Source organism: Candidatus Endomicrobium procryptotermitis (genome assembly GCA_031279415.1).
GTDB classification, from domain to species: Bacteria; Elusimicrobiota; Endomicrobiia; order Endomicrobiales; family Endomicrobiaceae; genus Endomicrobium_B; species Endomicrobium_B procryptotermitis.
Map to the genome: position 1 here is coordinate 57,672 of JAITIP010000004.1, position 44,094 is coordinate 101,765.

The window sequence follows — 44,094 nt, forward strand, 5'->3', positions numbered from 1 at the left end:
AACGTAGATATGATTATTCAATCCGCAGCAGTGGATAAAAAGAATGACATATCTTTTACCGTAAGTAAAGCAGACATGAAAAAGACACAGTTAGAGCTTGGCAAGACAGCTTTGGAACTTAAAGCATCAAGTGTCATATGCGATGAGCACGTTGCTAAAGTTTCTGTAGTCGGCATAGGCATGAGGAGCAATCCAGGAGTCGCCGCACAGATGTTTGAAATACTGTCAAAAAAAGGCATAAACATAGAAATGATTTCAACAAGTGAAATAAAAATTTCATGTATAGTTGACGAAACGGATACGGTTAAAGCCGTGGAAGAATTGCATAAAGGTTTTAAACTTTCAAAAAAATGAAAAACATAAAAGGGTTTACTCTTATAGAACTCATAGTCGTAATTGTCATCATCGGGATTTTAACGTTAGTTTCTCTTCCGATTTACAGAGGTTATGTCCTTAAATCGAAAATAACAGAAGGCAGATCTCTTGCAGCTTCGATTATAACGGCGCAGAGAGTATATTATTCTGAAAATGGAGAATGGTATATTATCAACGATTGGGTTGAAGAAAGTACGGTACTTACTGTAGATGCCAGACAGAATAATTATTTTAGAAAAGCAAAAACTGGCATTTCAAATAAATATGCAAATGTTATAAGCGCCGCAGCTTTTTCAGAAAATGAAAATATAATCGTTTATCAGTTCTGGCCGATGGATATGCAGCTGCCTGCACATTATCCTAGATGGCTTATCACCGACGGCAGTGACGCCGTAATTTCCGAAGAATGGTAGTTTCAGGGAATAATGATGAAAAAAATTTTAATACTTGATGCTACACTAAGAGATGGCTCGCAGGGAGCTGGAATATCTTTCGGCGTTGAAGATAAAATAAAAATAACAAAAGCTCTGGATGGGTTTGGTGTCGATTATATTGAAGGCGGCTGGCCGGGTTCGAATCCAAAAGACGAACTGTTTTTTTCTAAGGCTAAGAAGCTTGTTTTAAAAAATTCAAAACTTACTGCTTTTAGTTCCACACGACGCAAAAATATAAAAGTATATGAAGACTGCAATCTTAAAGCCGTCATAAGTTCTGGAGTGAAAGCGGTGTGTATTTTCGGAAAATCATGGGACTTACACGTAAAAGTTGCTCTTAAAACGACCTATGAAGAAAATTTAAAAATGATTTTTGAAAGTGTATCTTTTTTGAAATCAAAAAATATAGAAGTGATATATGACGCGGAACATTTTTTTGACGGATACAAAAGCAATAAAGAGTATGCGCTGCTGACAATCAAAACTGCATGGGACGCCGGCGCTTCAGTGATATGTTTATGTGATACCAACGGTGGAATGATTCCTTCGGATATATGTGGAGCGGTTAAAGCTGTAAAAGAGGCTTTCCCAAAAATGCCGCTAGGCATACATGCGCATAACGATTCCGGCTGCGCAGTGGCTAACTCTATATCGGCCGTTGAAGAGGGATGTATAATGGTTCAGGGAACGATAAACGGACTTGGGGAAAGATGTGGAAATGCGAATTTGTGTTCGATAATTCCCGGACTGCAAATAAAAAGAGGCTACAAATGTGTTCTTGAAAAAAATCTTTTCAAACTTACAGAACTTTCAAGGTACGTCGATGAAATAGCAAACCTTATACCGAACGACGCCAAACCTTACGTAGGCAGAAACGCTTTTGCTCATAAAGCGGGCATGCATGTTTCCGCCGTCAAAAGAAATTCGAAAACTTACGAACACATAGACCCTGCTCTCGTGGGAAACGAGAGACATATTTTGGTAAGCGATTTGTCGGGAAAGAGTAATGTCATTTCCAAAGCCGCGGAGATGTCCATAGTGCTCGAAGACGAGGAAAACATAAAAAAAGTAATAAATATAGTCAAAGAAAAAGAAAACAAAGGCTATCAGTATGAAGATGCCAACGGTTCTTTTTATCTTCTGACAAAAAAAACGATTGAATTGTTTAAACCTTTTTTCTCTCTTAAAAGTTACAGAGTGTCCGTCGAAAAAGATGCAGACGGAAATATAGTTTCAGAAGCCACGGTCAAGCTCGATATAAAAGGTAAAGAGGAACATACTGTAGCCGAAGGGGAAGGACCGGTCAATGCTTTGGACAATTGTCTTAGAAAAGCTTTGGTAAAATATTATCCTGTTATAAAAGATGTTTTTCTTACAGATTTTAAAGTCAGAGTGGTAAACAGCGATGCAAATACCGCGGCAAAAGTGAGAGTGCTTATAGAATCTTCGGATTCCTCAAAAAGCTGGGGAACTGTCGGGGTAGACGAAAACATAATAGACGCCTCATGGCAGGCCTTGTCCGATGCAGTTGAATATGAATTGATAAAAACGGCAAATAAAAAAACAAAAAGAAAATAATGAGGAAAAAATGAGAAGCGACCAAATAAAAAAAGGAGCCGTAAGAGCGCCGAATCGCTGTTTACTGTATTCTACTGGAGTGAGCCCAAAAGATTTGAACAAACCTTTTATAGGCGTCGCTTCATCCTTTACGGATTTGGTTCCTGGTCACGTTTCAATGCGCGAATTGGAAAGATATATAGAAAGAGGTATTGCCGCAGGCGGCGGAGTTCCCTTTATTTTCGGAGCGCCGGCGGTTTGCGACGGTATAGCTATGGGTCACAGCGGAATGCATTATTCGCTTGCTTCGAGAGAAATTATTGCTGATTTAATCGAAACTGTTTCTAATGCACATATGCTTGACGGGCTGGTTTTGTTGTCTAACTGCGACAAAGTTACTCCGGGCATGCTTATGGCCGCAGCAAGACTTAATATTCCTTCCATAGTTGTTACAGCGGGTGCAATGATGACTGGAATGTATGAAAAAAAAAGGCGTTCGATGGTAAGAGACACTTTTGAAGCAGTAGGGCAGTTTCAAGCGGGCAAAATTGATGAAAAACGGCTTGAAGAACTGGAAATGGCTGCATGTCCTGGTGCAGGAGCTTGTCAGGGAATGTATACAGCGAACACAATGGCATGTCTTACCGAAACTATGGGAATGTCTCTGTGCGGCTGTGCAACAGCTTTAGCTGTAAGCGCAAAGAAAAAAAGAATAGCTTACGAGTCAGGCGTAAAAATCGTTGAACTTGTAAAAGAAAATATAGTTCCAAGACAGATAATGACTTTAGACGCGTTTAAAAATGCCATTACCGCGGATATGGCCTTAGGCGGTTCAACAAATACGGTTTTACATCTTCCCGCGATTGCACATGAAGCAGGCATAGATTTGCCGCTCGAACTATTTGACGAAATTTCCAAAAAAACTTCGCAGATTTGTTGTCTGGAACCTGCCGGTGACCATTATATGGAAGATTTAGACAATGCCGGCGGAATGCCAGCGGTTCTGTCGGCTTTACGGAAAGAACTTAAATCCTCAAAAACCGTTACCGGTCATGATATTCTTAAAATTGCCAAAGAAGGAAAAATATTGGACGGTGATATTATAAGGGCTGAAAATCCATATAAAACTGAAGGAGGCATTGCCATTTTAAGAGGAAACATAGCTCCTGACGGCTGTGTTGTTAAACAGGCTGCCGTAAGCGAAAAAATGAAAGTATTTTCAGGAAGGGCAAGAGTATTTAACTGTGAAGATGATGCGATGAAAGCCATTTTGGACAACAAAATTGTTTCAGGAGATATAGTGGTTATAAGATACGAAGGTCCCGCAGGTGGACCCGGAATGAGAGAGATGTTGAGCCCCACAAGCGCGCTTCACGGGATGGGATTAAGCGACAGCGTGGCTTTGCTTACCGACGGACGTTTTTCAGGAGGAACAAGAGGACCTTGCATAGGACATATTTCTCCGGAAGCGGCAAGCGGCGGAGCTATAGCTGCCATAGAAGAAGGAGATATAATAAATATTGATATACCGAAGAGGACTTTAAATGCTAAACTTTCACAAGAAACAATAGAAAACAGAATGGCAAAAACCGTCAAACCTGAACCGAAAATAAAAGTGGGCTATATGGCTAGATATGCAAAACTTGTACAATCGGCCAGTACGGGAGCAGTTTTAAAGTAATCTTTATGAGGAAGAATTTCGAAGAAATTATCGTCAAGGTTACTAATACTTTTGCTATTTACGACACAGTTTTTTTGTTTTCATATAAGGTGATTTGATGAATGAAAAATGCGGCGACTGCTTGAAAATGCCATTTTTCTCCTAAACGAACATCTAGAAAATATAATCCTTTTACATGAAAACCAGACACATAATCAGCAAAGCACATTTGTCCGCCATAGATGAAACAGATTTGCTTGAATAAAATCCTAGTGACATTTATAAAGTCGTCAAAAGCGGGCTTGCCAAACTGAAAGAGAACAATTCTTAAGAATATATAAGATGGTAATATGTCAAATAAAAAAGGAGGGTACACGCTATGGAAAAGACAGGCGCGCAGATTTTAATTGAAAGCTTATTGAAGGAAAATGTCGAAGTAGTGTTTGGCCTTCCGGGCGGTCAAGCGCTGCCGATTTTTGACGCTATTTACGGTTCGGGGTTAAATTTCATTTTGGTAAGGCACGAGCAGTCGGCTGCGCATATGGCGGACGGCTATGCACGTTCAACGGGAAATACGGGAGTATGCATAGCAACGTCCGGACCAGGAGCGACAAATTTAGTTACCGGTTTGGCGACTGCGTATATGGATTCTGTTCCGATGGTGGCTTTTACTGGACAGGTTTCCACTGCCGTAATAGGCCAGGACGCTTTTCAGGAAGCGGATATTACGGGAATAACAAGACCGATAACAAAACATAATTTTTTAGTTAAAGACGTAAAAGAACTTGCAAAAACCATTAAAGAAGCTTTTTATATCGCTTCAACCGGAAGGCCGGGGCCGGTTTTGGTGGATATCCCTATCGATGTCCAAAGGGGAAAATGCGAATTTATATATCCAGAAAAAGTGGAAATACGTTCGTATAAACCCACTTACAGCGGCCATGCCGGACAAATAAAAAAAGCCTCCGAAATAATAAATAGAAGCGAAAGACCAGTTTTATATATAGGAGCTGGAGTCGTAGTTTCCAGAGCAGAAAAAGAAGTTTTGGAAATTTCTGTAAAAGCTGAAATTCCGGTAACAAATACCCTGCTTGCCATAGGCGCTTATCCTACAGATGCGGAATTGGCTCTCGGAATGCTCGGCATGCACGGCACGTATTGTGCAAATAAAGCGATACAGGCTGCGGATGTGATTATTGCCGTCGGCGCAAGGTTTGACGACAGATGCACAGGCAAAGTCTGCGATTTTGCCGGAAAAGCCAAAATTATTCATATTGACATAGACCCTGCTTCTATTTCAAAGGTGGTTGATATCGATATTCCAGTTGTAGGAGATGCGAAAATAATTTTGAAAGACATGTCAAAGCAGATAGAAAAGAAAGAAAGAAAGAAATGGCTCAAACAGATAAACGCGTGGAAAGAAGAACATCCGCTTTCGTATGAAAAAAATGACAATAAACTTCATCCGCAGTATGTCATAGAAAAAATATCCGAACTTACAAAAGGAGAAGCCGTCATCGCAACAGAAGTCGGGCAGCATCAGATGTGGGCAGCTCAATATTATAAGGCAAAAAATTCCAAATTGTTTTTGAGTTCCGGAGGACTAGGCACGATGGGTTACGGTTATCCGGCGGGCATAGGCGCAAAGTTCGGAAATCCAGACAAAGAAGTTATAGTCATCGCGGGGGATGGGTCATTTCAAATGAATATGCAGGAAATGTCCGTTGCAATATTAAACGAGGTTGATGTTAAAGTCGTTATACTGAATAATCATTATTTGGGAAATGTCCGTCAATGGCAGGAAATGTTTTATGGAAAAAGATATTCACATACCTGTCTTTCAAAACGTAAAGACTGTCCTCCTTTGTGCAATACGCCCAACAGAGACAGATGCCCGGTATATATTCCAGATTTTGTAAAATGGGCAGAATCTTATGGAGCTCTCGGCATGCGCGTGACGGAGAAAAAGGAGATTGAATCTGCATTGAAAAAGATGTTGGAAACAAAAAATTCCGTCGTCCTTGATACATGGGTCGAGATTGAAGAAAATATTTTTCCTATGGTGCCAGCTGGCGCTTCCCTTGACGACATCATAACGAGAATAAACGGTTAGGAGGAAAAATGCGGCATACGATTTCTGTTTTAGTTGAAAACAAGTTCGGCGTTTTGGCAAGAATAGCGACTTTGTTTGCAGCGCGTGGGTTCAATATAGATTCTTTGGCCGTCGGAGAAACTGAAGATCCTGCAATCTCAAGAATGACCATAATGGTTAAAGGCGATGAATCCGTTTTAGAACAGGTGACAAAACAGTTAAACAAGCTTGTTGATGTTATTAAAGTTAACGATTTCAGCGATATAGATTATGTGGAAAGAGGACTTGCGCTGGTGAAAATAAATGTAACTAAGTCGAACCGCGCTGAAATAATGCAGATGGTTGGAATTTTCAGAACAAGAATAATAGACGTGTCGCAGGATTCAATGATAATCGAAGTTACCGGAGATGAGGAAAAAATAGAAGCGTTTATAAAAATGGTAATGCCTTACGGAATTAAAGAAGTCTGTAGAACAGGGGAAGTCGCTTTGGCAAGAGGCGGCGGCAGGCAGTAAGTGCTGTGTGTATAAGGAGAGCTGGAAAGGCAAAGGAAAAAATAAAGGGGTAAATATGAAAACTTTTATTGTTTTTTTTAGTGCCGCAGTTTTTTCGTTATCGTTTTTTTGTCAAGCAGTTTATGCTCAAGGAACATACGATTTAACTTTTGAACAGATGACCGAGGGAAAAAAATTGCGCGAAGAGTATGTAGGTGAAAAAGAAGAACTTGAGATACAGCTCCAAAAACTTATAAAAGACAGAAATATTGCGGTAAAAGACAACAATTTTTCTCTTGTCGAACGGAGAAACAGCGAAATAAAACAGACTAGAGAAAGAATTAAAAATCTTCCACTACAGTACGCTAATCGGTTTTCCGAAATACTGACAGAAGAACAAAAAGAGAATAAAGTAAGCGACGATTTTTACGAAAAAGAACTTGCTGCAGAAACTGCAAAAATCAAAGCCATATCGGAGAAAGAAAATCAGATAGTAAAAAAATCTTCTAAAAAAACTACGCAGCAGAACAAGCGGCCTTCAAACAAATCTTCAGCAAAAACGAAAAAAAAGTGAATGAAATAGATTACAACAATAGCAGCATACAAGGAGAGACGATATGGAAAAGGAAGCAAAGATGTACTATGAAAATGACGCAGATTTAAATCTTTTGAAAGAAAAAACGATTGCTGTCTTGGGATATGGCAGTCAGGGACACGCGCATGCTTTAAACCTTAAAAATTCTGGATTAAATGTTATCGTTGCGCAAAGAGAAGGTGGAGTCAATTACAAAAAAGCCGTTGAAGACGGCTGGAAACCCGTCAGCGCTGCTCAAGCGGTTGAGCAGTCGGATTGGGTGCACGTTCTTTTACCGGATGAAGTTCAGAAAAAAGTTTGGGAAGAAGATATAAAACCCAATATAAAAAAAGACGCAGTTTTAAGCTTTTCGCACGGATTTAATATTCGTTTTAAACAAATAGTTCCTACGCCGGATTTAGATGTTATAATGATAGCGCCAAAAGGTCCTGGCCATTTGGTGAGAAGACAGTATGAAGAAGGGAAAGGAGTTCCATGTTTAATTGCCGTCGAACAAAATGCAAGCGGTAAAGCGAAAGATTTGGCTCTAGGTTATGCTAAAGGAATAGGCGGAACCAGAGGAGGTGTTTTGGAAACTACTTTTGCCGAAGAGACAGAAACGGATTTGTTCGGAGAACAGGTTGTACTTTGTGGCGGGTTGGTAGAACTGATAAATTCAGGTTTTGAAACTCTCGTAGCCGCCGGATATCAACCGGAAATCGCTTATTTTGAGTGTCTGCACGAAGTTAAGCTTATTGTTGACTTGATATTTGAAGGCGGCATAGGCAGAATGAACTATTCAATTTCCGATACTGCGGAATACGGAGAATACGTAAGTGGAAAAAGGATAATAACGGAGCAGACAAGAGAGGAAATGAAAAAAGTTCTTGCGGATATTCAGTCGGGGAAATTTGCCGACGCATGGCTTAAAGAAAATGCCCAAGGAAGACCTTTCTTTAAAAAAGAAAGAGAAAACATATCTTTACGGCTTGTAGAAAAGGTCGGAGCAAGACTTCGTTCAAAAATGTCGTGGATAAAAAAATAGAAGGTTCATTTACATAAACTTGTTGTGTACTGCAAAATGGGCATTCTAATTGTTTTAAGGAGTTTTCAATTGTTAAAGAAAATCGTATTGATATTTTTAGTGTTAGCCGTTATAGCCGCGGCTGTTTATTATTCATTTAATATTGTGATGAACTCGGTTATACACGTTAAAAAAGAAATAGTTCTTCCCGAACTCAGCGGAAAAAGTCTTGTCGAAGCGGTTGAAGAATTGTCGGCATTAGGACTTGGACTGAGAAAAGAAGGTGAAGAATTTAATAACAATGTTCCTCCGGGAATGGTCTTGCGCCAGGCGCCTCCCGCTGGAATGAATGTAAGAGAAGGAAAAGTTATAAAAGTCACGATAAGTCAGGGCGGAGAAATGATTTATGTCCCGGATTTGAAAGGACAGACTGTGAGAGCCGCGGATATCATTTTAAAATCTTCTTCACTTATTATAGGCGAAATTTCCAGAAAATATTCGGTTATAAAAGAAAAAGGAATAGTTTTATCACAGGATCCGCCGGCTGGCTCGTCGGTTGATAAAGATGCGGTAATAAATCTTGTCATATCAGACGGCGTTCCTACAGAAGGAATAGTTTTAATGCCAGACTTTATAGGCCTGCAGGGAAACGATGCAAAAACATGGGCGGTCAAAATAGGAATAGCGGTTGAAATGAAAAGCGAATCTTCTTCAACGGCTCTGCCCGGAACGGTAGTAAAACAGTATCCTGACGCCGACACGGACATCTCACAGTTTGAAAGCATAACGTTTCATGTTGCGACTGAAACAAAGACAGAAAAATCTTTAAGCGAAACAGTTTTTAACTATGCTCTCCCCAGTTCAGGTGCGAACAAACGGATACGGCTTGTTCTTGCCGATGATAATGGTGAAAAAGATATTTTAAATGCTGTCAGAAAGCCCGGAACGAAAATTTCGATTCCTTTACAGACAAAAGGAAATGCCATTGTTAAAGTGTACATAAATAAAGTTTTTATTGAAGACATTATTGTGAACTGAAATGAAAAAAATACTCGTAGCGCCTTCAATATTATCAGCCGACTTTTCAAATCTTGAAAAAGATATTGCAAGAATTTGGGAATCGGGAGCGGACTGGGTGCATATAGATGTCATGGACGGACATTTTGTGCCAAATATTACTATAGGTCCGGTAGTCGTTAAATCCGTCAGGAAAATAACAAACCTATTTTTTGACGTTCATCTTATGATAAAGAAGCCAGAAAAATATTGGAAAGAATTTCAAAAAGCAGGCGCGGATTTAATAACTTTTCACGAAGAAATCAAATCTGATAAAGAACGTCTTATAAAAGATATAAAAGATTCTGGCATAAAAGCTGGCATATCGATAAAACCTAAAACTCCCATTTTGGAAATAAAAGAACTTTTGCCGTATCTGGATTTGGTTTTGGTTATGACCGTTGAGCCTGGTTTCGCAGGTCAGGCTTTTATGCCCGATATGCTTACGAAGATAAGCGGACTAAAAAAAATAATAGACGAAAACAAATTCGATTGTCTTATAGAAGTAGATGGCGGCATAAACGCGGAGACAGGACCAAAATGTATCGAGGCAGGAGCGGATGTTTTAGTAAGCGGGAATTATATTTTTTCATCAACAAACATTAAAGAGGCCATAAATTCTCTCCGTTAATGATTTAGCACAAATAATCATAATAATGAAATAATAAATGTCTTATTTAGGCAAAAAGCAAATGATTATTTTGAATCGTCTAGAACTTTAAAGGGTTTTCCTTACAAAATACTGCCTACCCCTAAAAAAATGTACGCTTCCAAAATAATCTTTATGTAATAAGCCTTTTATAGCTCACATATACAACTTGGACGACATATTCTTTAGTCCTGAATTAAAAGAACTAAAAGAGGAATATATCGGGAAAAAAGTCTATAGGCAAAATGGGATTTACTTTTCAGAATATAACGGAAATAACATTTACGATTACAATGGCTCTCATTGTAACTTTTATAGAGACAATAGATATTTCCAAATATGAGTGAGGTATTTAAACATGTCAGAATTAAAAACTCAAGACAGCCATTTTGAAAGCATTAAATTTATCGATGAAAATGGAGATGAAGGATGGTCTGCAAGAGATTTATCAATTTTAATAGGCTATGATGAGTGGCGTAATTTTGAAAAAGTGTTAAGCAAAGCAATGATAGCATCAGAAACAGTTGGTGCCGATACAGAATACCATTTTGTTGAATCCAACAAAATGGTTACTATTGGCTCAGGAACGCAGAGAGAAGTAAAGGATTTTACATTATCTCGCTATGCCTGCTATCTGGTAATACAGAATGCAGATCCTTCAAAACCTCTTGTTTCTATAGGTCAAACATACTTTGCCATACAAACCCGTCGGCAAGAATTATCAAACAGAAACCCTGAATTAAAAGAAGATGAATTGAGGTTAAAATTAAGAAATGAGATGAAATTTCACAATAAGCAACTTGCTGCGGCTGCCAAAGATGCCGGAGTGGAAAAGCCTTTGGATTATGCAATATTTCAAGATTATGGATATAAAGGACTTTACGGTGGATTAGGTCGTAAAGACATACATTCAAAAAAAGGTTTAAAGAAAAGTCAGGAAATTCTTGACCACATGGGCAGCACGGAACTTGCAGCAAATCTATTCAGAGCGACACAAACAGAAGAGAAGCTAAAACGAGAAAACATTAAAGAAAAGATACAGGCAAATTACGCACACCATGAAGTAGGTAAAAAAGTAAGACAAACAATAAAGGAACTTGGCGGAACAATGCCTGAAGATTTACCGACCACAGAAAAAAGTATAAAACAGTTAGAAAGAGAAAAAACAAAAAAGCTTAAAAATAAATAGATTATTAGATGTTTTTAATTGGGTGAATTTCGACCAGTTTAAAAGAGTTGCCTAGATGCAGCTCTTTTTTATTCTAACTACATTGACAATTTGTAGCATATATACTACAATTATTACACAGCGGAAACAATGGGATATAAAATATTAAGAACAAATTTTTATCAGAAGTGGTTTGATAGGCAGGATGATGAGGTACAGATTAGAGTAATTACTAATATTGCAAGACTACAAATAGGCAACTTCTCAAACTGTAAAGCACTGAAAAAGGGTGTATCTGAATTAAAAATAGATTTTGGCAAAGGAATAAGAATTTATTATACGAAGAGTGGCGACACAATATTGATACTGTTGTACGGCGGCGCTGATAAAAAGCAGCAGCAGGAAGACATAGAAAAGGCAATAACAATAAAAGAATCATTAAGGGGGAAGCTATGAAAAAAATAACAGAAATAGACAACATAAAACTTGAAGATGCTGAAATAATAAAATCCGATGTATTTGAGGATTATGCTAAATCTTTAAGAAAAGATCCAAAGAAATTAAAGAATTATAAAAAGCACATAGTATCAGAATACAATAAAAATCATGACACTAATCTTCTTTTACATGGTTTAAAGATTGTAGCTATGGCTGAAGGAAAGATCTCAACTCTTGCAAAAAAAGCGAAGGTTGAAAGGACAAGCATATACAGAATGCTCTCAAAAGACGCAAATCCGTCATTCCATAACGTAATCTTATTTGCCCACACTCTCGGCATTGATTTCAAATTAACCTCTTAAAATGGCATATCTGACCAAGAAGCACGGCCGTAACTACATCAGAGACTACCGGAAGGAGCCGCAGCTTGATAAGAGCGGCTTTCCGATTAAGGACTTTTCCGGAAACATCATATACCGCAATGTGAACGTATGGATAAAATCTTCGAAGGATGATAAACTCGCCAAAATTGAACTCGGTAAATACGAAGAAGATAAGGATCGCGGCCGGATAGGTTTGGATAAAAAATATACATCCTGGCAGGATATAAAAGAAAAGTATTTAACGTACTCTAAGGACTCAAAGGCCAAAACAAGCCTAGCGCTTGATAGGCAACTATTCAAAAATATTGAAGAGTTCTACCCGGCAATCTCATCTATAAACGATTTGGATATCGCATTCGCTGAAAAGTTTTTAAACTGGCTTAAAGATGTTAAGAATAACTCAGAAGCCACGTGTAAAAGAAAAGCAACCACGCTTAAAAACATAGGCACAAAACTTATCGAATGGAACATACTGCAAATTAATCCCCTGCAGAAGTTAAAAATTAAGAAAGTGCATAAAGAAAAGGAAATAAAATACTGGCAGACCGCAGGTGACATAAACAAGGTTATTGAAGGAATTACCGGCACATGGCGCACGATAAACTATATAGGCTTCTTTATAGGCGCAAGAATAAGCGAAATTTTGAATATTAAGTGGTCTGTGACGTGGATTTCATCAATAGCAAGATAAGAATTCAATCTAGCGGCGATTACCGGACAAAGAGCCGCAAGTTCAGGATCGTTGTAATGCCAAATGTTCTTAAAGAATATCTACTGATTTTGAAAAAAGAGCAATCGCAAAATGCTAAAATAAAAGTGAGTAACATTGTTGTATATGTGGATGGCACGCTGCCGACAATGTGCAGCGCTTCTTCATATTTAAGAAAGAGATATAAACAGATAGGATTTGAAGGCTTTCATGCGCATTGCTTGAGACATACCTTCGCAGCACAGTATTTGAAAAAGTACAAAGACATTTACGGTCTTTCAAAAATACTCGGACATCATTCAGTTGTAATAACGGAACAATATTACGGCCACTTAGTGCCTAATTATTTTGACCAAACAATGCCCGATTTTAACCCGTTAAGTGTCTCTTAAATTTCTCTTATAAAACACTAAATAGTTGTCAATATTGCCTTTATTGTTTTTTAAAATTGCAACTTTTACAGACGACAACATGAAAAGTTATTGATTTTACAACGGAGAGAAGGTTTATATATCCTAAATCACTATCTCCGATTTGAACTATTCCTTTTTTAATGTTATTACTGCAATTTCACTTGTGTTGAATAGCCTCATCGGCGGCCCCCACCAGCGCGTGCCTGAAGTTATGTACATTTTTGAGTTTTTATTTTCATATAAGCCATAATTATATTTCATAAGCCTTCTTATTATTTCTACGGGCGGTATTTGACCGGCGTGCGTATGTCCAGAAAATTGTATGATGCTTTTTCCATACTCGGATACTATATTAAAAGATTCTGGCTGATGACTCATAAAAAGAGTCGGAAGCAACGGATTAACGTCAGAAACAGCTTTTAAAATATTGGTCGGATTTCTAACCTCGGTGTCGTTTATACCCGCTATATTTATAATATTGTCAACCTGAACGCTTTCATTTTGGAGAATTTTTATGTTAAGCTTTTTAAACATTTCAAAAAATGCCGACAAACCCGTATAATATTCATGATTGCCAGTCACAGCGTAAATGCCATACTTGGCTTTGAGATTGCCGAAACCGTAATCGAAAAATTTATCATTTTTATTTATATCCGTATCTATCACGTCTCCGGTTATTAGAATTATGTCAGGATTTAAGCCGTTCACTTTATCAAAAATTTTTATTATGCTTTTGGGTGACGTAAAAGTGTTAATATGCAAATCGGAAAGCTGAATGATTTTTAAAGAATTTACTGGAAGATTTGGCACTTTTACAGTTACTTCTTTTATATTCAAAATGAAAGCAACGTTTATAAGCGACCATACGACTGAAAGAATTGACAGCGAAATTGCCGTTAAAGTAGAATAGTACCGAAAATTTTTTATTTTAAACATGAGGTTGGCCGCATTTACAAAATCATTTAAAATGAAAAAAGTAAGAGAAATCCCCCATATGCCCACGCAGATATAGCCCAGCGGGCCAAAAACTGATATTCCAAAGAAAGCTTTCCGACTACCCATAAAAGCCAGTATGGTAAAAAGTCCCATAGCCGCTGTTACCACAAAAATATACCATTTATAAGGAGACTGCAAATTAAGTCCTGCATTTATACGCCAACATATATAAATAAAGCCTCCGAAATAAATCAGCAAAGCCGTCATGATAAACATCGCAATCCTCCATATTGAATTCATACTTTTTCTTTCATAAATTTACGTACAGCTCATTTTTCTTGCTGCAATTCTTTAAAGTACTGTTTTGCAAGTTTTTCCCAGCTGTTTCTGACCATTTCTGTCAATAGAAAAGGAAAACCATTTTCATCATATTGCGCCTGCCAGAAACCGCGGTATATTTTCCCTTTATAAATGCTGTTTCCCGAATCCATATGAAAAGGGATTGTTGCCGTAACTTCAAGTTCATACCAGTAATCTTTTTTAAACAAAGGTCTTATTTCATTTATGCGGGGTTCTTCAATATTGACAAACGGCGCAGAAAGGGAGGGTTTTTTACGAAGCATATAAATTTTTCGTTTTAGAATATCCCTTTTTCCGTCAGGTTTTGTCATTATAATTTCTTCTCCGGGTTTGCCATCAGCAAAAAAATTTCTATCTTTTATTTTTTTTAATTCATCTCCAAAGAACCTTATTTCCGTACCTATCATGTTTACTGCCATACCGGTATTTCTTCTGCATATGTCTATTACTTTCTCAAGAGGAATATATTCAAAACCCAAAGCCTTGACTTCTTGTTTACTCACCGGCAACGCTATGGTTTTATATATTCCGGAATATAAAACGACAGCAGAAATAATATAATTATCCCCTTTATTTATCGCATTTAAAACTTCTGTTTCGGCAAGAAGAATTCTGTCTGACTGATTATCATTCGATTGTGTTATATCTGCGGGATTTCGAATATTTTTTTCATAAATAAATGCCGACTCTCCTCCCAAATACAATATCCCTGCCACGCTGCCGTCTTCATTTAAAACCGTGACATTTATTCTGCTTTGGTCAAGTTTGCTTTTTTCGATGTACAAAACGCCTTTATCGAAAATACTTTCATATGGATAAAAGCTAAAATCCATGTAATCGCCGCCTTTCTCTGTTTTATAATGTTTCATATAATTAACTTCTTTGATTTGCGCATAACACAAAACGCAAATCCCGCACAGAAGAAAAAAAACAACCGCCATTTTTATTGATTTTAACATAAATTTTTTCCTTTATTTTTAAATTTATCGCCTTGTTTTTTCTAATGTATGCAAGAGCGGCAACAGCTGACATCAGTGCGGTTGCCACAAATAAATAATATTTATGCACACTCTTAAGTTTTAATCTGAAAATTAAAAAATAGAGATACAAAAGCAATGTTTCAGAAAGAAGAAAGCGTCTTCAGACTGCGCATAAGTTTTGCCCTTGCTTGAAGAAAAAAATTTTTTGCAGCCGTACACGTATAGTCCGGATATGACCACGGAAGTTTTATGAAATCTCCTTTTTTATATATCAGTGTCACTTCGCCGTATATGCCTTTCGAAAGGCATATTCTGTGACTGAAATCTTTTGTCGATGCCAGAATTACGTTTGCAGGATTTAAATATCCGGGGTCAATATTTATGCACCTTTTTCTATTTATGGCAAAAATGTCTTCAATTGAATTCGTAAACACTTTATTGGAGGCAAGTTCATCAGCAAAAACAAGCTTTTCAAAAGATATCCAGAACCGCTTAAGAGAATTGCCCATTTCCTGATTATAATATGAAGTAAAATTAAAATCTATGACTTCGCTTGTAATATCGATTTTGCCAAATTTTTTTTCAAGTTCTTCGAAAGCCTTTTTTGTTATTTTTTCATCAGCAGATATTATTGCGCAAAATAATTTTACTCTGTTTACACTGCCTATGGCACCCATAAATAACCTCTTTTATAATTATTTGAAAAACCACACATAAAGTTTAGCATATTTTATTTATTGCAAAGCATATTTCACAAAAAACTAAAGAATTTGTACAATAGTGGTATTATGAGTTTCATTAAAAATATTTTCACGATGGAGAGAGAATGAAGAAATTTTTTTTAGTTTTATTTTTTACGTTATACTGTGTCGTTTTTTGTTCAGCTGCAAGAGAGTTTATAGAAGGGACGGATTATTTTGTCGAGTATAAACAAAATAAAGAAAATATGGCAGCGGTTTTACACATAAGTTTTATAAGTTTCATGCCAGCCGCAGAAGAAGCTGAGTCAGTTCTTAAAGATCAGCTCCAGCTTTACGGCAAAATTCTCAAAACTGAAATGGAAAATATGCAAAAAGAAAAATTTGAGAAAGAGCAGTCCCAAAAGGATAAAATAGAAACGGCAAAAGAAAAAGGCATAAAAGACATCAAAGCAATGCTTGAAGATGCGCAGGATGAAGAAGAAAAATTCAAAAATATTATAGGTTCCGTATGGTACCCAGTAGACGGCGATCCTGAAAATATGCAAAAAGTGTCCTATAGCGAAAATTCAAGCGCTTTTGTATGGCTCCAAAAAACACATACAATAGTAGCCTTTCCAGACTACATAAAATTTTTAAAAAAAGAAAAGGAAGAGAAAAAACAAAAAGAGAGAGAAAAAGCCAAATTTCTTAAGCAGCTTCAACAGCTGGAAGCAGATGAAGAACAGGAAGAACCTCAGCTCTAAAAAATAAAGCTGAGCGACATAATTCAGCGGGTTGTAGTTCTAGTTCTACAACTATTCGGCTACAGTTCCACCGTTATCGTTGCCGCCAAATTTCTCAGCTTATTGGCTTCCGTTATTACTTAGAAAAGTTTTTCCAGAACTATTTTTTTTACACTCTCTTCGACCTGCCTTTTGGGCATGGCAAATGCGGTTTTAATAAAAAAATCCTGCGTGAGATCTTTCAGTGTGCATATTTTTGTGTATTTATTTGCATTCAAAGTTTTTATTTCTGAAATGTCGGTAGTGTCAGTAAAAACTATAAAACTCTGTATAAACGGCCTGTATGTCTCTTCATATTTCGTATAGCCAGCTTCTTTTAAAATTTTCTCCATTCTTTTGCTTACCTGCTTAAACTGATTTTCAGATTGTTCAAAAAGATTTCTTCTCTTTGTGGACACTTTTTCAATTCCGTTTACAGCAATTCTCATCGGTTCATTTACGCTGCCGAAAATTTTCGCGTTCGGAAAATATTTTGTCTCAAAAACCATTATCGCAAAAGGAAGCGGATGAGCAGTAAAAGCTATCGTGTCTATCTCTTGACCATTTATGACTATATTCGATTTCGGTTCATAAGGTTTGCAAAGAAAAATTTTTGTCATTGTCTGAAGTTTTGCTTTTACCTCATCTTCAAAAAGTCTTCCTGCACCTTTATCGTCTTCGGATGACAATATTTCTGTAAGCAAAGTATTTTCCGACTGTAGTTGCTGAAGCTTTTTTACATTGTCATCTTTTGAGTTTAAAGCTTTTTTAACTTTTATTACGAGTTCCGTTTCCGTTACAGGCTTCGACATAAAATCTATTATGTACTCTCCCGCAAAATCAGTAACTGCATGACCGTAAGTTTTTTCCATTGCACTAAGAAGAATAACAGGAAGAGACGGCGCATATTTTTTAATATCTGGTAAAATGTCAAGTCCAGTTTCCCCAAGACCGAAATGTATGTCCAAAATCAGCAAATCAAGTTTCTGTGGATTATTGGAAAGATACCTTTTTATTTCTATCGTATTTGAAAATTGAAGTATTTCCGTATCTTTAAAATGTTTAAGTATCGTCCTTTCTAAAGAAGAACGTATACCTGCATCGTCATCCGTTAAGCCTATGAACTTCTTTTCATTTGACATATTTCCTCCAGCAAAATACTATTTTATTTCGAATAAAGAGGCATGTAAATTTCTGTTTCCAGCCCGTTTTCTCCTGAAATTCTTATATTTTGCACCGTAATGTAACCATCAAGAATTTTTATGAAATTTTTGGCTATCATCGTTCCCTCGCCCATTCTCTTGCCTTTTGAGCTTTCTATTGAGATTTTATATATATTCGAAAGTTTGTCTTTTGAAAGCCCACCTGCATTATCATATACGGCAAGTATAAATTTCCCATCTTTAATCGAAAGTCTTATGCCTAAAACCGCTTTAAAGCGAGGAATCAAAACCTTTTTTTGAAGTGCATAAACGGAATTGTCTAAAATATTGTTAAAAGCTACAAAAAACAATTTATTTATCCTGCAATATTTTTTGTCCATTTCGGATATTGTCGCATATTCAAAATTGATATAAGAAGACGTTTTTTGTTTTAAGTCGTCTATGGTTTTTGTGATGGTTTTCTGTATTTGTTCCAGAGAATAATCTCTCAGCTGACCATTTGTAATTTCTTCCACATACGAACGCATGGCTTTCTGGCTTTCAAGTATGGATTTGCTATAAGGTTTTACGACATTGTCATAAACCTCCACCAAAAGTTCATCCATTCCAGTTTTCGATTTTTCAAGCTGGTTTATCAAATCGTGTCTGGCGCTTTTTATAAATTCTATAGTATTGTCAGCCCAACTAAGTTCGAGAACCTGCAGTTTCTGTCTTTGGCTGTCAAAAGATTCAGAAATTTGTTCCACGGTTTGTTTTTTTATAAGTTCATCGCTGAGCGTAAGAGTTTCGGTATAGCGGTTATTCCTGCGGTCAATCAGAATAAAAATTATAAGCATTATAAAAAGCCATATGAGTGTTTCGGGGCTGGCCTTGCTGACGGAATATATTTTATAATATCCAACAGGCGTAACTCCGGTAATCGTTACTAGAATATACATGTATATAATCGTCACTATTACCGAAAGGACTAAAACGTCCGCAAGAAAATATTTTATTCCCGAGTCCATATTTTTCAGGTAAAAATTGTCTTTTATATCTAAATCTGCATACGACTCTTCGGAGTTTACACCTCTTTGAAAAAATATTTTAATCACTATAAAAAAAATAAAAATTATAGGAGGAAGCATTATCATTTCAAGAAAAACGTAATCCCTGAGCGAATAAATGGAAATGTTTTCCATAACGCCCGTAAAAAGTTTTAATGAGATTTCTCTGATTTTGAAAAGATAAGTTATGCCTAAAACGGAAAAGATGAATATTTCGATTTTATCAAAATTTTTAAGCATTATCTTATGCCACGGCAGTTTTTTTTCTTCAATTTTTTCACGATAGGCGAATGTCAGTGTTTTTATGTTGAACTTAAATATAGTAAGACATATCGCAATAGCGAAAAAAACAGTCAGCACTTTGTCAGGTATTTCTATGAAAGTGTCTGCGACATAATTCGTAAAAAGCCCGAGTCTACCCGTATCTATCACTCTGAAAACTTCTTTGAACAATTCAGAAAAGTAAATCGAATACGGTCGGTCAAAAGAAAAATCCTGAAAAATAAAACTTCTTATCACGGAAGAAAAGAATGCCGTTAAAAGTCCTCCGCCTATTCCAGCAAATAAAACGAATTTTATCGCTGACATGAAGTTTGTTTTAAAATTGGTTTTAAAATTGTAATTTGTCGTTTTTAAAATTTCAAGATTCCCGCTTTCGCTTAAAAAACCCCAATAAAGAGCGCCCGTAATATTTACTACGGCAAGATAAATAAAATGAGGTGAAGTAATATTTGAAAGCAGTATGGCCGTAGACAAAGCCACAATCATAGCCCACGCGCTTCCTAAAACCATCGCTGCAACGAAAGTTCCTAGCATATCAAAATACAAAAATTTATAGCTGTTTTCATATACGAAAGCATGTCCCGCCCAGTTCAACAATATCGAAAAAGCGGCGATAAGAAAAAAATATTTTTTGCTGTCCGCACTCCAATAAATGTCCGATAAGATTTTTGGGATTTTCATAATATATATAATATTATTAATCACTTTTATTTACAAGAGTTTTAAAAAGACCTATTGGCCTCTTTAAATTTTTCATTGTTTTTAATAAAATAAAAAATCATGAAAGCAAATAATCACGAACCTAAAATGTTTTTGACAAAAGCTGATATTATCATAAAAATCATAATACGCTGGATGATTTTTTTCGCTTTTATCTTTGTACTGTTAATTACTGCGCGGATATGGGTGCATAAAACCGCCGCGGCAACGCTTGCCGCCATACCCGTAATAAAACTTCCGGATTATCCTCCAGCAGCTCTTTTAACCGATGTTGAAATAAGAAAAAAATATCTTGATTACAGAGTAAGAGGCATACATTTTGATGTATATAAGATAAAACAAAAAGACAACCTTTGGAAAATAGCAAAACCTTACGGTTATACGGTACACACAATAATAGGCTGCAATCCGCAGCTTAAAACATATGACATTTATATAGGGCAAAAAATTCTTGTTCCTTCTTCCGGAGGGACATTACACCCGATACAACGGAACGACACGTGGGAAATAATCGCCGAAAGGTATGATATCGAAGCTGAAATTTTAAAAAATACAAATTTTAGCGTTGATGAATTGATTCCGGGTACCTATATTTTTGTTCCTGGTAAAAGACCTGCCGTAGATTTAATGAATGAAGACATGCAGGAAAAATACGCTTTAAGAGAACTTTTCTCATGGCCTTTAAGCATAGGCGGAAGAATTTCCTCAACCTTTGGACTCAGGAAAAAACATCCCATTACCGGGGTGGCAAGCATGCACGGAGGAATGGATATAGCGGTTCCGATAGGGACTCCAGTTGCAGCAGCAGCAGACGGCGTTGTGATTCTTGCTGCTACGGACGTTGGACATTACGGCACCGCAGTTTACATAGACCACAAAAACGGTTACGTAACGCATTATGGGCATTTATCTTCATATAATGTAAAAGTGGGGCAAAAAGTAAAAGCCGGACGTTTGATAGGAAGAAGTGGAGCTACGGGAAGAGTTACCGGCCCGCATTTACATTTTACGGTAAAAAAAGGTAATAAGACTATTGATCCGCAAACATTTTTATGGTAAAAATGGTTTCAGATTTTTCTATATCAGAAAACTCACAAAAAGAACTTCTTCTGCTGGCAAGAAAAGCCATAGAAGGATATCTTAAAAACAGTGAAGTCATAGATTTTCCCATAGACGATAACAACGAACTTTTGCAGATTGCAACAGTTTTTGTCACGCTTACGCAAAACGGAAATCTGCGCGGCTGCATAGGCACGATAGCACCGCAGTATTCTCTGTACAAAGCTGTTATAAGAATGTCTTTATCCGCAGCTTTAAACGATTCGAGATTTTTTCCGTTAACGCTTGAAGAACTCCCAAAAACAAAAATAGAAATATCCGTTCTTTCACCGATGCACAAAATAAAATCCGCAAAAGAAATAACCAAAAACAAACATGGAGTTTTGATACAAAAAGGTAACAGAAGCGGTTTGTTTTTACCTCAGGTTTGGGAACATTTTAACGATAAAGAAGATTTTATGAACAACCTTTGTTTGCAAAAAGCCGGCATTGCACAAAACAGTTGGAAAGATTCTTCGGCTGAAATTTTTGTGTTTACGGTTTTTTCATTTGAGGAAAATGAAAATTTTATTTAAAACTTTTATTTTAACTATATTTATATGTTTTGCACATTTTTCAGCGGCAGAAAATAAAGACTATTTAATTATATATTCGAAAAACATACGCGGACAGGAAATGAAAGGATATATGACGCATGACGGAGAAGTGGTCATAGAAGCAAAATACAGAATCGCCGAAACTGATAAAATGTACTCAATGGCGATTGTACTTAAAGACGACGGACAGTGGGTGGGAATAGACAGAGAAGAAAACATTATACTTTACCCTTTCATTTACGATAACGGTCCCGACTATGTTTTTGAAGGACTTTTCAGATTTGTCGAAAACGATAAAATAGGGTTCACCGATTTGGACGGAAACAAAATTATAGCGGCAGAATTTGATTTTGCGGATTCTTTTAAAGAAGGTCTTTCAGAATTTGCTTACGGTGGGCATAAAGAATACGACTATGTCAACGAGTATTGGACATGGACAGGGGCCACAGAAACCGGATACATAAACAAATATGGACAAAAATTTATAAGAATCATAAAAACAAATGACGGACAAAGAGTGGCATGGTCACGCAATGGAAAACGCTATTACATAGACAAAGACGCCAAAATAATAAAAGAGATCGATATTATTGGAGAAGAAGACAAAACAGAAACAGGAGGAAGCCAAATAAAAATAAAAGCCGAGAAGCACAAACAGTAAGGCTTACGCACTTTTGAACCTACAGGCAAAAGCGCTGGAAAGGTTTGTTCTCAGTTCGATTAAAGCTTCACATTTAGTCTCATCGCTTGAGATAACCGACGTTTATAAAGGCGATAAGTATGACGATACGGCTTTATCAAAACTGCTTTTGACGACATAGTACCAAAAACCTTCGGAATTTCAGACCCCATTTCAACACGCTTTATTTTTTGCATGCCGTTGCAAAATAATTTTCTTCATCATAAATTTCAATCGTTTTAAAGCCCGCATTTGACGCAAAAACGATTATCTTATTATTTGAAGGAAGCACATCATTACATACCGCATGCTGACATTTTTTGTGGTAGCCGTTTATTTTTTCTTTGTTTCTATCATGCGAAATAACGAAAATTCCATCTTGTTTTAATATCCTGAAACATTCGTTGAAAGCTTTTTGCTTATCATCAATATGAGGAAAAGCGTTATGGCATATAATTTTATCAAATTCTTCGTCCGCACAGTATGTATTTTCAATGCTTGCTTCTACGTACACGGCGGCACTTCTATTAATTTCTTCGGCTTTGTTTAACATGTTAATAGAATAATCCAGAGCTACTATTTCTGCGCATTTTCCTTTCAGCAAAGGTATTAAAACTCCGGTTCCACAGCATGCGTCAAGAACTATGTCCGTTTGTTTGAGTTCCAGCAAAGCAATAATATGTTTTTCTATCAGCTTATATTTTTCTTCGCAAGGGTAACGCCATTTGTCTGCACATGTGTTAAAAAATTCTTTTTTCATATTTTTTCCCCAAACATTTTTTTATATATTACGGTTATGGCAAATAAGCATGAAGACGTCATAACTATCGCCGCCCCAGCCGGCAAGTCAAAAACATAAGACATAAACAAACCCAAAACGCATGAAGCTATGGCAAACAAAACGGAAAAAACATAAAGAGCGGTGAGTTTTTTCGTTATCTGTGCGGCGGAAAGAGGTGGAATTGTTATAAGACCGTAAATTAAAAGTCCACCGATAGTTTTGATATTTATGCTTACCGTAACCGCACATAGCGTTAAAAGCAAATAAAAAATAAATTTTTCCGGAATGCCGCAGGCAAAAGCTGTGCTTCTGTTATAAATTACAGAAATTATTCCTTTATTAAAAATCAGTAACAATAAAAGAATCGCCGCAGAAATTAAAGCAAGCGCTATACTTTCTTTTGCACTTATGATTAAAATACTTCCCCACATCAGTGATAAAGCTTCGGATGTTTTTGTCCCGAGTTTGCCCATAAACAAAAAAGCAAAACCAAGCATAAAAGAAAACAATATGCCCATAGACAAGTTCGGCGAAAAGTTTCCTTTTTCGGCCACAGGACCTATCATTAACGAAGACAATACACAAAATATCAGAGCTGCAACAATCGGATTAATGCCAAAAAATAAGCCGAGTATCGCTCCCGCAAAAGCCGTATGCGTCATAGCAACGCCCACAAACGGAATATTGAGGAGATAAACCCACACTCCTATAATTCCACAGGCAAGACCGGCAAAAAAAGACGCCGTTAAAGCTTTTATAAAAAAATAGCTGTACAAAAATTCCATACAGAGCCACCGCCTTATCCGTACACATCATATTCACGCACTTTTTCTTTTATGTTTTTATTATCCGTACTCAAAACTATTTTGCCATCTTTAAGCATAAAAACTTTTTCACAGCATTGAGGTATCATATCGATATCGTGGGTGACTATAAGACAGGTAAAATTAAACCCGAGATAAAGCTTTTCTATAAAATTCAAAAATATCTTTTGCGAACCCGGATCTAAACTTGCCTGCGGCTCGTCAAGAAATATTATTTCGGGCTGCTGGGCAAGAACCCGCGCTATTGAAACTTTTTGTGATTCTCCACCGGAAATTTCACCTAAAGTAGAATCGGCGATATGTTCTATCTGGGCAATTCTCAATGAATTATTCACAATCTTTCTATCTGTTTCGTCGAATTTTTTAAAAATACCATTTTTTGCAAACCGGCCGACACTTACCGCCTGAAATACGGAGATGGGCGAATTTTTCCATGAAACGTTGTTTTGCGGGACGTAACCAATAATATTCTTGTTTATATCTTTTAAATCTCTGCCGAAAATTTTTATGATTCCACTGAATTTCTGCAAACCGCAAACTGATTTTATGAGCATACTTTTTCCAGCCCCGTTTGCTCCTATAAGCGCAGAAAAGCTGCCTTTTTCAATACTGAGACAGGCTCTGTTTAACACCTTTTTTTTTGGAAAACTTACTTCAAGATTTTGTATATCTACGGCGGAACTCATTGAATGGCCTTATGCAGTCTTTTCCCATTGTCTTTTAAAGTATTTACATATGAATTTCCTATAGGGAAATTACTTATCACGCACTGTTTAGCGTTAATATTGTCCGCAAGCTCTCTTCCACTACCGGCGCCGGATTGAAGGTTATCAACGATTACTGTTACACCCTGTTTTTTGCCTTTGCTTACCAAATATGCAAGCTTTTTTACGGTCAAGTCTTCGGTTTTCCCGTAAGTTGAGACCACTTCAAAACCTATCCATTCGAGAAAATCTTTTATTTTATCATTAGAAATTACCTTTTTGCCGTAAGCGCTTTCAAGCTGTTTTTTCACTTCATCGGAAGCAAAGTTTATGCGGAAAACATAATCCGTAAAATTATCCTCATAATATTTAGCGTTTTCAACGTCCATATAAGCAAGCATATCCTTTATTTCTTCAGCTGCGCGTATATGTATATATGGTATCATCCAATTGCCTTCTGTTGATACCTGTTTATACAAAATGCCTCTGTTACCCGCTTGAAGTTTAAGTCTGCTTATCCAGTTTTCCCATTTATGACTTAAAACCAAATTGCTGTTTTCCGTGCGTTCAACAACTTTTGGGGTTATATCATAGCTGCTAGGGCATATAAGAGGTTGGATTATCATGTACACGTCAACCTTGTTGCCACCGATTTCTTTAACAACCTGATAAATATCCGCAGTAGTTACAGTTATAACAATTTTCGTCTTATTGGGATCTTCAAAAGGAACAGCAAAAATGCTTTGATATAAGAGCAAAAAAGGAAGAAGAATAAATGTGATAAATTTTTTTATTTTATTTTCCATACAATTCTGTTGTCCTTATACGCAAATCGGTTTTTAATTGTCTTGCGGCCGTGCATAATGCTGCGACCGCAAGATTTGTAATATTATAGTGTATTTTTACATTAAAGAAAATAAAATATTATATGTGTCATTCTTTAAAATTTATATACAGCTCCAATGGTTGCAGTCGCTCCAGGCATTTCATAAATTCTGTCTGCTCCGAAAGAAACTATATACATTTCATATTTCTGATTGGTAAAATTATCTGCAGCAACATAGATTGAAAACTGTTCATTGACATTAAAATGAACTTTAGCATTAAAAACATTAAAATCATCAAGTTTAACTATATTGGCACTATTTGTATTTGAAGCATAAATCGCATAATAATCAAAAACAAGCAATGCATTTACATGAAAACCAAATTTTCCTATTTTATAGTCTAAAGATAAATCAACTTTATTTTTAGCAACAGGTTGGGTTATTTTATTTTTCGAAACACCTTCTTTCAAGTCTCCCGCATCTAAATAAGAATAAGCGGCAAAACCGTTTAATTTTTTTAAGATTTCTCCCCTAAGAGAAAACTCCGCACCTTTAAATTCATAACTTCCAGAATTGTGAAACTGAACAGGAACAGGTGTATGCATTGGAGATATAAAAACTTCTTGTATATAGTTGTCGCCTTTTATTATAAAAGCGGCTGCATCAAAATCTATTCCGAAATATTTGGAATTGATTCCTGCTTCAAAGCTATCCTGAGTTTCCGGCTTTAAGTCCGGATTTCTCGGAGGAACCGTGTAAAGTTCGTTTATATAAGGAGATCTAAAACCTTTGCTGTATCCTCCCCTTAGCGCAATTTTTTCAGTAATATTATAAACAGCTCCAGCACGCGGCACAAAAACTTCTCCGGAAATCTCATCGTAATTATATCTCGCTCCAGCAAACAATTTTAGTCCAGAAATAACTTCATATTCATCTAAAGCAAATAAAGCGGCTTCTCCTTTTTTCCACGTTCCTCTTGGCATCAAAGCGGGCGGAGCAGCTGCATTTAAAACTTCGGCTTCAGAGTATTTGTACTCAATACCGTATTTTAAAGTATTACCTTCAAACAATTTGCTTTCCATGCGGGCAGTTATTCCATACAATATATCTTTTGAATGAAAACTGTCAGAAAATTTGTGTTCGCCACTGTCTGCAAAGGCAAGAATATCGATTTTTGTGTTTTCAAACCTTTTTTCATATCTTATATCTGTTGCATTTCTTTTAAAATCATAGGAAGCGGCAGATCTCGTCGACCCTGACACGTCTTTTGCAATAGGTTCATATTCGATTCCCGAAAAATCTTTTCTCGTTATTTTAATTTCGCTTGTATCATCTATTTTATATCCCAACTTTATATATGTGTCAGTTGCATTATATCCGGAATTTTCCAAATATCCATCGCTTGAAGCATTGTTTACCGAAACCTCATAAATTACTTTTTCCGATTGCCCTCCAAGATAAGCACTGTAATTTTGTGTATTGAAAGTTCCGTATGAAAAACCTATCTGTCCTTCAATAATATCCTGCGGTTCATGTGTTAAAATATTTATAAGTCCGCCGAACCCATCTCCGCCGTACAATACGGAATCAGGCGTTTTTATAACTTCTATTTCAGCAATATTTCCGACAAGCATTGTCTGGGAAACTCCGCAACCATAAAGTGAAACTTTTTCTGGCCGGCCATCAACAAATAGTCCTATTCTTCTGAAACTGTCACCAAGACCTCTTATGTTAAGATCGGACTTAATTCCAGAAGCTGCTTTTGTAACAAAAACACCCGGAACGTTACTTATTAAATCCAACATGGCCGGAGTATTTTTATTTGCTATTTCATCTCCGCTTATAATTTCTGAAGCGACAAAATCTCCCTGCGCTCCGCCACCCGCTTTCTCAAGCGATAAAGAAACTTCTCCGTCCTGTGCCAAAACTGTTTGACTTAACATAATACAAAACAACGCCGCAATAAATAATTTACGCATTACTTCCTCCCGATATTTTTTTTAAAGTTTTTAGACGATTAGAATTTTTTATTTTACAAGATTTTTTCGTTTTAAAATAAAATTTGCTGTTTCGTATAGAACATAAAGCAATATGATTCCGATAATTCCTGCAAGCAATGCGGACAAAAATTCATTTCCTATAAAAGAAAGCGAATAATCAGTAAAAAAAGATTTTGTCTCCGCCGCTTTCTCATCGAAACCGTACTTTATCGCTATGGATTCCAAAGCGTCTGGATGTGAAGAAGCAAGAAAACTTGCAAACAGAGTTATTAATGCAGGAATGCCTGCAGCGCTTATAAGAAATTTTTTATTAGTTTTCATTTGCAATCTCCAAAGTTTTTAATATTTTAAGCAAAATAAGTGTAATAACAGTTTCTACAATTGCAAAAAGAAAATGAAGAGACATCATATCTTTAAACGCCTGTCCGAATGATACGGTATTTGAAATCCCGAGCTCCGCCAAACACATAAGAGCTGCCGCCAAAACAGAAAAGAAGCATGCCGTTATAACTGCAAAATAATAATTTTTTGAAAGCAGAGCTTTATAGACATAATATGAAAGAAAAGAACCTATAAAAGCCATATTAAAAATATTGGCTCCAAGTGCCAAAAATCCTCCATCCGCAAAAAACAACGACTGTACTATAAGCACGGATGACATGATAACAAACCCCGCAAAAGGGCCTGCCAAAACTGCGGCAAATACTCCGCCAAGCAAGTGAACGGATGTTGCGGATGCTACGGTAATATTAAACATTTGGCATGAAAACACCCATACTGCTATGATTGCAAGCTTACGAAAATAGTTGCCGCCGCCGTTAGAAAACGTAATTGCACCAATACCACTGCCATTAGCCGATACCGCTGCCGTTACAGGAACGGCTTTAAAAACTTTCCCTATGCAAAAACCAAGCATCGCTACACCTGCAGCAAGAAAACCTCCCGCTAAACCATTACTTAAAAACCCGTCAGGAATATGCATTTGAATCCTCCAAAATATTAACCGCATACACGGTATGATAATAAATATTACAAAATTAAAAATCGTAACACAAGAACCGAATGTTACTTTAAATTGTTGTTTTAGTATTTTTTTGCAGCACTGGGAAAAGTTTCAATTCTGATTTCAGCTGAATATTATCTTAAATCTGTTTTTTGTAAGATTTCTTTGATTTTTCAAGGTTTTACAATTATTTTTTTAATTTATTTCATTTTTTAAATCATAAAATAATAGTTTTTGCTTTAAAAAAGTTGTTAAGTTGTCAAAGAGATTTTATAATCATTATTTTCTATTGCAAATAAAATGTTGAATAGATTCTCACTGAGGAATTATTTAGCACATATAAAAGCGGGGATTGCCATTGAGATGTTGGGCAGTTCAGTAACCTCACAAGTTTGTCAAAGTCTGTGTGAAGTCGTAGGGTGTGGTATAAACAGCCTATAAAAATTGTCAATTTGCTCTCAAAACAGATTATCCAAATCAAAAATTTCAGTATGGTTTATGACCAAATCTATTAAAGCTATGGTTTTTCTTCCATAACGCTGTCCGCACGCTTCGCCGGGATTTAATATCGTGGTTTTTCCTTGTTTTTCTATGCTTGCTTTATGAAGATGTCCGTATAAAACATAATCGTGTTTTCCGTCCGCCACAATTATTCCGATATTTAAAGGTCTGTGCGCCATGATAAATAGTTTTCCTGAAATTTTAAATTCAAAAGGAGCTTCTTGTATCATTCCGAACTCTGAAATGATGTTTTCAAGAGCAGAGCGTTCTATATCATTATTGCCATAAACAGCTTTAAAACCGCAGTTAAGCTTAGAAAATTCTTTAGCGGAAAAAGGTGAAAAAATATCCCCGCAATGTAAAACCAAATCTGCATTGCGGAGATTAAAAAAATTAACGGCTTTACGTATGCAGCCTATATCATTATGCGTATCTGATATAACGCCGATTAACATATCTATACTGACTTAACTTCTTTTATTTCCGGCACGGACTCCTTTATCGCGTTAGTAACGCCATATTGCAATGTCATTGCCGCCATAGGACAGCCACCGCAGGCGCCTGTAAGTTTAACGCTTACAACTCCGTCATCCGTAACGTCCACAAGTTCGACGTTTCCACCATCAGCCTGTAAACCCGGCCTTACGATGTCTAACGCTTTTTCGACTTTTTCTTTTAAAGTCATAGTTTATCACCTCTTTCTTTATGAATTATTTAAAATAATCCGACGGAAAGATTTCTTTAATCCAGGCCAAAGTTTTACCGCCGCTTGTTATTTTATATTCTCTGCTTAAAAATTCCGTTTCATTTTTAAATATGTCTTTTAACATGTCGTTGCCGGGTTCAATGTTTACTCTTACGACTTCTCTTCTCGATTCAATATTATGCTTTCTGAGAACTCTGCCTATCGGAATATCTGAAAAAAGCATATCTGTTTTAAAATCCCCACGTAATATTGCATCAGGAATAAAAGATTCAGCATAAATTAAAGGCCGCCCATTTTTATGCATTAAAATAACGCGGCAGCTTACTTTTTCCCCTTCGTCAATATCGCAGAGTTTCGAGAGCGATTTGTCCGCCTTTTTCGTTTCCCTGCTCAATATTTTGATCGCCGTTTTTCCGTTTAAAATGTCCAGTATAGTAGTTACTGTTCCATCAGTAGAAAGCAGTATTTTTTCTACGGATGACAATTTTCCCGTTTTCTTTTTTAATTTTTCAATTTCTTCAAGCACATTTATATCGGCTTCATTTCCGTTCATAATTATTTTCGGTTATATCAATAAATTTATTTGCTTACAAAACTTCCTGTGGTATAATTTATGACAAATTATCGTCTATATTTTTTTGTGAAACTGCAGGCATTATATCAAAAATACAAGAAAACTCAAAATATGCCAAGTGGGTCGTTCTTATCATATTCAAATATCCTTTGGTTTTTGCTTTACCTCAATGAAGACCAAATTTTCTTTTCAATATTTCTTGCGGGAAATGTTCAAAAAAGATAGAATTAATCCATATAATTTTTGTTAACAATCCGTATATATGTACACATACATATTATTATAGAGAGGCAATTTTTATTTTTATGAAAAGAATTGAACTGTTGTCGGGCGATGAAGCGCTTGCACGCGGTGCTTATGAAGCAGGACTGAAATTCGCGGCATCTTATCCAGGAACGCCCGCGACCGAAATTTTGGAATATCTTGCAAACTTTGACGATGTTGACGCTCAATGGTCAGTAAACGAAAAAACGGCTTATGAGACGGCTTTGGGTGCTTCAATCGCGGGCGTAAGAAGCATTTACTCTTCAAAGCATGTTGGCGTAAACGTTGCGATGGACCCTTTAATGACGTCCGCATACACAGGTATCGGAGGTGGGTTCGTTATAGTTACTGCGGACGATCCACAGCTTCAATCTTCGCAAAACGAGCAGGATAACAGGTTCATAGCCAAATTTTCAAAACTTCCCATGTTTGAACCTTCAAGTCCGTCTGAAGCTTATAAAATGGCAAAGGCGGCCTTTGATTTAAGCGAACGTTTTGATACGCCCGTCATAATACGTTTGACTACGAGGGTGGCTCATACAAAAGAAAATGTCGAAACAGGCGATAGAGCCGAAACTGAAAATAAGCCTTTTGCTGTAAATGCTGCAAAATACGTTATGGTGCCAGGTCATGCCTATAAAAAGCATATAGCTTTGGAAGCCAAACTTGTCGAACTTCAAAAATATGGCGAACAGTCAGAATTTAATATTGCCGAAATCAACGATAAATCGATGGGAATAATTGCCGACGGCACTGCATACTTGTATGCAAAAGAAGTTTTTCCTAATGCTTCGTTTTTGAAACTGGGGTTTGTTTATCCTTTTGCCGATGAAAAAATTAAACGCTTTGCAAAAGAAGTGAAAGAACTTTATGTTATCGAAGAACAGGACCCATTTATAGAAGAGCATGTCAGAGGTCTAGGCATTGTGCTAAAAGCAAAAGATATTTCTTATCGTATAGGTGAGTTAACTCCGGTTTTGGTAAAAGAGATAGTCGAAGGAAAAATAAAAGTTGAAAAAGCCGCTGATGCGAGGAAGCCGGTTTTATGTCCGGGCTGTTCCCACCGCTCGGTTTTTTACGCTTTAAAGAAACTTAAAGCCATCGTTTCTGGCGATATAGGCTGTTATACGCTCGGCGCTTTAAAACCTTTGGAAGCATTGCATACAACAGTATGTATGGGCGCAAGCGTCACGATTATGGAAAGCCTTTCAAAATATTTGGGGCATGATAAAGTTGTCGGTGTAATAGGCGATTCGACTTTCGTGCATTCCGGAATAACGGGACTGGTAGACGCTGCTTATAATCAGGCTAAAGGTTTACTGATAATTCTGGACAACTCAAATACCGCAATGACAGGCAGCCAACCAAATCCTTCTACCGGCGTTAACGCAAAAGGAAAGCCTACGAAAAAATTAATATTGGAAGAAATATGTAAAGCGGCGGGAGCGGATATTGTTGAAACGATAAACGCTTTTGATAAAAATCTGCAAAATAAAATAAAAGAGCTGATGTCAAAAGAGTCCCTTTGTGTGTTGATAGCAAGATTTCCATGCAGAATGATAGAACGCGGCAAAATGGTAGCGCCTGTTTTTAATAAAGATAAATGTATAGTATGTGGCGCCTGCTTACAGATTGACTGTCCAGCCATATATAAAAACATGGAAGGCAAAATTACACACGATGCATTTTTATGCACCGGCTGCAATGTCTGTGCGTCGGCATGCAAATTCAACGCTCTTCAAGCGGCACAGTGAAAATATTAAAACCCGATAAAATGTTTATGAACATGACGTGCTAGCAGAATGTGGAGAATTCAAAAAGCGGCTGACAATTCCATAGATGATTTGCGAATGGCTTTGCACGAACTCATATTAAGATTTATAGCTTTTTAACCGGCAGGCGAATTACAGAAAGGCATATATTACCAAATATACAGACTGTGGAAAAAGCAATGGACAGAATAGATAAATACATATTAAGGAATAACAATGAGAGATAAAGTTTTCAATATTTTATTTTGTGGTACTGGCGGTCAAGGAATTTTGACAGCTGCCGAAATCGTTTCGCTGGCTGCGGTTTATGACGGATACCATACCAAAAAATCTGAAGTGCACGGCATGGCGCAAAGGGGAGGTTCTGTGGAATCGCATGTACGTTTTGGAAAACTCGTATATTCTCCGTTGATAGAAGAAGGCAGCGCAGACTTTTTAGTTTCTTTCCATAAGGGCGAACACGACAGAATGAAACGCTGCCTTTGTGCAAACGGAGTTGATTTGTTTGCAAGCTTTGAAGAAGCTGAAAAAAATATGACAAATAAAAAATTTATAAATACGCATATGTTGGGCGTGCTTTCAAAAAATCTGAACATAAGAGCAGAAAGCTGGCTGAAAGCACTTGAAGCAGGCTTTAAAGGAAAATTTATTGAAGAAAACAGGAAAATTTTTTTGGAAGCGGTATCAAAAGGATAGTAAGCAGTAAGATTATTGCCGTTAAAAACCTTTTGTATTGAATTTTATGCTCGGAATACGAATTTAACCACCCATAGGGTTTATGATAAATTCGTTAAAATCGGTTTGCTTGACATGTTTTACGAATCAAAAACGGCTGATTTGTTTGCCGATGATAAAACGCTTTGCGCGGTCAAAGTGATCTTTATGTTTTTTTGCTTTTTAAAGAAGAAAAGAAACAAATGACTGCAATTCTTTAATATTTTTTGAGAGGCAGACTTAAACTTGAAAAATTTTTTAAAAGATATGACATTAAAAGTAAAAGAATTTTTTTTAAACCTCGGCAGCAATAATGCCGGTGAAAGCATTATAATTGACGAAACACAGTTTAAGCGGCATTATTCCGAAAAAATAATAAATGAAAATATCAAAAGATATAACAGGCTGCTTGAAGAAATAGAAAAAATGAGAAAAGAAATTAAAAGCCAGATTCCGAATTTTGATAAAGCTGCAAAAGAGTTTATTATGTTCGTCAATGCTCCCAAAGAAATTGAAGAGGACAAAAATAAAAATTCCGACCTAAAAACGAATAATCCCTACATTAGCGATTTTATGCTGCGCAGAAATGAATTTGAAGATAAAGCCCAAAGGTTGAGTGAAGCTTTTAACAAAATCACGGAACTTAGAAAAAATGAATTAAGCAAATATTTTGAAGCTAAACGACTTATAAACGACAATTCCATTTTAATCAAAGAAAAAAGAATATACGAAATAGAAGTGGAAAAAGAAAAATAAGGGGCAATTTATGATCTTCAATGAAAAGTTTGAGACAATGAATCTGCATGACTTGAAAAATCTTCAATCTGAAAGGCTTAGGTGTCTTACGGGATACGTTTATAAAAATTCTCCGGTTTATAAACGGAAAATTGACGAAAGCGGTTTTTCGCTTTCCGATATTAAAACCATCGATGATATCATAAAACTCCCCTTTACCACCAAAGACGATATGAGAGATTATTATCCTTTTGGTCTTTTTTCCATGCCGATATCGAAAATTGCAGAAGTGCATGTTTCAAGTGGGACAACTGGAAATCCCGTAGTGTCGGGATATTCAAAAGAAGATGTAGATCTCTGGGGAGAAGCCGCCGCCAGAAGCATAGCAGCAGCAGGCGGAATGCCCGGCGATATTATACAGATTTCCTATGGGTACGGCCTTTTTACCGGTGGACTGGGACTTCATTATGGAGCTTTAAAATTCGGCGCTGCCATAATGCCGATGTCTTCCGGCCAAACGAAAAGACAGATAAAACTTATGAGCGATTTCAAGCCGCGTCTTTTGGCCTGTACGCCAAGTTTTGCTTTATATATGGGCGAAGAAGCCAAAGCGCTTGGTTTTTCTCCACAGCAAATTTCGTGGGAAGTAGGGATTTTCGGAGCGGAACCTTGGACGACAGCTTTAAGAGACGAAATAGATAACTCGCTTGGAATGCTTGCTACCGATATTTATGGTTTGTCGGAAATAACAGGGCCCGGAGTGGCGCAGGAATGCCATTTAAGAAACGGGCTGCATATTTGGTCTGATGTTTTTTATCCAGAAATTATAAATACGGAAACTGACAAGCCTGCTGCCGAAGGAGAAATAGGCGAACTCGTCATAACCACACTTACAAGAACAGGGATGCCTCTTTTACGTTACAGAACAAGAGATTTGGTCTTCATTGATAATAGTAAATGTGCATGCGGACGAACTGCACCGCGCATTTCGAAAATCAAAGGAAGAACCGATGATATGATAATAGTGCGCGGAATAAATGTTTTCCCAACGCAGATAGAGTACGCGCTTTTACAGGTTGAAGGTTCTCTTCCAAATTATTTGATTATAGTCGATAGAGCTGAGCACGGTCTTGATACTATCGAAGTGCAGGTCGAAATAGATGAAAAGGTTTTTTCCGATGAACTTAAAGGGCTGGAAGCAGTCAAACAAAAAATCAAAAAAAGTATTGAAAATACTATTTTGGTCAGCGTCAATGTAAAGCTCGTAGCGCCAAAAACCATAGCAAGAAGCGAAGGAAAGGCAAAGAGGGTTATCGACAATAGAAGAATATAGTTTAACAGGCATTTACGGGAATGGCACAAATTTTTTAAAATAAAAGGAGACTGATATGACATGGCTGCATGCTTTTAAAAATAATTTTTTAGGCGTTTTTCGTATTCTTTCTGACGTTATAAAAAATCATTTCTTTGCAATGTTAGCAATTTTTATTGTTTATTCCATATTAAATTTCAGCATCGAAAAATTTTTAGTAAAAAATTTTGTTCATAATGGCTCTTTTTTGTACGACATATTTGTGATAATTGCGGAGCTGTCGTTTATTTCAATTACGTTTTCACTGTTTGCAGGTAAAAAATTCTTTTTTAAAAAATTGTTTCCGGGCATAAAATTTTTGATTTACTCTCTGCTTTTAACGGTAGTCATATTTATATTTTCTATTCCGTTAAGAATTCTTGCCAATATATTGATAAACACAGTATTTCCGCCTTTGCTTGCTTTATTGTTTACGATGTTTTACGCGTCCATGATATCTTTAACAGCGATGGGCATATTGTTTAGCATATTTAATTTTATTGAAAAGCCAGCAATCGATCAGCCCATACTGAGCATGCTAGACATTTTTGCAAATAATAAACTTTTTGTGTCAACCGTTTCTTTTATTACGGGGATATTATTTATTGCAATACCGATTTTGTCACAAGAAAGCTATTTCTTTGTCTCTAAAATGTTTTTCTGTGTTTTTTTTACGGCGCTTTATTTTACGTTAAAATCCAAAGAAAATGCTGAAGACACGGTCATGCAAAAAGCGATAGAAGCTGCCCAAAGATAAAAATTTCTATTTAGCCGTTTAGAAAAAATCAGTTAAGAATTTAAAGAAAAATTATGCAGCCCATATATCCAAAAGAACAGCCGCAAAGCTGGATTGTCACCGATGAAATATTTAAATCAATATGGAGAGCGATTAAAAATAGTCCTTTAAGTATAATTGCAGCTGTATTAAATATGACATTGCTGCAAAATTCAAATAGATTTTTACAGTGCCATTTTCATTTTAGATTTATATTACAATATCCAAAGAATACGGCAAATATAAAGAATGTGCGGTCATTATAAGTCCCAAAGAGACGGCAGCCGTAAATCCATCATGATAAATATTAGTAAAATATTTCACAAAATAACGGAGGAAAATATGAAAATTACACAGATATCGGTTTTTATTGAAAATACTAAAGGAAAGCTTTATGAGCTGTGCAGCATACTTGGCAAAAATAATATTAATATTAAAGCTTTGACTTTGGCGGAAAGTCCGGAGTTCGGCATAGTGCGTCTTGTCGCAGATAAAACGGAAGAGTCCATAAAACTTTTAAAAGAAAATAATTTTGTCGCATCGATAGCGGACATTGTGGCGGTGGAGGTTTCCGACAATCCAGGCGGACTGGCGGCGGCCTTAAAAGTGTTTGCCGATAATAATATTAACATTGAATATATGTACGGTTTTGTAGAAAAAACTTCCGATAAAGCTTTAATGGTTTTTAAGTTTGAGAATATAGATAAAGCTATAGAACTGTTATGTAAAAACAACATTTCGATAATTTCAAAAGATAAAATTTGTCGGGTATAACGCGCGCTCCATATAGAAATTTGTTTTAAAAAAATACTTGTAAATTTTTGCTTCGGAGATTGACATCATGATGGAAGAATTTATTGATTTTGTAATTGACGTTTTTGGAAACGTATTAAAAAAATTTCAAATCAATGCATTCATTATTTTGATAATCGGCATTATTTCATCTTTTTTATTTATTCCGGAAATATTTCTTAAATATGCTCCTAACCTTTTTTTACAAGATATTATCGCAATAAAAGTTTTTATCTGCCTACTGTCTTTTATTTTTATAAAAGTGTTTATGCTTACGATAAAAAGAATTAAAATTAATTTCAATACGGCCAAGCTTCTTTTTATGAATCTTCTAAAGCCGTTTTTTTTGGGGATTATCTTTATGATAATTTTTGGGATTTTGATTTTTATCAGCTGCGCGCCGATAATTTTTCCTTCTTTGACTGAGAAATTTGTTATTGCGTTTTTCTCCGCTGCGGTCGCAGCCGGCATTTTAGTGTTAGCTTTACTTCCGAACGCCGTAATATCTTTATTTTTTGCTTATGAAGGAAGAACTTTCAGAGAAGCTCTTATTGAAGCCAATCGGCTGATTGAACACAGACGCAGCAAGATGTATTTTCTTATGATTTTTCTTGCTCTTTGCATTTTGGTTTTAAATCTTACGCATTTTGGCATGATAATAGCCTTTCCGCTGATTGTTATGGCTATGGATCAAGCTAGAGAATCTCTTATCGCGGTTGAAAAAGAAAAAGATAATGCCAAAACTGAACAGATTAATAAAAGTTATTATCATTACAGCCCGAAAGTCGATTATGCTAAAGATTATTTTGAGTACAATGAATATGACAAAATAAGAAATAAGAAAGATCTGATTGCAGCGGAACAAAAAGAAAGCGTTCCGCTGCAAAAAAACAGCGCGGAAACAAATCTAGACAGTTCAAAGATAAGTGTACCAGAATCCGAGAAAGACATATCTTCAAAAATAACATCTTCTTTGGGATATAACGTTACGGGTTCTACAGTAGAAGAAGATAAAGAAATCGTACTGAGCGATTTTATTGATTTAGAGGCATATAGTAAAGAAAAAGCGCAAAAAGAAGAAATTGAAGATATTGACGGCAAAGAACATGAAATAAGCATAGAATTTGAACCCTATAAAAAGCACGAAGAAGAGAAAAAAGAAAAAAAATCAGGAAAAGAATATATTGACGGATTCGGAGCTATAGAAAAAAAACCCGTACAAAAGCCTTATGACATAAAAGAGAAAAACAAAAGATCCATTGACGCAAAAACTTATATTGAAAATTATGGTTTGGTGAAAAGAAAAAAATAAATAAGGGCATATAAAGGATAAAAACATGATGAAAAATAAATTAATTGCAGTTGTAGGCGTAAACGATAAACCAGAAAAGTTCGGATATAGGATATTCTTTGATTTGTTTAAAGCGCACTACGATGTTTTTCCCATAGGAGTGCGCGGCGGAGAAGTTAACGGAGTAAAAATATATAAAACTCTGCAAGAGCTTGCACAAAAGCCTGATATTGTAATTACTGTCGTTGCTCCTGCGGTAACCGAAAAGATTGTTGACGATTGCATAAAACTGGGCATAAAAGAAATATGGATGCAGCCCGGCTCACAATCTACAGAAGCAGTTAAAAAAGCCAAAATCGCAGAAATAAAAGTAACATACAATACATGTTTTATGGTAAGCGAAGGGATATGGCGGCAAAGCAGCAGAAAGTGGAATGCGGAAGATGGAAGCCAAAACCTGAATGGCTAAGAAGCTGGCTTAGCAATGACAAAAGCAAAGTACTGGAAAACAGTAAAGACGGATAAAGGCATAGCTGCTGAGAAAGACTGCTGCCTGTTGGCGCTTTGTCAGCATAGGATGACAGACACAGACAAGAAAAAAATATGAAAATTTTATTTTTATCTTTATTGCTGATTTGTTTTGCGTCTTTGGCAGCTTGTGGCGGAAACAATAAAAAACCCGGCAAATCACATATGGACAGGGCATCATATTACAATGATTTGATAAAAGATGTCATCGGAATTTCACCTAAACAGCTCGGCTTGAAATTGTCCGATAAAGAGACGCTTGTTTACGGCGTTATCACCGAACAAAATGTCGGGGGATTTTTGCTTCTGGTTTCCGCGGCATACAACAATGGAGAAATAGTTGAAATAGTTTACGGCGGAAACTGCCTTGTCATCAGCGGAGAAAACGGAATAAAATCCGGAATTTCACGGCTGATGTATGATACCGCAAACAAATATTTAAAATATTATGAGGAAGACATAAAAAAATACTGGAAAAAGCATGACGAACTTGCGCTTTCAAAAAATCTTTTAATGACATTATTTATAGAACAAAACAGCGAAAGAGTAAGAAATGAAGCAAAAAAGTTTGTCGAATCAGCACAAAAATATATCGGCGGGCTTACGTCCGTTGAAAAGGAAGGCAGTCTTCCCGAAGCAGGGGAAATCAAAATCATATTTTTAACAAATAAAGGCAGATTCTTCGTGCAGGATACTACAGATGCGATAACGGCATACGGTTCCAAATTTGCTTTATTTTTTAAGGAAAGAAGTGATATTGCAAGCATGGTTTTTTCCGATTTCAGCTTTACGGGAAAATAATGCTGCACAATCTCTTTAAAAATTTTGCCACCGAATAAAACAGCATGAGAAAAAATATTAAAATTGAACTTATTAAAGTTTTTTCTAACTCTGATTTTAAGTTTTATATTTGCGGGATGGCATAAAAGCATCCTAACAGATGGCATTCTAACACTTCACGCACAAGTTACAGCAATCGCTAAACAATAAGAAGTAATAGAATTACAATGCTGCTTTTGAGCTTTCTGACCGCTGACAACAATGACAAAATGGATTACTTAGGTCTTTTTAACTTGTGATGCTATGGCACCAAAGATAGAAAAGCCATAGTATTTCCAGACAATTTCAGGAGTTTTAAATCCGGCTTCTTTGAGCTGGCTTATCTGGTCTGACAATTTTGAAGGTTTATCTTCATTTTTGTGCGTCGGAATCCATTTTTCGTCTATTTCTTTTTCCGTCATGTTTTTTTTCATATATTGTAACCATTTGTCCAAATATTTTTTTTGCATATATTCCGTTTCCGCCAAAATGATGTCCGCATTGTAAAAATATCCATCGGGTTTTAGCAATGAATATACTTTTTTATAAAAAACTCTTTTTTCTTTATGCGTCAAATGATGTATTGCAAGTGATGAAACTGCCGCGTCAAAAGTCCCTTTTATTTCAATATTCGCAAAATTTCCTGTTTGGAAATGCACATTTTTATAACTTTTAAGTTTTATTTTTGTCATTTCTATCATTTTTTCGGAGATGTCAACGCACAAAAGTTCGGCGTTCGGAAATTTTTCCAGAACTTTTTTCGATATTGTTCCAGTTCCACAGCCCAAATCCAAAACTTTAATATTTTTTTGTTTTTCAAAAGGAAGTACATCAATTAAAGTATCGGTCATTTCCCGATAATAGGGGATAAGATTTGTAATTATTTTGTCATACTCTTTTGCTTCTTCTTCAAAATGCTTTTTCACATTTTCCATATTTTTATCCTGCGGACACTGACACAAAACTATTTTTGATTATGATATAATATATACATTATTATATAAAAAAGTGAGTATTTTTTATGGCAGAATTTGTACATTTACACAATCACACAGAATATTCTTTGCTTGACGGCGCTTGCCGTCTTATTGATGACAAAGGTAAACCTGGAGAACTATTTAACCTTATAGCAAAAGAATATAAAATGCCGGCTCTTGCCATTACCGACCACGGCAATATGTACGGAGCAATGGAATTTTACTGGGCGGCAAAAGAAAGCGGAATAAAACCTATCATTGGCTGCGAAATTTACGTCGCGCCAAAGTCGCGGTTTGACAAAAGCGCTGAAAAAATTTCTGAAGAAGGCGGAAATTACAATCATTTAACGCTTCTTGCAAAAGATTTTAAAGGTTATCAAAATCTTATGCATATAGTAAGCATAGGTTTTACTGAAGGTTTTTATTACAAACCGCGCGTAGATAAAGAAGTATTGCGCAAATACAGCGAAGGAATAATAGCGATGTCCGGCTGTCTTGCGGGTGAAGTTGCCGCAAATCTTCTTAAAGGTAATATGACAAAAGCCGAAACCGCGGCAATAGAGTATTGTGATATTTTCGGTAAAGAGAATTTTTATATTGAAATAATGGATAATGGGCTTGAAAACCAGCAAAAAATTATTCCCGGCCTCATGGACCTTTCCAAAAGAACTGGTATCGAACTTGTCGTAACAAATGACTGCCATTTTTTAAAAAAAGAGGACGCGGAAATTCATGATATTCTGCTTTGCATAGGTACCGGTAAAACTTTAAACGATATGAATAGAATGCGTTTTGAATCGGACTTGTTTTATTACCGTTCTCCCGAAGAAATGGAAAAAGTTTTTTCGTATATTCCGCAGGCTCTGAAAAATACTTTGGCGATTGCCGAAAAAACAAACCTCAAAATAAAATCAGACCAGCTTCTTCTGCCAAAATTTCCAGTACCCGCAGAATATAAGTCCGATTCCGAATATCTTGAAAAACTATGCCTTGAAGGTTTGGTTAAAAGATATGTAAACGTAAAACCCGAACACGAAGAAAGACTTAAACACGAACTCGGAATCATAAATAAAATGGGGTTTGCTTCATACTTTTTAATAGTGTCAGATTTCATAAAGTACGCAAAAGATAACGGAGTGCCGGTAGGGCCGGGCAGAGGTTCTGGAGCCGGCGCAATGGTTGCTTATACGCTCGGAATTACCGATATATGTCCTTTGAAATACGGGCTTCTTTTTGAAAGATTTTTAAATCCCGACAGGCGTTCAATGCCAGATTTGGATATAGATTTTGCCGATTTCGGAAGAGATAAAGTGATTGAATATGTGCGCAAAAAGTACGGCGAAGAAAAATGTGCGCAGATTATAACTTTCGGTTCTATGCAGGCGCGGCTTGTGATAAAAGATGTTGCCCGCGTTATGGGCTTTACGCCTGCGGAATCAAACAATATAGCAAAACTTATTCCTTTTAATTCAAGCATTGCGGAAGCTTTACAATCTTCGCAGGATTTGGCAAAATTTGTCAAAACAGATGGCAGAATAGCAAAACTCATATCTGCGTCGCAGCGTTTGGAAGGATTAAAAAGGCATACCGGGGTGCATGCCGCAGGTATGGTTATCGCAAATGAAGAAATAATGAATTATTCTCCTTTGGCAAAAGGATCAAGAGACATAATCACAACGCAGTATGACGGAGTAGTGCTGCCGCAGCTGGGACTTCTTAAAGTTGATTTTTTGGGGTTAAGAACTCTTACTATTATAGATGAGTGTGTAAAACTCGTCAAAGAAAAAGAACCTAACTTTGATTTAAATAAAATATTTCTTGACGACACTAAAACTTATGAACTTCTTTCTGACGCCAAATCACTGGGTGTTTTTCAGCTTGAAAGCAAAGGAATGAGAGATCTTATAAGAAAACTTAGACCCTCTAACATAGAAGACATTATAGCTTTGATAGCATTGTACCGACCGGGTCCCATGGGGTCAGGCATGTTGGATGATTTTGTCGCCAGAAAACACGGCAGAAAAGAAATAGAGTATGATCACGAACTGCAAAAACCGATTCTTGCAGATACTTACGGCGTTATTTTGTATCAGGAACAAGTCATGAAAATGGCAATAGCTCTGGCCGGCTTTACCCCCGGAGAAGCCGACGGACTGCGTAAAGCTATGAGCAAAAAGATACCGGAGGTAATCGAAGCACAAAGGGAAAAGTTTGTCAACGGCGCGCAGCAAAAAGGTGTTGACAGAAAAATTGCGAATAAGATTTATGACAATATTTACGCTTTTGCAGGTTATGGATTTAACAAATCACATTCTGCAGCATATGGAATGCTCTCTTATCAAACCGCTTATTTAAAAGCCAACTATCCTTTAGAATATTTGGCGGCACTTCTTAATTCCGAGATAGGACGTTCAGCCGTAAAAGATAATGAAGAAAGCAGGCTTGTAACTTATCTTGCCGATGCCGAATCTTTCGGCATAAAGATACTTCCTCCAGATGTTCAGCATTCAAATGGAAAGTTTAAAGCCGAAGGGAAAAATATACGTTTTGGGCTTCTGGCGGTAAAAAATGTCGGAGAAGGCATAACCGAATCAATTGAACGGACAAGAAATGAAGGCTGTATATTTAAAGACTGGGATGAATTTTTGCAGCGCATAGATTTAAAATCCACAAATAAAAAGGCTCTTGAAAGCCTTGCCAAAGCTGGCGTTTTTGATGTTTTCGGGAAAGATAAACTTGAAATAAGAGCAAGTCTTCTGAAAAGCATCGATTCGTCCGTTGATAAAGCGGCAAAAATTAAGATGGAAAAGGAGTCCGCTCAAGGATTTTTATTTGACACTGCGGAAACTATCAGCAATGAACTTTCACTGCAAAAAGTTAAACCGCTCGAATCTTTTGAAGCTTTGGAATATGAAAAAGAAGTGCTGGGCTTTTATCTTTCGGGACATCCTTTAACGCCTCGTAAAAGAGAACTTATCGCATACTCAAATTACAGATTGGACAATCTCCCTGTGCCAAAAGAAGATATTGATATTAAAGATGCACAAATAGTACGCATTGCCGGCATGATTTCTTCAATAAAAAAGATGATTTCCAAAGCAAGAAAAGAAGCTTACGCAAAGTTTAAACTTGAAGATCTTCACGGCAGCGTTGAGGTCATACTTTTTCCTAAATCGTTTGAAAGATATCAGCGATATTTAACTGCAAATAATGTCGTGGTCATAAGAGGCAGACTTACGGGATCAGAAGGGCAGGTGGAAATTATCGTTGAAGATATGATGACTATAGATGAAGCAAAAGTAAAATTCCAACCGAACTGCGGCGAAGTGCATATAAAAATTTCCACAACAAGATACGATGACGACCTCAGCAAACAGCTTACAAAAGTATTTAAAGAACACAAAGGGAAAGCCAAAGTGTTTTTAGATCTCGAAGACCCTGTCCATGGCGATTACGCCCTTGAAACAGAATATATGTCAGATTGTTCTGATACATTTATCGCCTCAGTAGAAAAAATCATCGGAAGCCCAGATGTTGTCGAGCTTCACTATACGAATTGACTGTAAGGTTGGGTAAGGTTGGAGATTCTAAACAACAGAAGCTGAGAGGTTGAGTAAAGACAAAGATTAACAACGAATACCCCATCCGCGAATGCCATTAGCATTCGCGGATGGGGATGTTTTTTTGTTTTTATTAAATAAGTTATTACATATCACTTTACATTAATGATTACAACAATCCCTCTAACGTTAATTGTGCGTTTTTCCTTAAAGTCCAGCCGTTTTTGCCAGAACGGTAAGCTATATCTTCTAAAACACTTAATATTGTTTGCTTTTTAGGCGTCGTC

46 protein-coding genes (1 of these 46 cut by a window edge) are annotated in these 44,094 nt (G+C 36.5%); 30 read left to right on the top strand and 16 right to left on the bottom strand.

From position 1 onward, the window contains the following. The 15 genes from LBD46_00945 to LBD46_01015 form a co-directional block, all read left to right on the top strand. Positions 1-354, top strand: the 3' end of a protein-coding gene (locus tag LBD46_00945) for an aspartate kinase (GenBank protein MDR2425746.1). It extends 876 nt beyond the left edge of the window; 354 of the gene's 1,230 nt are visible here — the last part of the coding sequence; the start codon falls outside the window, past its left edge; it ends in the stop codon at positions 352-354. After that, positions 351-788 (top strand): prepilin-type N-terminal cleavage/methylation domain-containing protein, encoded by a 438-nt coding sequence (locus LBD46_00950; GenBank protein MDR2425747.1) that lies wholly within the window; start codon positions 351-353, stop codon positions 786-788. The genes LBD46_00945 and LBD46_00950 overlap by 4 nt, the downstream gene beginning before the upstream one ends. Positions 789-803: 15 nt before the next feature. Then, positions 804-2,387, top strand: a complete 1,584-nt coding sequence (gene cimA, locus LBD46_00955) for a citramalate synthase (protein ID MDR2425748.1) — start codon at positions 804-806, stop codon at positions 2,385-2,387. 10 nt (positions 2,388-2,397) lie between these two features. Then, positions 2,398-4,047, top strand: coding sequence for a dihydroxy-acid dehydratase (gene ilvD, locus LBD46_00960; protein MDR2425749.1), 1,650 nt, complete (start codon positions 2,398-2,400; stop codon positions 4,045-4,047). Between the two features lie 358 nt (positions 4,048-4,405). Then, the gene (gene ilvB / locus LBD46_00965) at positions 4,406-6,139 is read left to right on the top strand and encodes a biosynthetic-type acetolactate synthase large subunit (GenBank protein ID MDR2425750.1); all 1,734 of its coding nucleotides are present in this window, start codon (positions 4,406-4,408) and stop codon (positions 6,137-6,139) included. Positions 6,140-6,147: 8 nt separating this feature from the next. Continuing rightward, positions 6,148-6,633, top strand: a complete 486-nt coding sequence (ilvN, locus tag LBD46_00970) for an acetolactate synthase small subunit (protein MDR2425751.1) — start codon at positions 6,148-6,150, stop codon at positions 6,631-6,633. A 55-nt stretch (positions 6,634-6,688) separates the two neighbouring features. After that, a complete protein-coding gene (locus LBD46_00975; GenBank protein MDR2425752.1) occupies positions 6,689-7,186 on the top strand; it encodes a hypothetical protein in 498 nt (165 codons plus the stop codon). 43 nt (positions 7,187-7,229) lie between these two features. Further along, positions 7,230-8,231 (top strand): ketol-acid reductoisomerase, encoded by a 1,002-nt coding sequence (gene ilvC, locus LBD46_00980; GenBank protein MDR2425753.1) that lies wholly within the window; start codon positions 7,230-7,232, stop codon positions 8,229-8,231. A 69-nt stretch (positions 8,232-8,300) separates the two neighbouring features. Beyond that, entirely contained in the window at positions 8,301-9,248 is a 948-nt protein-coding gene (locus LBD46_00985; protein MDR2425754.1) for a PASTA domain-containing protein, read from the top strand. 1 nt (position 9,249) lies between these two features. Beyond that, positions 9,250-9,897, top strand: a complete 648-nt coding sequence (gene rpe / locus LBD46_00990) for a ribulose-phosphate 3-epimerase (protein ID MDR2425755.1) — start codon at positions 9,250-9,252, stop codon at positions 9,895-9,897. 376 nt (positions 9,898-10,273) lie between these two features. Beyond that, entirely contained in the window at positions 10,274-11,104 is an 831-nt protein-coding gene (dinD, locus tag LBD46_00995; protein ID MDR2425756.1) for a DNA damage-inducible protein D, read from the top strand. 129 nt (positions 11,105-11,233) lie between these two features. After that, positions 11,234-11,539 (top strand): type II toxin-antitoxin system RelE/ParE family toxin, encoded by a 306-nt coding sequence (locus LBD46_01000; GenBank protein MDR2425757.1) that lies wholly within the window; start codon positions 11,234-11,236, stop codon positions 11,537-11,539. Next, positions 11,536-11,883: a hypothetical protein gene (locus LBD46_01005; GenBank protein ID MDR2425758.1), complete on the top strand. Its 348-nt coding sequence runs from the start codon at positions 11,536-11,538 to the stop codon at positions 11,881-11,883. The genes LBD46_01000 and LBD46_01005 overlap by 4 nt, the downstream gene beginning before the upstream one ends. Before the next feature lies 1 nt (position 11,884). Then, positions 11,885-12,595, top strand: a complete 711-nt coding sequence (locus LBD46_01010) for a phage integrase SAM-like domain-containing protein (protein ID MDR2425759.1) — start codon at positions 11,885-11,887, stop codon at positions 12,593-12,595. Then, positions 12,571-13,005, top strand: coding sequence for a site-specific integrase (locus LBD46_01015; GenBank protein ID MDR2425760.1), 435 nt, complete (start codon positions 12,571-12,573; stop codon positions 13,003-13,005). Before LBD46_01010 ends, LBD46_01015 begins: the two co-directional genes overlap by 25 nt. Before the next feature lie 147 nt (positions 13,006-13,152). On the opposite strand, the gene LBD46_01020 is transcribed toward LBD46_01015, so the two are convergent. The 3 genes from LBD46_01020 to LBD46_01030 all read right to left on the bottom strand — a co-directional run bounded on the left by LBD46_01020 (position 13,153) and on the right by LBD46_01030 (position 15,979). Then, positions 13,153-14,262, bottom strand: a complete 1,110-nt coding sequence (locus LBD46_01020; GenBank protein MDR2425761.1) for a metallophosphoesterase — start codon at positions 14,260-14,262, stop codon at positions 13,153-13,155. A 29-nt stretch (positions 14,263-14,291) separates the two neighbouring features. Then, positions 14,292-15,281, bottom strand: coding sequence for a hypothetical protein (locus LBD46_01025; protein MDR2425762.1), 990 nt, complete (start codon positions 15,279-15,281; stop codon positions 14,292-14,294). A 161-nt stretch (positions 15,282-15,442) separates the two neighbouring features. Further along, positions 15,443-15,979 carry a DUF4416 family protein gene (locus LBD46_01030; GenBank protein MDR2425763.1) on the bottom strand — a complete coding sequence of 179 codons (537 nt, stop codon included), beginning with the start codon at positions 15,977-15,979 and terminating at the stop codon, positions 15,443-15,445. A gap of 149 nt (positions 15,980-16,128) precedes the next feature. Between LBD46_01030 and LBD46_01035 the strand changes: the two genes are divergently transcribed. Next, positions 16,129-16,746, top strand: a complete 618-nt coding sequence (locus LBD46_01035; protein ID MDR2425764.1) for a hypothetical protein — start codon at positions 16,129-16,131, stop codon at positions 16,744-16,746. A 119-nt stretch (positions 16,747-16,865) separates the two neighbouring features. On the opposite strand, the gene LBD46_01040 is transcribed toward LBD46_01035, so the two are convergent. Both LBD46_01040 and LBD46_01045 read right to left on the bottom strand, forming a co-directional pair. Continuing rightward, positions 16,866-17,906 (bottom strand): response regulator, encoded by a 1,041-nt coding sequence (locus LBD46_01040; protein ID MDR2425765.1) that lies wholly within the window; start codon positions 17,904-17,906, stop codon positions 16,866-16,868. 23 nt (positions 17,907-17,929) lie between these two features. Next, entirely contained in the window at positions 17,930-19,936 is a 2,007-nt protein-coding gene (locus LBD46_01045) for a hypothetical protein (protein ID MDR2425766.1), read from the bottom strand. A gap of 99 nt (positions 19,937-20,035) precedes the next feature. On the opposite strand from LBD46_01045, the gene LBD46_01050 reads away from it, so the two are divergent. The 4 genes from LBD46_01050 to LBD46_01065 are packed head-to-tail and all read left to right on the top strand — an operon-like array spanning position 20,036 to position 22,451. Further along, positions 20,036-21,034, top strand: a complete 999-nt coding sequence (locus LBD46_01050) for a M23 family metallopeptidase (protein MDR2425767.1) — start codon at positions 20,036-20,038, stop codon at positions 21,032-21,034. Beyond that, positions 21,028-21,609, top strand: coding sequence for an AmmeMemoRadiSam system protein A (gene amrA, locus LBD46_01055; GenBank protein ID MDR2425768.1), 582 nt, complete (start codon positions 21,028-21,030; stop codon positions 21,607-21,609). The genes LBD46_01050 and amrA overlap by 7 nt, the downstream gene beginning before the upstream one ends. Beyond that, positions 21,593-22,291, top strand: coding sequence for a WG repeat-containing protein (locus tag LBD46_01060; protein MDR2425769.1), 699 nt, complete (start codon positions 21,593-21,595; stop codon positions 22,289-22,291). Before amrA ends, LBD46_01060 begins: the two co-directional genes overlap by 17 nt. Positions 22,292-22,304: 13 nt before the next feature. Then, entirely contained in the window at positions 22,305-22,451 is a 147-nt protein-coding gene (locus tag LBD46_01065) for a hypothetical protein (protein MDR2425770.1), read from the top strand. A gap of 42 nt (positions 22,452-22,493) precedes the next feature. Here the strand turns inward: LBD46_01065 and LBD46_01070 are convergent, their stop codons facing one another. The 10 genes from LBD46_01070 to LBD46_01115 form a co-directional block, all read right to left on the bottom strand. Beyond that, a complete protein-coding gene (locus tag LBD46_01070; GenBank protein ID MDR2425771.1) occupies positions 22,494-23,069 on the bottom strand; it encodes a class I SAM-dependent methyltransferase in 576 nt (191 codons plus the stop codon). Continuing rightward, a complete protein-coding gene (locus LBD46_01075; GenBank protein ID MDR2425772.1) occupies positions 23,066-23,875 on the bottom strand; it encodes a metal ABC transporter permease in 810 nt (269 codons plus the stop codon). The genes LBD46_01070 and LBD46_01075 overlap by 4 nt, the downstream gene beginning before the upstream one ends. A 14-nt stretch (positions 23,876-23,889) precedes the next feature. Beyond that, a complete protein-coding gene (locus LBD46_01080; GenBank protein ID MDR2425773.1) occupies positions 23,890-24,600 on the bottom strand; it encodes an ABC transporter ATP-binding protein in 711 nt (236 codons plus the stop codon). Continuing rightward, on the bottom strand, positions 24,597-25,424 hold the full coding sequence (locus tag LBD46_01085) for a metal ABC transporter substrate-binding protein (GenBank protein MDR2425774.1): 828 nt from the start codon (positions 25,422-25,424) through the stop codon (positions 24,597-24,599). Before LBD46_01085 ends, LBD46_01080 begins: the two co-directional genes overlap by 4 nt. Positions 25,425-25,558: 134 nt before the next feature. Next, entirely contained in the window at positions 25,559-27,424 is a 1,866-nt protein-coding gene (locus LBD46_01090) for a TonB-dependent receptor (GenBank protein ID MDR2425775.1), read from the bottom strand. A gap of 48 nt (positions 27,425-27,472) precedes the next feature. Next, the gene (locus tag LBD46_01095; protein MDR2425776.1) at positions 27,473-27,766 is read right to left on the bottom strand and encodes a PDGLE domain-containing protein; all 294 of its coding nucleotides are present in this window, start codon (positions 27,764-27,766) and stop codon (positions 27,473-27,475) included. Next, positions 27,756-28,427 (bottom strand): energy-coupling factor ABC transporter permease, encoded by a 672-nt coding sequence (locus LBD46_01100; GenBank protein MDR2425777.1) that lies wholly within the window; start codon positions 28,425-28,427, stop codon positions 27,756-27,758. The genes LBD46_01095 and LBD46_01100 overlap by 11 nt, the downstream gene beginning before the upstream one ends. Before the next feature lie 479 nt (positions 28,428-28,906). Next, entirely contained in the window at positions 28,907-29,404 is a 498-nt protein-coding gene (locus LBD46_01105; GenBank protein ID MDR2425778.1) for a metallophosphoesterase, read from the bottom strand. 2 nt (positions 29,405-29,406) lie between these two features. Then, positions 29,407-29,634, bottom strand: coding sequence for a NifU family protein (locus LBD46_01110; protein ID MDR2425779.1), 228 nt, complete (start codon positions 29,632-29,634; stop codon positions 29,407-29,409). A gap of 25 nt (positions 29,635-29,659) precedes the next feature. Continuing rightward, positions 29,660-30,208, bottom strand: a complete 549-nt coding sequence (locus LBD46_01115) for a chorismate pyruvate-lyase family protein (protein ID MDR2425780.1) — start codon at positions 30,206-30,208, stop codon at positions 29,660-29,662. 326 nt (positions 30,209-30,534) lie between these two features. Between LBD46_01115 and LBD46_01120 the strand changes: the two genes are divergently transcribed. The 9 genes from LBD46_01120 (at position 30,535) to LBD46_01160 (ending at position 39,252) form a co-directional block, all read left to right on the top strand. Further along, positions 30,535-32,247 carry a 4Fe-4S binding protein gene (locus LBD46_01120; protein MDR2425781.1) on the top strand — a complete coding sequence of 571 codons (1,713 nt, stop codon included), beginning with the start codon at positions 30,535-30,537 and terminating at the stop codon, positions 32,245-32,247. Positions 32,248-32,481: 234 nt separating this feature from the next. After that, positions 32,482-32,961, top strand: a complete 480-nt coding sequence (locus tag LBD46_01125) for a 2-oxoacid:acceptor oxidoreductase family protein (GenBank protein ID MDR2425782.1) — start codon at positions 32,482-32,484, stop codon at positions 32,959-32,961. A gap of 264 nt (positions 32,962-33,225) precedes the next feature. Then, positions 33,226-33,735, top strand: a complete 510-nt coding sequence (locus LBD46_01130) for a hypothetical protein (protein MDR2425783.1) — start codon at positions 33,226-33,228, stop codon at positions 33,733-33,735. A 10-nt stretch (positions 33,736-33,745) separates the two neighbouring features. Continuing rightward, complete coding sequence (locus LBD46_01135; protein MDR2425784.1) at positions 33,746-35,047, top strand: phenylacetate--CoA ligase; 1,302 nt, start codon at positions 33,746-33,748, stop codon at positions 35,045-35,047. 55 nt (positions 35,048-35,102) lie between these two features. Then, a complete protein-coding gene (locus LBD46_01140; protein MDR2425785.1) occupies positions 35,103-35,822 on the top strand; it encodes a hypothetical protein in 720 nt (239 codons plus the stop codon). Positions 35,823-36,182: 360 nt separating this feature from the next. Then, complete coding sequence (locus LBD46_01145; GenBank protein ID MDR2425786.1) at positions 36,183-36,614, top strand: hypothetical protein; 432 nt, start codon at positions 36,183-36,185, stop codon at positions 36,612-36,614. A 67-nt stretch (positions 36,615-36,681) separates the two neighbouring features. Continuing rightward, positions 36,682-37,944 (top strand): hypothetical protein, encoded by a 1,263-nt coding sequence (locus LBD46_01150; GenBank protein MDR2425787.1) that lies wholly within the window; start codon positions 36,682-36,684, stop codon positions 37,942-37,944. A 28-nt stretch (positions 37,945-37,972) separates the two neighbouring features. After that, positions 37,973-38,392, top strand: coding sequence for a CoA-binding protein (locus tag LBD46_01155; GenBank protein MDR2425788.1), 420 nt, complete (start codon positions 37,973-37,975; stop codon positions 38,390-38,392). Positions 38,393-38,526: 134 nt separating this feature from the next. Continuing rightward, positions 38,527-39,252, top strand: coding sequence for a hypothetical protein (locus tag LBD46_01160; GenBank protein MDR2425789.1), 726 nt, complete (start codon positions 38,527-38,529; stop codon positions 39,250-39,252). Between the two features lie 257 nt (positions 39,253-39,509). Here LBD46_01160 and LBD46_01165 read toward each other — a convergent pair whose 3' ends face one another. After that, positions 39,510-40,205: a methyltransferase domain-containing protein gene (locus LBD46_01165; GenBank protein ID MDR2425790.1), complete on the bottom strand. Its 696-nt coding sequence runs from the start codon at positions 40,203-40,205 to the stop codon at positions 39,510-39,512. Between the two features lie 86 nt (positions 40,206-40,291). Between LBD46_01165 and LBD46_01170 the strand changes: the two genes are divergently transcribed. After that, complete coding sequence (locus tag LBD46_01170) at positions 40,292-43,807, top strand: DNA polymerase III subunit alpha (protein ID MDR2425791.1); 3,516 nt, start codon at positions 40,292-40,294, stop codon at positions 43,805-43,807. Positions 43,808-44,094: the final 287 nt, after the last annotated feature.

Excerpts from the sequence above, each read along its gene's own strand:
- LBD46_01060 (MDR2425769.1), top strand. The coding sequence starts at position 21,593 with ATGAAAATTTTATTTAAAACTTTTATTTTAACTATATTTATATGTTTT.
- dinD (MDR2425756.1), top strand. The coding sequence starts at position 10,274 with ATGTCAGAATTAAAAACTCAAGACAGCCATTTTGAAAGCATTAAATTT.
- amrA (MDR2425768.1), top strand. The coding sequence starts at position 21,028 with ATGGTAAAAATGGTTTCAGATTTTTCTATATCAGAAAACTCACAAAAA.
- LBD46_01120 (MDR2425781.1), top strand. The coding sequence starts at position 30,535 with ATGAAAAGAATTGAACTGTTGTCGGGCGATGAAGCGCTTGCACGCGGT.
- cimA (MDR2425748.1), top strand. The coding sequence starts at position 804 with ATGAAAAAAATTTTAATACTTGATGCTACACTAAGAGATGGCTCGCAG.
- LBD46_01010 (MDR2425759.1), top strand. The coding sequence starts at position 11,885 with ATGGCATATCTGACCAAGAAGCACGGCCGTAACTACATCAGAGACTAC.
- LBD46_01150 (MDR2425787.1), top strand. The coding sequence starts at position 36,682 with ATGATGGAAGAATTTATTGATTTTGTAATTGACGTTTTTGGAAACGTA.
- LBD46_01020 (MDR2425761.1), bottom strand. The coding sequence starts at position 14,262 with ATGAATTCAATATGGAGGATTGCGATGTTTATCATGACGGCTTTGCTG.
- LBD46_01035 (MDR2425764.1), top strand. The coding sequence starts at position 16,129 with ATGAAGAAATTTTTTTTAGTTTTATTTTTTACGTTATACTGTGTCGTT.
- ilvC (MDR2425753.1), top strand. The coding sequence starts at position 7,230 with ATGGAAAAGGAAGCAAAGATGTACTATGAAAATGACGCAGATTTAAAT.
- LBD46_01000 (MDR2425757.1), top strand. The coding sequence starts at position 11,234 with ATGGGATATAAAATATTAAGAACAAATTTTTATCAGAAGTGGTTTGAT.
- LBD46_01095 (MDR2425776.1), bottom strand. The coding sequence starts at position 27,766 with ATGAAAACTAATAAAAAATTTCTTATAAGCGCTGCAGGCATTCCTGCA.
- LBD46_01140 (MDR2425785.1), top strand. The coding sequence starts at position 35,103 with ATGACATGGCTGCATGCTTTTAAAAATAATTTTTTAGGCGTTTTTCGT.
- LBD46_00950 (MDR2425747.1), top strand. The coding sequence starts at position 351 with ATGAAAAACATAAAAGGGTTTACTCTTATAGAACTCATAGTCGTAATT.
- rpe (MDR2425755.1), top strand. The coding sequence starts at position 9,250 with ATGAAAAAAATACTCGTAGCGCCTTCAATATTATCAGCCGACTTTTCA.
- LBD46_00975 (MDR2425752.1), top strand. The coding sequence starts at position 6,689 with ATGAAAACTTTTATTGTTTTTTTTAGTGCCGCAGTTTTTTCGTTATCG.
- LBD46_01170 (MDR2425791.1), top strand. The coding sequence starts at position 40,292 with ATGGCAGAATTTGTACATTTACACAATCACACAGAATATTCTTTGCTT.
- LBD46_01145 (MDR2425786.1), top strand. The coding sequence starts at position 36,183 with ATGAAAATTACACAGATATCGGTTTTTATTGAAAATACTAAAGGAAAG.
- LBD46_01070 (MDR2425771.1), bottom strand. The coding sequence starts at position 23,069 with ATGAAAAAAGAATTTTTTAACACATGTGCAGACAAATGGCGTTACCCT.
- LBD46_01160 (MDR2425789.1), top strand. The coding sequence starts at position 38,527 with ATGAAAATTTTATTTTTATCTTTATTGCTGATTTGTTTTGCGTCTTTG.
- LBD46_01080 (MDR2425773.1), bottom strand. The coding sequence starts at position 24,600 with ATGAGTTCCGCCGTAGATATACAAAATCTTGAAGTAAGTTTTCCAAAA.
- LBD46_01045 (MDR2425766.1), bottom strand. The coding sequence starts at position 19,936 with ATGAAAATCCCAAAAATCTTATCGGACATTTATTGGAGTGCGGACAGC.
- LBD46_01025 (MDR2425762.1), bottom strand. The coding sequence starts at position 15,281 with ATGTTAAAATCAATAAAAATGGCGGTTGTTTTTTTTCTTCTGTGCGGG.
- LBD46_01085 (MDR2425774.1), bottom strand. The coding sequence starts at position 25,424 with ATGGAAAATAAAATAAAAAAATTTATCACATTTATTCTTCTTCCTTTT.
- LBD46_01005 (MDR2425758.1), top strand. The coding sequence starts at position 11,536 with ATGAAAAAAATAACAGAAATAGACAACATAAAACTTGAAGATGCTGAA.
- LBD46_01090 (MDR2425775.1), bottom strand. The coding sequence starts at position 27,424 with ATGCGTAAATTATTTATTGCGGCGTTGTTTTGTATTATGTTAAGTCAA.
- LBD46_01110 (MDR2425779.1), bottom strand. The coding sequence starts at position 29,634 with ATGACTTTAAAAGAAAAAGTCGAAAAAGCGTTAGACATCGTAAGGCCG.
- LBD46_01105 (MDR2425778.1), bottom strand. The coding sequence starts at position 29,404 with ATGTTAATCGGCGTTATATCAGATACGCATAATGATATAGGCTGCATA.
- ilvB (MDR2425750.1), top strand. The coding sequence starts at position 4,406 with ATGGAAAAGACAGGCGCGCAGATTTTAATTGAAAGCTTATTGAAGGAA.
- ilvD (MDR2425749.1), top strand. The coding sequence starts at position 2,398 with ATGAGAAGCGACCAAATAAAAAAAGGAGCCGTAAGAGCGCCGAATCGC.
- LBD46_01040 (MDR2425765.1), bottom strand. The coding sequence starts at position 17,906 with ATGTCAAATGAAAAGAAGTTCATAGGCTTAACGGATGACGATGCAGGT.
- LBD46_01155 (MDR2425788.1), top strand. The coding sequence starts at position 37,973 with ATGAAAAATAAATTAATTGCAGTTGTAGGCGTAAACGATAAACCAGAA.
- LBD46_01030 (MDR2425763.1), bottom strand. The coding sequence starts at position 15,979 with ATGGGTGCCATAGGCAGTGTAAACAGAGTAAAATTATTTTGCGCAATA.
- LBD46_01050 (MDR2425767.1), top strand. The coding sequence starts at position 20,036 with ATGAAAGCAAATAATCACGAACCTAAAATGTTTTTGACAAAAGCTGAT.
- LBD46_01125 (MDR2425782.1), top strand. The coding sequence starts at position 32,482 with ATGAGAGATAAAGTTTTCAATATTTTATTTTGTGGTACTGGCGGTCAA.
- LBD46_01165 (MDR2425790.1), bottom strand. The coding sequence starts at position 40,205 with ATGGAAAATGTGAAAAAGCATTTTGAAGAAGAAGCAAAAGAGTATGAC.
- LBD46_01100 (MDR2425777.1), bottom strand. The coding sequence starts at position 28,427 with ATGCATATTCCTGACGGGTTTTTAAGTAATGGTTTAGCGGGAGGTTTT.
- LBD46_01115 (MDR2425780.1), bottom strand. The coding sequence starts at position 30,208 with ATGAACGGAAATGAAGCCGATATAAATGTGCTTGAAGAAATTGAAAAA.
- ilvN (MDR2425751.1), top strand. The coding sequence starts at position 6,148 with ATGCGGCATACGATTTCTGTTTTAGTTGAAAACAAGTTCGGCGTTTTG.
- LBD46_01075 (MDR2425772.1), bottom strand. The coding sequence starts at position 23,875 with ATGGAATTTTTGTACAGCTATTTTTTTATAAAAGCTTTAACGGCGTCT.
- LBD46_01135 (MDR2425784.1), top strand. The coding sequence starts at position 33,746 with ATGATCTTCAATGAAAAGTTTGAGACAATGAATCTGCATGACTTGAAA.